The sequence below is a fragment of the Pseudomonas sp. yb_5 genome (assembly GCF_043103865.1).
Lineage (GTDB): Bacteria > Pseudomonadota > Gammaproteobacteria > Pseudomonadales > Pseudomonadaceae > Aquipseudomonas > Aquipseudomonas putida_Y.
On sequence record NZ_JBICKE010000099.1, the window covers coordinates 1 to 56,660 of the forward strand.

47 protein-coding genes (1 of these 47 running past the window's edge) are annotated in these 56,660 nt (G+C 63.0%); 21 read left to right on the forward strand and 26 right to left on the reverse strand.

The features are described 5' to 3' along the window. Positions 1-845 (reverse strand): T6SS effector BTH_I2691 family protein (locus ACF8GF_RS16790; protein ID WP_392519751.1); only part of this gene is annotated, 845 nt, incomplete at its 3' end. Positions 846-1,172: 327 nt separating this feature from the next. Next, positions 1,173-1,460 carry a hypothetical protein gene (locus ACF8GF_RS16795; protein WP_209965356.1) on the reverse strand — a complete coding sequence of 96 codons (288 nt, stop codon included), beginning with the start codon at positions 1,458-1,460 and terminating at the stop codon, positions 1,173-1,175. A gap of 164 nt (positions 1,461-1,624) precedes the next feature. On the opposite strand from ACF8GF_RS16795, the gene ACF8GF_RS16800 reads away from it, so the two are divergent. Beyond that, positions 1,625-2,053, forward strand: coding sequence for a DUF2231 domain-containing protein (locus ACF8GF_RS16800; protein ID WP_339444145.1), 429 nt, complete (start codon positions 1,625-1,627; stop codon positions 2,051-2,053). Continuing rightward, entirely contained in the window at positions 2,050-3,342 is a 1,293-nt protein-coding gene (locus ACF8GF_RS16805) for a sorbosone dehydrogenase family protein (protein ID WP_176683262.1), read from the forward strand. The genes ACF8GF_RS16800 and ACF8GF_RS16805 overlap by 4 nt, the downstream gene beginning before the upstream one ends. Before the next feature lie 84 nt (positions 3,343-3,426). Here ACF8GF_RS16805 and ACF8GF_RS16810 read toward each other — a convergent pair whose 3' ends face one another. Next, positions 3,427-5,559 carry a TonB-dependent receptor gene (locus ACF8GF_RS16810; RefSeq protein ID WP_392488025.1) on the reverse strand — a complete coding sequence of 711 codons (2,133 nt, stop codon included), beginning with the start codon at positions 5,557-5,559 and terminating at the stop codon, positions 3,427-3,429. Positions 5,560-5,774: 215 nt separating this feature from the next. On the opposite strand from ACF8GF_RS16810, the gene ACF8GF_RS16815 reads away from it, so the two are divergent. Further along, positions 5,775-6,356 (forward strand): hypothetical protein, encoded by a 582-nt coding sequence (locus ACF8GF_RS16815; RefSeq protein WP_392488026.1) that lies wholly within the window; start codon positions 5,775-5,777, stop codon positions 6,354-6,356. Between the two features lie 80 nt (positions 6,357-6,436). Here the strand turns inward: ACF8GF_RS16815 and ACF8GF_RS16820 are convergent, their stop codons facing one another. The 3 genes from ACF8GF_RS16820 to ACF8GF_RS16830 form a co-directional block, all read right to left on the reverse strand. Next, on the reverse strand, positions 6,437-7,075 hold the full coding sequence (locus ACF8GF_RS16820; protein ID WP_392488027.1) for a peroxiredoxin-like family protein: 639 nt from the start codon (positions 7,073-7,075) through the stop codon (positions 6,437-6,439). A 20-nt stretch (positions 7,076-7,095) separates the two neighbouring features. Further along, positions 7,096-7,860 carry a hypothetical protein gene (locus ACF8GF_RS16825; RefSeq protein ID WP_392488028.1) on the reverse strand — a complete coding sequence of 255 codons (765 nt, stop codon included), beginning with the start codon at positions 7,858-7,860 and terminating at the stop codon, positions 7,096-7,098. Between the two features lie 334 nt (positions 7,861-8,194). Next, positions 8,195-8,704, reverse strand: a complete 510-nt coding sequence (locus ACF8GF_RS16830; protein WP_176683267.1) for a MarR family winged helix-turn-helix transcriptional regulator — start codon at positions 8,702-8,704, stop codon at positions 8,195-8,197. 195 nt (positions 8,705-8,899) lie between these two features. Here ACF8GF_RS16830 and ACF8GF_RS16835 point away from each other — a divergent pair, with 195 nt between their 5' ends. Then, the gene (locus ACF8GF_RS16835) at positions 8,900-9,418 is read left to right on the forward strand and encodes a DMT family transporter (protein ID WP_392461435.1); all 519 of its coding nucleotides are present in this window, start codon (positions 8,900-8,902) and stop codon (positions 9,416-9,418) included. Here ACF8GF_RS16835 and ACF8GF_RS16840 read toward each other — a convergent pair whose 3' ends face one another. The 3 genes from ACF8GF_RS16840 to ACF8GF_RS16850 form a co-directional block, all read right to left on the reverse strand. Next, positions 9,419-10,327, reverse strand: a complete 909-nt coding sequence (locus ACF8GF_RS16840; RefSeq protein ID WP_176683269.1) for a LysR family transcriptional regulator — start codon at positions 10,325-10,327, stop codon at positions 9,419-9,421. A gap of 162 nt (positions 10,328-10,489) precedes the next feature. Next, positions 10,490-10,819 carry a hypothetical protein gene (locus ACF8GF_RS16845; RefSeq protein WP_176683270.1) on the reverse strand — a complete coding sequence of 110 codons (330 nt, stop codon included), beginning with the start codon at positions 10,817-10,819 and terminating at the stop codon, positions 10,490-10,492. A gap of 74 nt (positions 10,820-10,893) precedes the next feature. Next, positions 10,894-11,544 (reverse strand): DUF998 domain-containing protein, encoded by a 651-nt coding sequence (locus ACF8GF_RS16850; protein ID WP_392461433.1) that lies wholly within the window; start codon positions 11,542-11,544, stop codon positions 10,894-10,896. 199 nt (positions 11,545-11,743) lie between these two features. Between ACF8GF_RS16850 and ACF8GF_RS16855 the strand changes: the two genes are divergently transcribed. Continuing rightward, a complete protein-coding gene (locus tag ACF8GF_RS16855; protein WP_003247694.1) occupies positions 11,744-12,493 on the forward strand; it encodes a FadR/GntR family transcriptional regulator in 750 nt (249 codons plus the stop codon). A gap of 133 nt (positions 12,494-12,626) precedes the next feature. On the opposite strand, the gene ACF8GF_RS16860 is transcribed toward ACF8GF_RS16855, so the two are convergent. The 11 genes from ACF8GF_RS16860 to ACF8GF_RS16910 form a co-directional block, all read right to left on the reverse strand. Continuing rightward, positions 12,627-14,207 (reverse strand): aldehyde dehydrogenase (NADP(+)), encoded by a 1,581-nt coding sequence (locus ACF8GF_RS16860; protein WP_176683272.1) that lies wholly within the window; start codon positions 14,205-14,207, stop codon positions 12,627-12,629. Between the two features lie 58 nt (positions 14,208-14,265). Further along, the gene (gene garD, locus ACF8GF_RS16865) at positions 14,266-15,819 is read right to left on the reverse strand and encodes a galactarate dehydratase (RefSeq protein WP_339533527.1); all 1,554 of its coding nucleotides are present in this window, start codon (positions 15,817-15,819) and stop codon (positions 14,266-14,268) included. A 77-nt stretch (positions 15,820-15,896) separates the two neighbouring features. Beyond that, positions 15,897-17,261, reverse strand: a complete 1,365-nt coding sequence (locus ACF8GF_RS16870) for an MFS transporter (protein ID WP_209965385.1) — start codon at positions 17,259-17,261, stop codon at positions 15,897-15,899. A gap of 104 nt (positions 17,262-17,365) precedes the next feature. Beyond that, a complete protein-coding gene (gene kdgD / locus ACF8GF_RS16875; RefSeq protein ID WP_209965387.1) occupies positions 17,366-18,277 on the reverse strand; it encodes a 5-dehydro-4-deoxyglucarate dehydratase in 912 nt (303 codons plus the stop codon). 560 nt (positions 18,278-18,837) lie between these two features. Continuing rightward, on the reverse strand, positions 18,838-19,647 hold the full coding sequence (locus ACF8GF_RS16880) for a gamma-glutamyl-gamma-aminobutyrate hydrolase family protein (protein ID WP_176683276.1): 810 nt from the start codon (positions 19,645-19,647) through the stop codon (positions 18,838-18,840). A 469-nt stretch (positions 19,648-20,116) separates the two neighbouring features. Further along, the gene (locus ACF8GF_RS16885; protein ID WP_010954443.1) at positions 20,117-20,899 is read right to left on the reverse strand and encodes an amino acid ABC transporter ATP-binding protein; all 783 of its coding nucleotides are present in this window, start codon (positions 20,897-20,899) and stop codon (positions 20,117-20,119) included. Between the two features lie 22 nt (positions 20,900-20,921). After that, positions 20,922-22,166 (reverse strand): FAD-binding oxidoreductase, encoded by a 1,245-nt coding sequence (locus ACF8GF_RS16890; protein WP_176683277.1) that lies wholly within the window; start codon positions 22,164-22,166, stop codon positions 20,922-20,924. 16 nt (positions 22,167-22,182) lie between these two features. Further along, entirely contained in the window at positions 22,183-22,893 is a 711-nt protein-coding gene (locus tag ACF8GF_RS16895) for an ABC transporter permease (RefSeq protein ID WP_176683278.1), read from the reverse strand. Next, on the reverse strand, positions 22,890-23,609 hold the full coding sequence (locus ACF8GF_RS16900) for an ABC transporter permease (protein WP_176683279.1): 720 nt from the start codon (positions 23,607-23,609) through the stop codon (positions 22,890-22,892). Before ACF8GF_RS16900 ends, ACF8GF_RS16895 begins: the two co-directional genes overlap by 4 nt. A gap of 170 nt (positions 23,610-23,779) precedes the next feature. Further along, positions 23,780-24,532 (reverse strand): transporter substrate-binding domain-containing protein, encoded by a 753-nt coding sequence (locus ACF8GF_RS16905; protein WP_176683280.1) that lies wholly within the window; start codon positions 24,530-24,532, stop codon positions 23,780-23,782. Positions 24,533-24,555: 23 nt separating this feature from the next. Beyond that, positions 24,556-25,428: a MurR/RpiR family transcriptional regulator gene (locus tag ACF8GF_RS16910; protein WP_012052078.1), complete on the reverse strand. Its 873-nt coding sequence runs from the start codon at positions 25,426-25,428 to the stop codon at positions 24,556-24,558. A 142-nt stretch (positions 25,429-25,570) separates the two neighbouring features. On the opposite strand from ACF8GF_RS16910, the gene ACF8GF_RS16915 reads away from it, so the two are divergent. The 3 genes from ACF8GF_RS16915 (at position 25,571) to ACF8GF_RS16925 (ending at position 29,626) form a co-directional block, all read left to right on the forward strand. Further along, positions 25,571-26,596: an Ldh family oxidoreductase gene (locus ACF8GF_RS16915; RefSeq protein ID WP_176683281.1), complete on the forward strand. Its 1,026-nt coding sequence runs from the start codon at positions 25,571-25,573 to the stop codon at positions 26,594-26,596. Between the two features lie 163 nt (positions 26,597-26,759). Next, entirely contained in the window at positions 26,760-27,956 is a 1,197-nt protein-coding gene (locus ACF8GF_RS16920) for an aromatic amino acid transaminase (protein ID WP_392488029.1), read from the forward strand. A gap of 389 nt (positions 27,957-28,345) precedes the next feature. Further along, positions 28,346-29,626: a serine/threonine transporter gene (locus ACF8GF_RS16925; RefSeq protein WP_176683282.1), complete on the forward strand. Its 1,281-nt coding sequence runs from the start codon at positions 28,346-28,348 to the stop codon at positions 29,624-29,626. Between the two features lie 71 nt (positions 29,627-29,697). Here the strand turns inward: ACF8GF_RS16925 and ACF8GF_RS16930 are convergent, their stop codons facing one another. Next, positions 29,698-30,885 (reverse strand): Bcr/CflA family efflux MFS transporter, encoded by a 1,188-nt coding sequence (locus tag ACF8GF_RS16930; protein WP_392488030.1) that lies wholly within the window; start codon positions 30,883-30,885, stop codon positions 29,698-29,700. A gap of 329 nt (positions 30,886-31,214) precedes the next feature. Between ACF8GF_RS16930 and tpx the strand changes: the two genes are divergently transcribed. From tpx to ACF8GF_RS16960, 6 genes are all read left to right on the forward strand, one after another. Then, positions 31,215-31,715: a thiol peroxidase gene (gene tpx, locus ACF8GF_RS16935; RefSeq protein ID WP_176683284.1), complete on the forward strand. Its 501-nt coding sequence runs from the start codon at positions 31,215-31,217 to the stop codon at positions 31,713-31,715. A 347-nt stretch (positions 31,716-32,062) separates the two neighbouring features. Continuing rightward, positions 32,063-33,373 carry an MdtA/MuxA family multidrug efflux RND transporter periplasmic adaptor subunit gene (locus tag ACF8GF_RS16940; RefSeq protein ID WP_392461116.1) on the forward strand — a complete coding sequence of 437 codons (1,311 nt, stop codon included), beginning with the start codon at positions 32,063-32,065 and terminating at the stop codon, positions 33,371-33,373. Next, positions 33,370-36,468, forward strand: coding sequence for an MdtB/MuxB family multidrug efflux RND transporter permease subunit (locus ACF8GF_RS16945; protein WP_176683286.1), 3,099 nt, complete (start codon positions 33,370-33,372; stop codon positions 36,466-36,468). Before ACF8GF_RS16940 ends, ACF8GF_RS16945 begins: the two co-directional genes overlap by 4 nt. Further along, complete coding sequence (locus ACF8GF_RS16950) at positions 36,465-39,572, forward strand: efflux RND transporter permease subunit (protein ID WP_176683287.1); 3,108 nt, start codon at positions 36,465-36,467, stop codon at positions 39,570-39,572. Before ACF8GF_RS16945 ends, ACF8GF_RS16950 begins: the two co-directional genes overlap by 4 nt. Then, on the forward strand, positions 39,569-41,059 hold the full coding sequence (locus ACF8GF_RS16955; RefSeq protein WP_176683288.1) for an efflux transporter outer membrane subunit: 1,491 nt from the start codon (positions 39,569-39,571) through the stop codon (positions 41,057-41,059). Before ACF8GF_RS16950 ends, ACF8GF_RS16955 begins: the two co-directional genes overlap by 4 nt. Positions 41,060-41,188: 129 nt before the next feature. Next, entirely contained in the window at positions 41,189-43,276 is a 2,088-nt protein-coding gene (locus ACF8GF_RS16960) for a putative bifunctional diguanylate cyclase/phosphodiesterase (protein ID WP_392488031.1), read from the forward strand. A gap of 51 nt (positions 43,277-43,327) precedes the next feature. On the opposite strand, the gene ACF8GF_RS16965 is transcribed toward ACF8GF_RS16960, so the two are convergent. Then, positions 43,328-43,588, reverse strand: coding sequence for a DUF1652 domain-containing protein (locus ACF8GF_RS16965; RefSeq protein WP_176683290.1), 261 nt, complete (start codon positions 43,586-43,588; stop codon positions 43,328-43,330). Positions 43,589-44,069: 481 nt separating this feature from the next. On the opposite strand from ACF8GF_RS16965, the gene pgm reads away from it, so the two are divergent. The 4 genes from pgm to ACF8GF_RS16985 all read left to right on the forward strand — a co-directional run bounded on the left by pgm (position 44,070) and on the right by ACF8GF_RS16985 (position 49,712). Beyond that, positions 44,070-45,707: a phosphoglucomutase (alpha-D-glucose-1,6-bisphosphate-dependent) gene (pgm, locus tag ACF8GF_RS16970; RefSeq protein ID WP_392488032.1), complete on the forward strand. Its 1,638-nt coding sequence runs from the start codon at positions 44,070-44,072 to the stop codon at positions 45,705-45,707. Between the two features lie 78 nt (positions 45,708-45,785). Further along, positions 45,786-46,298, forward strand: a complete 513-nt coding sequence (locus ACF8GF_RS16975) for a sigma-70 family RNA polymerase sigma factor (RefSeq protein WP_176683292.1) — start codon at positions 45,786-45,788, stop codon at positions 46,296-46,298. Beyond that, positions 46,295-47,239 carry a FecR domain-containing protein gene (locus ACF8GF_RS16980; RefSeq protein ID WP_176683293.1) on the forward strand — a complete coding sequence of 315 codons (945 nt, stop codon included), beginning with the start codon at positions 46,295-46,297 and terminating at the stop codon, positions 47,237-47,239. Before ACF8GF_RS16975 ends, ACF8GF_RS16980 begins: the two co-directional genes overlap by 4 nt. 67 nt (positions 47,240-47,306) lie before the next feature. Beyond that, positions 47,307-49,712 carry a TonB-dependent siderophore receptor gene (locus tag ACF8GF_RS16985; RefSeq protein WP_392488033.1) on the forward strand — a complete coding sequence of 802 codons (2,406 nt, stop codon included), beginning with the start codon at positions 47,307-47,309 and terminating at the stop codon, positions 49,710-49,712. 124 nt (positions 49,713-49,836) lie between these two features. On the opposite strand, the gene ACF8GF_RS16990 is transcribed toward ACF8GF_RS16985, so the two are convergent. Beyond that, positions 49,837-50,775 (reverse strand): LysR family transcriptional regulator, encoded by a 939-nt coding sequence (locus ACF8GF_RS16990; RefSeq protein ID WP_392488034.1) that lies wholly within the window; start codon positions 50,773-50,775, stop codon positions 49,837-49,839. Positions 50,776-50,923: 148 nt separating this feature from the next. Here ACF8GF_RS16990 and ACF8GF_RS16995 point away from each other — a divergent pair, with 148 nt between their 5' ends. Next, entirely contained in the window at positions 50,924-51,751 is an 828-nt protein-coding gene (locus tag ACF8GF_RS16995; protein WP_176683296.1) for an amidohydrolase family protein, read from the forward strand. A gap of 285 nt (positions 51,752-52,036) precedes the next feature. Here the strand turns inward: ACF8GF_RS16995 and ACF8GF_RS17000 are convergent, their stop codons facing one another. Both ACF8GF_RS17000 and ACF8GF_RS17005 read right to left on the reverse strand, forming a co-directional pair. Next, complete coding sequence (locus ACF8GF_RS17000; protein WP_014590706.1) at positions 52,037-52,453, reverse strand: RidA family protein; 417 nt, start codon at positions 52,451-52,453, stop codon at positions 52,037-52,039. After that, positions 52,453-53,772: an NAD(P)/FAD-dependent oxidoreductase gene (locus ACF8GF_RS17005; RefSeq protein ID WP_209965416.1), complete on the reverse strand. Its 1,320-nt coding sequence runs from the start codon at positions 53,770-53,772 to the stop codon at positions 52,453-52,455. The genes ACF8GF_RS17000 and ACF8GF_RS17005 overlap by 1 nt, the downstream gene beginning before the upstream one ends. A 317-nt stretch (positions 53,773-54,089) precedes the next feature. Here ACF8GF_RS17005 and ACF8GF_RS17010 point away from each other — a divergent pair, with 317 nt between their 5' ends. After that, positions 54,090-54,767, forward strand: a complete 678-nt coding sequence (locus ACF8GF_RS17010; RefSeq protein ID WP_176683298.1) for a DUF1028 domain-containing protein — start codon at positions 54,090-54,092, stop codon at positions 54,765-54,767. Further along, positions 54,760-55,920, forward strand: coding sequence for an acetylornithine deacetylase (gene argE, locus ACF8GF_RS17015; RefSeq protein ID WP_392488035.1), 1,161 nt, complete (start codon positions 54,760-54,762; stop codon positions 55,918-55,920). Before ACF8GF_RS17010 ends, argE begins: the two co-directional genes overlap by 8 nt. Positions 55,921-55,961: 41 nt before the next feature. On the opposite strand, the gene ACF8GF_RS17020 is transcribed toward argE, so the two are convergent. Beyond that, positions 55,962-56,660, reverse strand: partial view of a carbohydrate porin gene (locus ACF8GF_RS17020; RefSeq protein ID WP_392488036.1) — the 3' portion only. It continues 570 nt past the right edge of the window; only the last 699 of its 1,269 coding nucleotides appear in the window; the start codon falls outside the window, past its right edge — the gene reads right to left on this strand; its stop codon occupies positions 55,962-55,964.

The window sequence follows — 56,660 nt, forward strand, 5'->3', positions numbered from 1 at the left end:
GGCACGCGCTCCTGCTCGGGAGGCTGGGCGGGTCTTGTGTGTTCCAGTTGCTCGGCCGGCATCAGGTCACGCAGTTGATGCTGGTAGGCCGAGACCGACAGGCTCAGGTCCAGGGCCATGCCTTCGGCGTCGGCGAGCGCCACTACCACCGGCACTTTCGGCTGGGTCCAGGGGTAGTGGCGGGCGATGGCATTGAGGTTGCCGATGGGCAATGTTTCGGTGACCGGGTCGCTGCTCCAGGTCAGCGGCATGCGCCGCTCGGTTGGCTTGAAGTCTTCGACCCAGGTTTGCAGGGCACTCACTGGCAACACATGGGGCTGGGTGGACGGCACCTGGTTGCCGCTCACCAGCTCGGCCATGTCCAGCTGGCGCATGTGCCGTTTGCGCAGGGCTGGCGAACCGGTGATACGGGCGGTGATGGCGTTGGTCCACAGGTGCGGGCTGTAGCCGATCCATACTTCCTTGGCGGAGTCCTGGCAGGTGTCGGCCCACACCCAGCCGGTGCTCTGGCCGGAGAGGTAGCGGCCACGCTGGTGATAGTCCTCCAGCCCTTGGTAGCGCAGCTCCTTGTAGAGGCCCACGCCGACGTGCTCATGAATGACCAGCTTTTCGCCCTGAGGGCCTTTCATGAACACGTAGACATAGCCCGGGCGCAAAGCGCGGAGGGTATAGGCCGAGTGCTGCAGCGTGGGGAAGCCTTGTTCCAGGTTGAAGCCTGCATCGGCATAGCGGCAGGCGGGCGTGTCGCCGGTGCGTGGCACGATGGCGTAGCGCACTGGCAGGATGGGTATACGTGCGCTGCAGGCTGGACCGGAGGTGGCGCTGCTGACGGAGGCATTGGTCATGCGAGCTCCTTGCTCAGAGAGACAGTCTTTTCGAACCAGAGACGCACTGCGGCAAGTTTCAGTACTGACAAGACTGAAATAGCGTTATTCATACTGTGCTGGATTTAAGCCCCAGATCTATGCTGTAAGAAGTTTCCTACTTACTTGCTGAGATGAACGGGTGGCCTAGTACCTGGAACTCAAGTGAAAGACAATGCCTCGAACGCTGCTTTTTGGTCGAGTTTGAAAGTGTAAGATTTTATTTGAATATATATTGTATTTGCGCAGCTTCGTGTGAAAAGTTGCAGTGTGTTTGTAGGAAGTTTCTTGCAGTAAGTTTTTATATGTTCAGTTCTTGCACTTGGCCAGCACTACCTGGCAAGTCCTGGGCGTGCCTCCCGAGCGGCTGGCATAACGCACGCAGTTGTTCAGCGATTTCTGTTGCGCAATGCTCAATGTATTGCCCCAGGCCAGGCCGCCTTCACCGATAGTGGGGACGGCCTTGGCGAAGCAGTTGGAGCCCACTGCAGGCGTGGCGTAGCGTGCCTGGCTGGCTTTGCTGGAGCAACCAGCGGTAAGTGCCAGGCTGAGGCCTAACAGGGTGGCCAGTACCCAGGACGTAGTTGGCCTGCTCATGTATTCCCCTTCTGCACTTGGCAGCAAATGCCTTGCAGGATATTTCATTACAGCGAAGCGGTGAACTATCTCGGCGTCAAGAGGCTCCTTTGCTAAGCGCACCCTGCGCTTACCTGATGGCGCAAGACCATCAGCCCTGGGTCACTGAATGAAAAGGAGGCACCGTGACCGCATCAGATCAAACCCTCTACCGCTGTACGCCCAGCCCGCTGCATGCCTTGCTGCTGGCAGGCAGTGTGCCGTTGTTCCTTGGCGCGCTGTTGAGCGATCTCGCCTACTACAACAGCTACCAGATTCAGTGGAGCAACTTCGCTGCTTGGCTGATCGCCGGTGCCTTGGTGTTCTGTGGGCTGGCACTATTGTTCGCGCTGGCCAACCTGATCCGCGCCGAGCGCAAGGGCGGGCGCGCTACGCTGTACTTCGTGCTGCTGTTGGTGACCTGGGTGCTTGGGCTGATCAATGCCTTCGAGCATGCCAAGGACGCCTGGGCGGTGATGCCTTCTGGGCTAGTGTTGTCGGTAATCGTGACAGTGCTCGCGGTGGTGGCCGCCTGGATCGGTTTGAGCAACCTGCGCTCAGGAGGTGTGGCATGAAGCCTTTGCATGCGTTCAGCCTGTTGAGCGTGGCGCTATTGTTGGGTGCCTGTGGTGGCGACGGCGAGCCGACCCAGGCCCATGGCCCGGACCCGAAGCTGCCGGAGCCTCAGCGCGGCTTGCTGCCAGATATGAAGATTGCGCAGCCGGTTGCCTGGGGTGAGCTGAAACCGACAGTGCCGGAGGGCTTCAGTGTCACGGCCATTGCCACTGGCCTGAAAATCCCGCGTCAGAGCCTGGTGCTGCCCAATGGCGACATTCTGGTGGCTGAGGGTAGGGGGGGGAGCGCGGCCAAGCTCAAGCCCAAGGATGTGATCGCCAGCCAGATCAAGGCCAAGGGCAATACCCAGGTCAAGGGTGGCAACCGCCTGACCTTGCTGCGCGATGCTGACGGCGATGGCAACTACGAGGTACAGGCCGTGTTTGCGGAAAACCTCAACGCACCGTATGGCCTGGCCTATGCCAACGGCAAGCTGTATGTAGCCAACCAGGATGCGCTGGTACGCTTTGACTACAAGGAAGGCCAGACCCAGGCCGACGGCCCGCCAACCAAGGTCACCGACCTGCCGGCCGAGATCAACCACCATTGGACCAAGGCGCTGACCATCAGCCCGGATGGCCGCTACTTGTATGTGGGTATCGGCTCGAACAGCAACATCACCGAGCGCGGCCTGGAGGTAGAGATCGATCGGGCCATGGTCTGGCAGGTCGATGCCGAGACCGGCGCACACCGGCCCTATGCCACCGGCTTGCGTAACCCGACGGCATTGACCATTCAGCCGCAGACCGGGCAGTTGTGGACGGTGGTCAACGAGCGGGATGAGCTGGGCCCCGACCTGGTGCCGGACTACCTCACTTCGGTACGTGAAGGGGGCTTCTATGGTTGGCCTTACAGCTACTGGGGGCAGCATGTGGATGAGCGGGTGCGGCCGCAGAACCCGGACAAGGTGGCGGCGGCGATCAAGCCGGATTACAGCCTGGGTTCGCATGTGGCTGCACTGGGTGTCGACTTCTCGACCTCGGCAATGGGCGAGCGCTTTGCCGACGGTGTGTTCGTGGGCGAGCACGGCAGTTGGAACCGCCCCAACCCGGTGGGGTACAAGGTTATTTTCGTGCCGTTCAGCAATGGCAAGCCTGCTGGGGAACCGATCGACTTCGCCACGGGCTTTCGCGGTGAGGATGGCAAGACCCGGGGGCGACCGGTTGGGGTGACGGTGGACCCGCGTGGGGCGTTGATCATTGCCGATGACCTGGCGAATACGGTGTGGCGGGTGACGCGTAATCGCTGAATGCTATCGGGGCAAATCGGCAAAGCTTGCTGGCGATGGGCCGCAGAGCGGCCCAATTGCTGACTGGCAAGCATTGCACACGGGTCAGAAGCGGTAGTTGAAGCTGGCTTCCAGCGTGCGCGGTGCCCCTGGGGTGATCAGGTCGACCGAGCCATGTGCCGAGGCATAGTAGTCACGGTCAAACACGTTCTTCAGGCGCAGCGCAGCATCCCATTGCGGCACGCTGTACAGCAGCGCGGCGTCGAAGGTGGTATAGCCCGGCATCACCACCACATTGTCGAGCGCTGTGTAGCGTTCGTCGACGTAGTTGGCGCCGGCGGCCACACGCCACTCCGGTGTCAGGGTACGTACCAGCCAGACGTTGGCGCTGTTGCGCGGCGTCAGGGTAGGGGTCTGGCCTTCGTTCGCGACGCCATTGGTCTTGCTGTTGGACTTGGTGATTTCGGCGTCCAGGTAAGCGTAACCGGCATAGATCTGCCACTTGTCGGTGAGATGCCCGCTGACGGTGGCTTCGAAGCCATCGGTACGCTGTTCGCCAGCCAATACGGTCAGGTTGGGGTTGGCCGGGTCGGCAGTCTTCATGTTGGTGCGCTCAAGGCGGAACACTGCGGCGGTCAGTGACAGGCGGCTGTCGAGCAGGTCCCATTTGGCGCCGATTTCATAGTTGGTGGTTTCTTCCGGCTCCAGGTGCTGGTTGCTCGGGCTCACCGCGAACACTTCGCCCGAAGGCTGGTAGCTGCGGCTGACCGACACGTAGTAGGACTGGAATGCGTCTGGCTGGTAGACCAGGCCGGCACGCGGGCTCCAGGTCTTGTCGGTACGATCGAGGTCGATGTTCTGCACGCGGTCGTCGTCGTACTCCTGGCCAAAGATGTCATAACGCACACCGACCAACGCCTTCCAGTGCGCGTTCAGCTCGATCATGTCCTGCACGTACAGACCGGTGGTCTGCTGGAAGTTGGTGCCCTTGGAAGACAGGTTGGCGGCATGGTCCGGTACCGGCACCAAGGCATCGCGGTAAACCGGTACCTGGGCCACGTTGGTCTGGCTCAGCACGCGCTGGTACTTGTCCTGAAAGCCTGCTTCCACGCCATACAGCAGGTTGTGCTGCATGCCGGCCAGTTGCGCCTGTTGCTTGAGCTCCGTCTGGTTGAACACACCGTACTCATCGCGAGCGACGTTGCCGCGGTTGAGCTTGATCAGCAGTTCACCATCAGGCGCGGTGACGAAGCGCGTCGGGCTGCTGTCGGCCAAGGTGTTGTTGCGGTCCAGGTCGTAGCGGTAGTAACGGCTGGTGTTGGTCAGGGTGAAGTTGTCGTTGATGCGGTAGTCCAGGCTGGCTGTAAGCGAGAACACCTCGCTGCGGGCGTAATCCTGGTCAGCATCGCCAGAGCCGAAGCGTTTGTCGCGGTCCACGTCCACCGGGCGGTTGCCCAGGGCCGGGATGCCGAAGTCGATCAGGCGCTTGTCGTACAGGTAGGTGGCGCCCAGGTTCAGTTCCAGGTCGTCCGAGAGACGGAAGTAGGCCGACGGTGCGATGGCCTTGCGGTCGATGTAGCCATCATCGCGGAAGGTGTCGCTGTCTTCGAAGGCACCCGTTACGCGGTAGGCCTGGTTGCTTTGCGGGTCGGCCCAGCCGGTGTCGAACTGGGTTCGGCGTTTGCCTTCGCTGTCGAAGTTCATGCCGACTTCGCGCTTGGGCGTGAAGCTTGGTTTCTTGCTGATGCTGTTGATCAGCCCGCCCGAGGAGCCACGGCCATACAGCACCGCGGCCGGGCCCTTGATCACCTCGACGCGCTCGATGTTGGACAGGTCGCGGAAGTACAAGGCGTCGTCACGCACGCCGTCGATGTACATGTCGCCAATGGCGCTGAAGCCACGGATGGTCACCTGGTCGCGCTGGCCGTCACCGTTTGACAGGCCGATGCCGGGCACGTTCTTGAGCACGTCTTCCATGGACTGTGCGCCCTGGTCCTTGATCACGCTTTCGGGAACGACGTTGACGGTTTGCGGGATATCGCGCAGCGGTGCGTCGATCTTCATGGCGGTGCGGCTTTCACTGGCCTTGTAGCTTTGCTGCTCATAGACGCCGGTGACGGCGGTGGCGGGCAGGGCGAGGCTACTTTGCGCATCGGTTTGGGCGGCAGCGTGTACAGCAGGCACAACGAGCAGGCCCAGCATGGAAATGGATGCTGGGGCAACAGACCTTTTTGCCATTACAGGCGACTCTTTGTTGTTATCGGGAGTCACGAATAGTAATGATTTGCAAATGTAAAGCAAGTGTAAAGAATTCGTATTAGCTGTAACAGTGGTTCGGCGCCGAAATGCGTCGCGCACCGAGAGGGCCGGCAAGGTGGCAGGTAATGGCTATGCTTGATAGCGCGTGAGCCTTTCACGCGCCTATTCGGACTTGATCACAGGGAAGCACGCCTATGAACCCCATTCTTACTCTCGCTCGTGCTGTAGCCCTTGCCACGCTGGCCTCTGCTGCCAGCTTCACGGTACAGGCTGCCGGCATCCCCATCGGGAGCGAGGCGCTGGAAAGCCATGTCACCACACAGGTAACGGCTATCGACCTGGCCACCCGCCAGGTCACGGTGAAAGGCCCTGACGAGAAGAAGGATGTGACGTTCCAGCTGACCGAAAAGGCCAAGGCGCTGCCCAACCTGAAAGTCGGTGACCAAGTCGACATCTACGTGACACGCGCCGTGGCCTATGTGCTCAATCCGGACGTGGGTGGGGCGCCGAAAGCAACTGAAGAGTCCGGTACCATCCGTGCAACCGAGCAAAACCCCAACCCGGGCGGCGAGGCGTTCCGCCAGGTCAAGGTTACCTCTCAGATCAAGAAGATCGACCTCAACACGCATGAGGTGAGCTTGTTGCCGCCGGAGGGCAAGCTGCAGGTGGTCAAGGTCGAGAATCCAGACCTGCAGAAACGGATGAAGAACCTCAAGGTTGGCCAGACGGTCGACGCGATCTACACCGAAGTGCTGCGCGTCGAAACCTCGCGCTGACCTCAGCCGTTGCCGACCTCGGTTACTCGCCTACGATCGGCCATTTACGGTCCGGGCAGCCCGGTGCCGGGGAGCGGGCCTCAGTGGCCCGCGGCTTCGATCAAAGCCTGGGGTTCGGCACGCTCGGAGTAGTCGACATTGACGAAGGCATGGCGAATGCGGCCATCCTGGCCGATGACGAAAGCGCTGGCCATCGGCAGGCTGACGTCGTCGCATTCGTTCAGTGCCTTGAGGTCGGCGCCAAGTGCTCGGTATACCGCCTCCAGTTCTGGCTCCAGCTCGAAGACGATGCCGTACTGGCGCGCCAGCTGGTTGCCCGGATCGCTCAGCAGTTGGTAGCGCACGCCCAGGGATTCGCGGGTTTTCAGGGTGGCAGCGCGGCTCTGGGCGGAGACGGCGACCAGCGTGGCACCGCTGGCGGCCAGATCGCCTGCCATCTGCTGGTATTCGCTGAGCACTACATTGCAGAACGGGCACCACAGGCCGCGGTAAAACACCAGTACCAGCGGGCCGCGTGCCAGCAGGGCCCGCAGGTCCACGGCCTTGCCATCGGCATCCTCCAGCACGGCCAGCGGGGCGTTGTCGCCGGCTTTGAGCACGTGGTCCTCAGGATGCCTTGCGATCAGGGCTTGCAGCGAGGCGCCAAATTTTTCCAGCACCTCGGTGGGCAGTTGGGTCATCTGCTGTTTGACGGCGTCGAGTTTTTCCTTGAGTGACATGCTTGTTTCCTTGTGATGGTTCACTGGGGCAGGCTTCGGGTAGCACGGGTTTGTATGCGCTGCGAGGCCTTGCAGGCCGGGGGATGGCGCTGAAACAGCTGAAGTACCCAGTCGGGACGGGTCTTGCTGGCATCATTGAGCCAATTGGCGACCGAGTCCTGGGCATATTTCTCGGCTTCGGCCAGCAGCGGTACCAGCAACGGCTCGGCCACTTCTGGATGTTGCTTGAGCGTGGCAATGTGCTCGCACCAAACGCCGCGCGGGCGCAGGATCTCGATGCAGAACCGACGCACCAGTGGGTCTGCATCGCCGGTATGGCGACCAAGTAGCGCCAGGGCGGCTTCAGGGTGCTGGGCCAGGCGCGGGCGCAGGGCAATCCAGGCCCATTCACGCACGCCGAAATGCTCATCGCGGGCGAAGCGAAACTGCGCCAGCAGGGCATCTTCCACAGGCTGCGAGCGTGCAAGGTACGCCTGGGCGAACGCCGCCCAGCTGCGCACGGTATCGGACGGGTGCGTGCAGCATTGCTCGAACACCTGCTGGCGCAAAGGCTCGGGGGCCTGCTCCAGCCACTTGCCCAGCGCCAGGCCAATGGCCGCCACTTTTTTTGACAGGCCCAGTGCCTGGGCCTGGTCTGCACTGGCAGCGAGGTGCTCTACCACCGCTGCGGGCAGTTGGCCTGCCAAGGCGTTGACCAGGGCGGCTTGATCCACCGCCAGGCACTCGGCCAGGTTGCGGGTTGGCAGTTGGCCAAGGTCGATCAGGGACTTTCGGTCGTCGCTCATTGCTGAGGTTCCATGGCGGTGGCACGGTGCACTCGATGACCGGCCAGGCACGTGTACAGCCTCGTTGATGTGCACATCCTCCAGTGGACGGCCCAGTGCCGAATCTTCGATGGGCGAAAGCTGAAACCCTCGATGGCCAGTGGCTGTCTGGCAAGGCGGCGGATGAACAGTCGCCGGTAAAGTGCCGCTGGCAGGCAGGCCTCGAGCCAAGGTTGGCGACGACTTGGTTGGTCGTGTTCGCTATGTACCCGGGGCTTCCTGCCAAGCCGGGCCAATACACTCTGATTCTGCAACATTATCCACCTCCATGTGGTCTTGCGGGTGTGCCTTGGGTTCAGTGCTTGTCCGGTGGCAGTGCCAGGGCAGGACTGGCCGAGAGTGCCTGTAGCGTGATGGACAGGGCGTCGCGTTGCGTGTTGTCCAGTGACTGCATGATCGTGCCGATCCAGTCGGTGTGTTCGGCGAATACGGCGTCGAGTACCGCTATGCCTGCCGAGGTTAGGCTGATGCTCAGCTTGCGACGGTCATGGGCGTCCTTGCGGCGCTTGATAAAACCATCACCCTGCAGGCCGTCGAGCAGGCCGGTTACGGTGCCCGAGGTGATTGCCAGGCGCGTTGCCAGCTCCAGCGGTGCCAGGCGGCCGCCTGCGCCTTGCAAGGTCAGGAGGATTGCGAACCGCCCTTCCGACAGGTTATGGCGGGCCAACCGTGCGGCGCATACCCGGTTGATGGCCGCTGCAGCGGACAGGAGTTCGAAACACAGGCGCACGTTCTGTCTGGCGTCAGCGGGGGCCTCGGTCAGTGCATCGAGCATGATGTGATGCTTGTTCTCAAGCGTATTCATAAGGCGCAGTTTATCTTGGTGCCTTACTAAGTCAACAGCACAGATGTCTCAGGGTGAAGACAGCATGCGCACGCTGGACAAAAGGGATGTTTCACTATGCAGGGTACGAATAGTTCAAGTGCAGGATTTTGATTTCTATCAGTACTGCGGAATGCACCATCATGGTGGCCATCGATACCTTGGATGAGGACTGCCATGTTCAGTAAATCAATGCTTCTGCTGGCGCTTCCTGTGGCCATGGCGTTGCTTGCCGGTGCCGTGTTGCCGTTTCAGGCTGCCGGTAATGCTGCGGCAGGCCGGGCACTTGGGCACTGGCTGTGGGGGGCTTTCACATCGTTGACGGTAAGCATGCTGGTGGTAATCGCTGCCCTGCTGATTATCCGGGTGCCGGCGCCAGACATGGGAAAGGCCCTGCAGGGGCCTTGGTGGTTGTGGGTTGGTGGCGTGCTGGGGGCAATGTATGTAGCCGGCGCCGCAGCCCTCACCCCTAAACTTGGCGCAGCAGGGTTCCTGGTACTGGTGGTGGCAGGGCAGATCATCACGGCAGTGCTTGCCGACCACTATGGGGTGATGGGGTTGGGTGGCAAGCCGCTCAGTCTGGCCAGGGTGGCCGGCGTGGTGCTGATCCTGTGCGGAGTAATGCTGGTACAGGGCACTTGGGCGACAGCGTCACCGGCCCCTTCCACGGCAGCTGTGAAAGGGCAGGAAAACTGATCAGCGCCCTGGCTGGCTACAGGCCCATACGGTTTCGCGCAGCCAGCGGTGCCCGGGGTCACTGTCCTTGCGGTTGTGCCAGGCTTGCTGATAGTCGAAGGAGGGAATGGCCAGTGGCGGCGTGAACTGGCGCAGTGTCCTGTGCTGGCGCAACGACCCCACTGCGCGGCTGGCCACCGTCAGGATCAGGTCAGTGCCGGCCAGCACTTCAACCGCCGCACTCCAGTGTGGCAAGGCCAGGGCAATGCGGCGTTGCAGGCCCCGGGCGGCCAGCGCACGCTCGATCTCATCGAAAGCATCCGGACGCATGGCCATCAATACATGTGGGCGTGCCAGCCAGTCTTCCAAGGCCATGCCGCCGCTGGCAGGCAGGACCTGGCGATCGGCAACGCTGATGAAACGATCGGCAAACAGGGACTGGGCGGTGATGTTCTGAGGCAGTTCGGGGAACAGGCCCAGGGCCAGATCCAGTTCGCCATCGAGCAACTGCGCCAACATGGTTTCACGGCTGGCCTGGCTGATGGCCAGGTCCACTCCGGGCGCGACTTGGCGCAGGTGGCGCAGCAGGTGCGGCAGGATGATGCGCGAAGCGTAGTCGGACAGCGACAGCCGGAATCGGCGCTGGGCCCGGGCTGGGTCGAACAGCGGGGTGGCCAGCAGGCTGTCGAGATTGCTCAGTGCATCCTGTAGTGGCTGTGCCAGCGACTGGGCGCGGGCAGTGAGGACCATGCGGCCGCCTTGGCGTACCAGCAAAGGGTCGTCGAAGTGTTTGCGCAACTGCGCCAAGGCGTGGCTGACCGCTGGTTGGCTGCGGTGCAGACGCAAGGCTGCACGGGTCACGTGCTTTTCGCTGAGCAGGGCGTGCAGCGCGAGCAGCAGGTTGAGGTCGATCTTGCGCAGTTCATCCATTGGGTGAATGGCCTTGGTCAAGTCTGGCAATTCAGGTCAGCTTAACAAATGCTTGAGTCTTGCGTGTGCCTGCAAACTGCTGGCGGTAAAGGCCCTTTCGCAGCACTAGGCCTTTACTTAATGACTTTAAGTTTGATCTGTAATTTTCTGATAAATATAGAGTTATCTTTTTGCAGTCGCATGCTGAACACACTGCTCAAAGTAAGTCCGCCTTATCGCTGCTGGCTTGAGCCGCGAGCGGCTGTTGTACGTCTGCTCGGTAATGCCGAAGGCAGTCATACGCATCCACGGTTTGGGAAATTTACGCACCTGAAGCTTCTTGCGTGTGGCGTACAGCGTTACCCCGGAAAGCTTGGCCTGCTGGGCTTCGGCGGCTATCTGCGCGCCCCAGCCGCAGGTGTGGCGATCGTTCTGGCTCAGTGCCCTGGCCTGGGCGCCGAAAGCGAGGGTGGCCAGCAGGCAGCCGGCCATCGTTGCTAGAATTACTCGCATGTTGCTGTCCTAAGCATCTGAAAGAGAACGGAGTTTGCCTTCGCTTTCCGGTGCTGTGGGCCAGCAATTTGCCGTCAGGTCACCGCCATGCGCAGAGGGCTGGCCGCGGGCTTGCGCAAGCTTGTCCAGGCCAGGCTGGCAACCCAGAGCACCGACACGCCATAGTTGAGGCGTTGATACAGGCCGAACAGCTGACCGCTCTGCGCCGCCTGGCCCATCAACCCGACGGTGATGATCGCCAGCACCACGCAGGCCAGGGAAAACAGCGCCAGGGGGCGGGAGCCGGCAATGCGGCTGCCCAGCCATGCCCACAGGGCGCTGGCCAAAGTCAGCGAGAGGAACATCAGCAGACCAAACAGGTTATGCAGTTGCTGCGAGGTAGATGGCTGTACCGGTGCGCAGCCCTGGTCGCAGGGGAACCAGCCGGTGCCCAAACTGCCCATGCCATGCAGCAACACCAGGCCCGCACTCAGCAGCGCCAGCTTCGAGCTATGCCAGCGCCGCACCAGGCCCCAGGCAAACAGGGCAAACAGCAGGGCTAGAGGGTAGTTGTTGACCCGTGGTGACCAGCTGTGGGTTGGCGAGCCTGCCGCGCCAAGCTGGCTCATGGCCTGTTGCAGGTGATCATAGCCAGGGTAGGCCTGGGCCGTGAGCCATACCCCCGCCAGCAGCCAGAGGGGGATCAGCAGGCCACTGCTGAGCAAAAGGCGGTCGAGGGTTTTCATACTGTAGATTCCTTCCATGGATCAGTGAGCGTGAAGGCATACAGTACAGGCTCGCGCAGACCATGGGCCACTGATTCTGCGCGTTTTTTCATGGGCCAGGGTCGGCAAAGATGTGCAATAAATACCGCACCGGGTGTATGTGATCGTACAACCGCTTGCGCTATGATGAACGCTGTCTTTCAAGGTGAAATACAGGGCAATGACAGAGCAGCAGGTACAGGCAAGGACCCGGCGCAAGCCGCGCAGTCTGGCCCAGGAACTGGTCACGGTGCTGACCGAACGCATTCGCAGCGGCCAGCTCAAGCGCGGCGACAAGCTACCGACCGAATCGCAGATCATGGCCGAAGAGGGCGTCAGCCGCACGGTGGTGCGTGAGGCGATTTCGCGGCTGCAGGCTGCCGGGCAGGTAGAGACCCGCCACGGCATCGGCACCTTCGTGCTGGATGCGCCGGCTACGGGCGGTTTCCGTATCGACCCGGCCACCGTGGTCACCCTGCGCGAAGTGCTGGCGGTGTTGGAGTTGCGCATTGCCCTGGAGATCGAGTCGGCCGGGCTGGCGGCCCAACGGCGAAGCGACGAAGCCCTGGCCGGTATGCGGGCGGCGCTGGACGAACTCAACGAGGGGGCGGCCCACGCCACTGATGCGGTGTCGGCGGACTTCCAGTTCCACCTGCGCATTGCCCAGGCCAGCGGCAACCACTACTTCGCCGACATCATCAACCACCTGGGTACCAGCATCATCCCGCGCACCCGGCTGAATTCGGCGCGCCTGGCCCATGATGACCAGGCGCATTACATGAGCCGCCTGATGCATGAGCACGAGGCGATCTATGAGGCGATTGCCCGGCGTGACAGCGAAGGGGCGAAGATGGCCATGCGCATGCACCTGAGCAACAGCCGCGAGCGCTTGCGCCAGGCGCATGAGGCGGCTGAAGCGCAAGGAACCTGAAGCCTTTGCTGCCTGTACTGGCCTCTTCGAGGGCAACATAGCCCTGTAGGAGCGGGCTTGCCCGCGAAGAGGCCAGTACAGTCAAAAAGGAAAGCCCCGCCGTGCGCAGGGCTTTCCTGTTTCTGGCAACCAGTCAGATCGCCCCGTCACTCCACTGACCGTTCACCAACCGCCGCAGCCCCAGCGGGTTGCCGTCGCGCAGTGCCTCAGGCAGCAGCGTCTGCGGATAGTTCTGATAGCACACCGGGCGCAGGAAGCGGTCGATGGCCAAAGTGCCGACCGAGGTGCCACGCGCATCGGAGGTCGCCGGGTACGGGCCGCCGTGCACCATGGCATCACAGACTTCGACACCGGTCGGGTAGCCATTGACCAGGATTCGCCCGACTTTCTCCTCCAGCAGCGGCACCAACCAGGCGAACGCATCGAAGTCGTCCGCCTCGCCGATCAGCGTCGCGGTCAGTTGGCCACGCAGGCCTAGCAGCGCGTCGCGCAACTGGTCGTTGTCTTGCACCTCTACAGCCACGGTGGTGGGACCAAACACTTCCTCCTGCAACAGCGGGTCGGACTCGACCAGCAGGCGTGCATCGGCCTTGAACAGCTGAGCGCGCGCCTGGTTGCCTTCCTGCGCCTGGCCGGCCACATGCTCGATACCGGCATGGGCATGCAGGTGTTCAAGGCCGCCAACGTAGCTGCACAGGCCGCCAGCGTTGAGCATGGTTTGCCCGGCTTGCTGGTCCAGGTACTGGCCAAGGTCGGCGAGCAACTGGCTGTACTGTGGCGACTGCAAGCCAATCACCAGTCCAGGGTTGGTGCAGAACTGCCCGGCACCCATGCACACAGACCCCGCCAACTCGCGGGCAATGGCCTCGCCACGCTTGGCCAGGGCGCCCGGCAGGATGATGACCGGGTTGATGCTGGACATCTCGGCGAACACCGGGATTGGCTGCGGGCGCTCAGCGGCCATGCGGCAAAGGGCATCACCGCCTTTCAGCGAGCCGGTGAAGCCAACCGCCTGGATGGCCGGGTGCTTGACCAGCCACTCGCCCACGCCGCCACCAAACACCATGTTGAACACGCCCTTGGGCATGCCGGTACGCTCAGCGGCGCGCACGATGGCGCAGCCAACCAGGTCGGCCGTGGCCATGTGGCCGCTGTGCGCCTTGAATACCACCGGGCAGCCTGCAGCCAGGGCGGCGGCGGTATCCCCACCGGCGGTGGAGAAGGCCAGCGGGAAGTTGCTGGCACCGAACACCGCGACCGGGCCCACGCCGATGCGCATCTGGCGCAGGTCTACGCGTGGCAGCGGCTGGCGCTCGGGCAGTGCCAGGTCGATGCGCGCGCCGAGGAAGTCGCCGCGACGCAGCACCTGGGCGAACAGGCGCATCTGCCCGCTGGTGCGGCCGCGCTCGCCCTGGATACGGGCGACGGGCAGTGCGGTTTCGCGGCAGACAATGGCGACGAAGGCGTCATCCAGTTCGTCGAGTTCAGCGGCGATGGCGTCGAGGAACTCGGCCCGACGTGACGGGGCCAACTGGCGGAACTCGGCGAAGGCTGCTGCAGCGGCCTTGGCGGCCTGGTCCACTTCGGCTTCGGTGGCCTGGGCAAAGCTGTAGGGCAGGGCTTCGCCAGTGCTGGCGTCCAGGCTCTGCAGGCGCTGAGGGCCAGCGGCACTGCGCTGACCGGCGATGAAATTATGGCCGAGGATCTCAGGCATGGGGTGCTCCTGTGGGCTTGAGGGTGGAGTGTGTGAATGCGTGGTCAGGGCTGCGGCATCAGGTAATGGGCGCCGGGTTGAACAGGGTGATGTCGTTGTGCAGCCGGTGTTGTTCGGCCCAGGTCTGCTTGCGGCCGCTGGCCACGTCCAGGTAGTAATGGAACAGCTCCCAGCCCAGCTCCTCGATGGTCGAGCGACCACTGGCGATGCGACCGGCGTCGATGTCGATCAGGTCGGGCCAGCGTTGGGCCAGTTCGCTGCGGGTACACACCTTGACCACCGGTGCCATGGCCAGGCCATAAGGGGTGCCGCGGCCGGTAGTGAAGACGTGCAGGTTCATGCCAGCCGCCAGTTGCAAGGTGCCACAGACAAAGTCGCTGGCCGGGGTGGCGCAGAAAATCAGGCCTTTTCGGTTGACCCGTTCGCCTGGGCCGAGCACGCCCTGGATAGCGCCGCTGCCCGACTTGACGATCGAACCCAGCGACTTCTCGACGATGTTCGACAGCCCGCCTTTCTTGTTGCCCGGCGTGGTGTTGGCGCTGCGGTCGGCGGCGCCTTGCTGCAGGTAGCGGTCGTACCAGTCCATTTCGCGCACCAACGCGTCGGCAACGTCCTGGTTTTCCGCGCGCGAGGTCAGCATGTAGATCGCGTCGCGCACCTCGGTCACTTCAGAGAACAGCACAGTGGCGCCAGCGCGGACCAGCAAGTCCGCGGCATAGCCCAGTGCCGGGTTGGCGGTGATGCCCGAGAAGGCGTCGCTGCCACCGCATTGCATGCCGAGGATCAGTTCGCTGGCCGGGACCGTTTCGCGGCGGCGCTGGTCGAGCCTCTTCAGACGGGTTTCGGCCAGGTCCATGATCTGCTCGATCATTTCTACAAAGCCAAGGCTGGCATCTTGAAGGCGGTACAGCCATGGGTCGCTGAGGTCCACCGACGGGTCGTTGTCGTGCATCACCTGGCCGGCTTGCAGTTTTTCACAGCCCAGGCTGATCACCAGTGCCTCGCCGCCGAGGTTGGGGTTGCGCGCCAGGTTGCGCACGGTGCGGATCGGGATGTAAGCGTCGCGGGCGTTGATTGCCACGCCGCAGCCGTAGCTGTGGGTAATGGCCACCACGTCGTCGACGTTGGGGTATTTGGGCAGCAGCTCGTTGCGAATGCGCTTGACCGCATGTTCCAGCACGCCGGTCACGCATTGCACGGTGGTGGTGATGCCGAGGATATTGCGGGTGCCGACAGTGCCGTCGGCATTGCGATAGCCCTCGAAGGTGAAGCCCTCCAGCGGCGGCAGCGGCTGTGGCACGGCGTCGCAGCGCGGCAGGCTGTCCAGTTCCGGGGCGGCCGGCATGGCCAACTGGCTTTCCTGCACCCAGCTGCCTTGGCGCAGGTCTTCCAGCGCGTAGCCGATGATTTGCCCGTAGCGGCGCACCGGCTCGCCCTTGGCGATGGCCACGGTGGCCACCTTGTGGCTTTGCGGCACGCCTTCGACCAGGGTCAGGCCGTCGGCGAAGCGGGCGCCTTCGCCCAAGCCGCCGTCGTTGACGACCACAACGACGTTGTCGTCGTCGTGCAGGCGGACGTAGCGGGGCGAGTCGGAATGTTCGATCAACTGCATGTTTGGGCCCTACTTGTCAGGTTCTCAGGCTTTTGTACATCCGCCCACGCCGGGTGACCCGGCGTGGGTGTGTGCTTTCAGTGACGTGAGCTGGCCAGTTCGCCGTCGGTGGCAGGCTCAGCGTGTGGCTTTGGGGCGGCATCACGCAATTCGATACGCTTGATGGGGCCGACGATAACCAGGTAGCTGAATACCGCTACCAGCGCGTTGGCACCCACGTACACAAGCGCCCACTTGAACGAGCCGGTGGCGCTGATGATGTAGCCGATCACGATAGGGGTGGTGATCGAAGCGATGTTGCCGAAGGTGTTGAACAGGCCACCGGACAGCCCGGCGATCTGCTTGGGCGAAGTGTCCGCTACCACCGCCCAGCCCAGCGCACCGATGCCCTTGCCGAAGAACGCCAGCGTCATGAAACCAACCACCATCCACTCGGCATCGACGTAGTTGCAGAACACCATGGTGGTGGACAGCAGCAGGCCACAGACGATCGGCAGTTTGCGCGAGAAGGTCAGCGAGTTGCCGCGGCGCAGCAGCCAGTCGGAGATCACGCCACCCAGGACGCCACCGATAAAACCACACACCGCCGGCAGCGAGGCGATGAAGCCGGCCTTGAGGATTGTCATGCCACGTTCCTGCACCAGGTACACCGGGAACCAGGTGAGGAAGAAGTAGGTAATGGCGTTGATGCAGTACTGGCCCAGGTAGACGCCCAGCAGCATGCGGCTGGTCAGCAACTGCTTGATGTAACCCCATTTCGGGCCGTCGCTGCCGCGCTTCTGGTCCATGTCGACCAGGCCGCCGTTCTGCTCGATGTGCTCGAGTTCGCTTGGGCTGATGCGCGGGTGTTGGCGCGGGTTGTAGATGGTTTTCAGCCACACCATCGAGAAGATGATGCCTATCACACCCATGACCACGAACACGTGCTCCCAGCCGAAGCTGAACACGATCCAGCCCATGATCGGGGCGAACAGTGCAGTGGCGAAATACTGCGCCGAGTTGAAGATGGCCGACGCCGTGCCGCGTTCCTGGGTCGGGAACCATGCGGCGACGATGCGCGCGTTACCCGGGAATGACGGGGCTTCGGCGAAGCCCACCAGGAAGCGCAGGGTGAAGAGGGTGACCACGGCCCAGGCAACCGGCAGGCCACCGACAAAACCCTGCAGCAGGGTGAACAGCGACCAGGTGAAGATGCTGAAGGCGTAGACGTTCTTGGAACCGAAGCGATCGAGCAGCCAGCCACCAGGAATCTGGCCAGCCACGTAAGCCCATCCGAAGGCGGAAAAGATATAACCGAGGGTTACGGCGTCAATGCCGAGGTCTTTCTGCAGGCTGGAGCCTGCGATTGCAATGGTCGCGCGGTCGGCATAGTTGATCGTGGTCACCAGAAACAGCATGAACAGGATCAGGTAGCGCACATGCGTTTTCTTAGTCGCTTGCATGCTGGCAATACTCCCACTAGTTATTTTTGTGCGGGCTCACGAATTGTAACCGGAGTGGGGCAGGCCCACTCCGGGCGCGGCATCTGGCAGGCCGCGGGCAGCGCTTACTGCGGGCCCATCTTGTCCATCAGCGCGGCGAGCATCTCGTACTCTTCGGCGGTGAGGTCGGTCAGCGGAGTACGCACCGGGCCGGCGTCGTAACCGGCAATTCTGGCGCCAGCCTTGACGATGCTGACGGCGTAGCCGGCCTTGCGGTTGCGGATGTCCAGGTACGGCAGGAAGAAATCGTCGATCAGCTTGGCCACGGTGGCGTGGTCGTCCCGGGCGATGGCGTTGTAGAAGTCCATGGCGGTTTTCGGCACGAAGTTGAACACCGCCGAGGAATACACCGGTACACCCAGGGCCTTGTAGGCGGCCGCATACACTTCGGCGGTCGGCAGGCCACCCAGGTAGCTGAAGCGCTCGCCCAGACGACGACGGATCGACACCATCAGCTCGATATCACCCAGGCCGTCCTTGTAGCCGATCAGGTTCGGGCAGCGCTCGGCCAGTTTTTCCAGCAGGTCGGCGTTCAGGCGGCAGACGTTGCGGTTGTACACCACCACACCGATGTTTACCGATTTGCACACCGCTTCGACGTGGGCGGCGACGCCGTCCTGGCTGGCTTCGGTCAGGTAGTGCGGTAGCAACAGCAGGCCCTTGGCACCCAGGCGCTCGGCTTCTTGCGCATATTCGATGGCCTGACGGGTGGAGCCGCCGACACCGGCGAGGATCGGCACCGAAGTGGCGCAGGTGTCAACCGCGGTCTTGATCACCTGGCTGTATTCGCTGGCGGCCAGGGAGAAGAATTCACCGGTACCGCCGGCGGCGAACAGCGCGCTGGCGCCGTAGGGGGCCAGCCACTCAAGGCGCTTGATGTAGCCAGCCGGGCTGAAGTCGCCCTGGGCGTTGAAGTCGGTGACCGGGAAGGACAGCAGGCCGTGGGAGAGGATGGATTTGAGTTCTTGTGGAGTCATTGTTGTTGGCATCCTGGGGCGCTTGGGTGAAGGGTGTTGTCTTGCGTTGGAGGTAAGTTATCGTACAACCTATTCGATGACTAGTCCTTTTTCAGAATTTTGTGTTCTCGCCAGGGTGGCCGTCTGGATAGGTGTGTTGTGGCGCAGATCGAGCGCCGCCCGCGCGGCGCTTCGCGGGTAAACCCGCTCCTACGTTTGTCGGGCCAGTTATGCCTGTGGCATTTGCGCGCGAACGCCTTGGCGCATGCCTCGATATCGTGTCGTACAAACAAGGCAGTCGCGCGCGTCTGGGACAGGCGATACTGGCCCGAAACAAACGTAGGAGCGGGTTTACCCGCGAAGCGCCGCGCGGGCGGCGCTCGATTTCACAGGCGCAGCAGGTACGACGACAAATACATGGCAGTCATCGTATCTCTTGAGGGGAAGAAAAAACGATCGCGGAGACAGGCACAAGCCCGCCGCCCGATTCCACGGGAAGTGTTCTGGGACCAGCAGAGGGTGACCGGGGAAACGGGGGCGGCCTTGCACCGCCCCGCGATCAAAGCAGAGGAAACTGAAGGTCAGGCCGCGTGCTGACGCTTGGTTTGCGCCTTGCGTACCTGGGCCCGGCAAGCGTCGCCGAAAGCCTGGAAGATCTTTATCGAATCAGGGTTCTTCGCCGCTTGCCATTCGGGGTGCCACTGCACGGCGAACAGGAACGGCGAAATGCTTGGCGCGTGAATCGCCTCGACCAAGCCGTCTTCGGCACGGGCGATGGCTTCAATACCGGCGCCGAGCTTGTGCAGGCCTTGGCCATGCAGCGAGTTGACGCGAATCTCGTCGGTACCCAGGGTGTCGTGCAGCCAGCTGCCCGGCTGGATCTTCACCCCATGCACCTGGGCGTACTGCACTTCGACCGGGTCTTCGGGGTTTTCCCGATGGTCATTGAACCCAGGTTCGGCATACACCTTCTGGTAAATGTCACCACCCAGGGCCACGTTGATTTCCTGCATGCCACGGCAGATGCCGAAGATGGGCAGGCCACGCTTGATCGCCGCCTTGACCAGCGGAATGTCGAACAGGTCGCGGTTCTGGTCCTGGCCTTTGCCTGGGGTCTGGTTTTCCTGGCCATACAGGGCTGGGTCGATGTTGCTGCCAGCGCCAGTCAGGTACACGCCGTCGGCCATGTCCAGGTAGGTCTCGAGGTCTTCAGTGCCGAAGCAGGTGGGCACCAACACCGGGACGCAATCGGAGAACTCGACGAGCGGGCTAATGTATTTGTGGGTCATGACCTGGTAGTCATGGCCTTTGCGCTCTTGGGTGCCCATGGTCATCAGGACGACGGGTTTGCGCAGGGAAGGTTGCTTGTTGCCAATGTTGCTGTTGGACATATGTCACCTTGGGACAGGTTCGACCTGTCGTTGTTGTGCAGGCGCACGGCGCGGGGCCCTGATTGCTGCCTGTGGCCCCGAGCACTGCCGGCTCGTCAGAGGCGACGATTCCGGTCGGGGCTTGTAGATAGCTTGCCAGAGCCGTTCGATATGTCAAACAACGGAAGAGGGCTTTAACGCAGGCAATACACCGTTTTTGGGGGGCTGAAACCGATGCGGGCCTGTGGCAGCGTGGGTTTGGCAGGGGCTGCGGTCAATAATATTTAACGATGCAGTTGGGTCATTGCAGCGGTGCAATGAATAGGTAGCTCGAAGTCTCCTCGGTCCTTGTGGGGGCAACTGTCTTGCTCAACGTCTAAAAGCTGGCGCGATCCTTGTGGGAGCGGGCTTGCCCGCGAACACGGGCGAAGCCCGTGCCATCCACGGCGGTTTCTTCTTCGCGGGTAAACCCGCCCCCACAGGCTTTCAATCAATGCAGTATCTGCGCCAGGAACGCCTTGGCCCGCTCGGTGCGCGGCTGGTTGAAGAACACCTGCGGCGGGCTGTCCTCGATGATCTGACCACCCTCAAGGAACAGCACCCGCTCGGCTACCTGCCGGGCAAAGCCCATTTCATGGGTGACGCACAGCATGGTCATGCCCGTCCCAGCCAACTGCACCAATACATCCAGCACTTCGGCGACCATTTCCGGGTCCAGCGCCGAAGTGGGCTCGTCGAACAGCATGATCCGCGGCTTCATGCATAGTGCCCGGGCGATTGCCACGCGCTGCTGCTGGCCGCCGGACAGCTGGCTGGGGTATTTGTGCGCCTGGCTTTCGATGCCGACTTTGCTCAGGTACATGCGTGCCCGCTCCTCGGCGTCCTTGCGTGACAGCCCGCGCACGCTGGTGGGGGCCAGCAGGCAGTTGTCGAGCACGCTCATGTGCGGGAACAGGTTGAAGTGCTGGAACACCATACCGATGTCGCTGCGTACCTGTGCCGCCTCGCGCGTGGTGGCCGCCAGGTCGATGCCGTCCACCTGGATGCTGCCCTGCTGGGCGACTTCCAGGCGGTTGATGCAACGGATCAGGGTCGACTTGCCCGAGCCGGACGGCCCGCACAGCACGATGCGTTCGCCTTCGCGCACCTGCAGGTCGATGTCGCGCAGCACGTGGAACGCGCCATAGTGCTTGTTCAGGCCTTCGATGCGGATCAGCACCGGACGTGGGTCGGGTTCGGGGGCAAGGGTGGCAAGGCTCAGTGGTGCGGTCATCTTGTTGTTCTCCCGCGTGGGTTCAGTCGAAACGGGTCGCGCTGTAAGGCGCGGGGTCGGTGAAGGGGGGCTCGCCAGTGAGCAGCTCGGCCAGCAGCCGGCCGCAGACCGGGCCCAGCGTGAGGCCGTGATGGGCATGGCCGAAGTTGAACCACAGCCCTGGGTGGCGCGGCGCCGGCCCGATCACCGGGCGCATGTCGGGCAGGCAGGGGCGGCGGCCCAGCCAAGGCGTGTCGTCCAGGCGCTCGCCGAGGGCCGGGAATAGCTTGCGCGCCAGCGCCTCGCAGCGGCCCAGCTGGATCTGGTTGCCAGGCGCACTGGCTGCGTCGAACTCGATGCCGGTGGTCAGGCGCACACCGCGCGCCATCGGCGCCAGAACATAGCCACCTTGGGTGTCGCAGATGGAGTGCTCCAGCTGAGCGCCGTCACGGGTGCTGTAGTGCATGTGGTAGCCTCGCTTGATTGCCAGCGGGATCTGGTAGCCCAGGCCGCTGAACAGGTCGGCCGACTGTGGGCCGAGGCAGGCCACCACTTCGTCGGCAGTGATCGGGCCGCGACGGCTCTCTACCCGCCATTGGCCATTGGCCTGGCGCAGGCTGCGCGCATCGCCATGCACGAACTGCCCGCCGCGTTGCAGGAACAGCGCCGCATAGCCACGGGTGAGCGCGCCGGGGTTGTTCACGGTTTTCGGGTCGAGCCAGTGGATGCCACCGACCACGGTGGCGTCCAGCTGGTGTTCACGAGCCTGTAGTTGCCCGCATTCGAGGATTTCGAATTGCAAGCCGTAGCGGCTCAGGCCCTTGGCATCGGTTTTTGCCTGCTCGAACAGCGCTGGGTCGCGGAACACTTCGATCCAGCCTTTGGCTTGCACCAGACTTTCCAGGCCGGCAGCAGCGATCAGCGCGTCATGCTCTTCGACACAGCGCTGCACCAGCGGCAACATATCGGCGGCGGCGCCGGCCAGACGCCCGGGTGCCGACTGGCGCCAGTAGCGCCACAGCCACGGTGCGGCCTTGGGCAGGTGCGTCAGGCTGTAGCGCACATCGGGCTGGCGGTTCAGGCCGTAGCGCAGCAGTGCGCTCAATTGCCGCGGAAAGGCATAGGGGATGACACTGGAGCGCTCGATCAGCCCGGCGTTGCCATGGCTGGTGCCGCTGCCCGGTTCGTCGCGGTCGATCAGAATTACCTGGCGCCCGCGTGCCTGCAGGTGCAGCGCGGTGCTGACGCCGACGATGCCGGCGCCAAGGACAAGGGTCTGGCAATGCATGAAACGTATCCTTCGGTCAGTTCAGGTGGCGGCCCAGGCGGGCTTCCAGGTGTTTCAACAGGCGCCGCACCAGTTCGACGATCACCAGGTAGAGCACGGCGGCCCACAGGTAGATCTGGAAGTCGAAACTGCGCGAGAAGGCCAGTTTGGTCACGCCCATCAGGTCGTAGATCGTCACCAGCGAGGCGATCGCACTGGCCTTGATCATCAGGATCAGTTCGTTGCCCAGCGGGCCGATGGCCACCAGCAGCGACTGCGGCAATATCACCTTGAAGAAGGTGGTCGAGCGTTTCAGGTTCAGCGCCCGCGCCGCTTCATGCTGGCCAGGCGCAACCGCCATCAGGCTGCCGCGGAAAATCTCGGCCTGATAGGCGGCGGTGTTCAGGGTGAACGCCAGCAAGGTGCAGAACCACGCTTCGCGGAAGAACCACCACAGGCCGACGTCCTGCCAGAAGCCCTTGAGCGAACCCAGGCCGTAATACAGCAGGAACAATTGCGCCAGCAGCGGCGAGCCGCGGAAGAAGTACACGTAGCCGGCAGCCATGCGCTGCAGCAACAGGCTGCGAGACATGCGCGCAAGTGCCAGCAGAAGGCCGAGCACAGCGCCCAGGCTGAAGGAAATTGCCACCAGCTTGGCGGTGACCAGCAGGCCGTCGATGAAGCGTGGGCCGTAGCGCTCCAGCAGGTCGGGGTCGAGCACCATTGCCAGCAGTTGATCGAAGCTCATGCGCGTGCTCCTTGCAGGTGGCGGTTGCTGCGCCGTTCGATGTAGGCGAACACGCGCCCGGACAGTGCTGCGAACAGCAGGTAGCCCAGGCAGGCGACGCCGTAGAAGAACATCGGCTCCTTGGTTACGCTGACCGCCAGATTGGTCTGGCGCATCAGGTCGACCAGCGAGATGGTCGACACCAGCGAGGTGTCCTTGAGCAGCGACAGCCAGTTGTTGGACAAGCCGGGCAAGGCGATGCGGGTCAGTTGCGGCAGCAACACCTTGACGAAACCGGTGCGCTTGCTCAGGCCAAGCGCCGAGCAGGCTTCCAGCTGGCCCTTGGGCAGGGTCTTGAAGGCGGCCAGCCAGATCTCGCTGGAAAACGCGGCGAACACCAGGCTGAAGGCGATCATCGCGGCGAGGAAGGTGTTGATGATGAACTCACCTTGATAACCCATGGCGGCGAGGATCTTCTGCGCGGCGATCTGGCAGCCGTAATAGATGATCAGCAGCGTCAGCAGCTCGGGCAGGCCGCGGAACACGGTAGAAAAGGTGGTGGCCCAGGCCCGTGGCAGGCGTTTGCGTGAGCGCGCCGCCAGCGCGACCACCAGGCCCAGTGGCAGGCCGATGGGCAGGCAGGCCAGGGCCAGGGAAACGGTAACCAGCGCGCCGGCCAGCAACGCCTGGCCCCAGCCTCCGCTGGCGAAAGACAGCAAGGACAATTGATCGAGCATGACGAACCTCTTGGGCAGGTTATGCGGCCTTGTGGGAGCGGCCTTGCGTCGCGATAGGGCTGCGTAGCGGCCCCAGGGTTTATGCAACTGCAGAGATTATCGGGGCCGCTACGCGGCCCTATCGCGACGCAAGGCCGCTCCCACAGGGCGTTCGCACAACTTCCTGAAGATCAGTTGTAGATATCGAAAGCAAAATACTTGCTGGCGATCTTCTGATAGGTACCGTTGGCCACGATCTGTTGCAGCGCGGTATTCAGGCGCTGGCGCAGGGCTTCGTCGTCCTTGCGCACAGCGATGGCGGCATCGGCCTTGGTGTCGGCCACGTCGCCAAGGATCTTGCAGCAATCCCCACCGTTCTTGTTCATCCACTCGTGCAGCGGGAATTTGTCGGCAATCACACCGTCCAGGCGGCCGGCCGCCAGGTCTGCGTTGGCTTCGTCCATGGTCGGGTACAGTTTCACGTCGGCACCAGCCTTGCCATACACGTCTTCGGCGTAGATGGCCTGGGTGGACGAAGACTGCGCACCGACGGTGTAGCCGACAAAGTCGGTCTGGGCGCTGTCGATCTTGCTGTCCTTGGCAACCGCCACGGTCAGGGGCGTGCGGTAGTAGCGGTCGGTGAAGGCGATCTTCTTGCGTCGCTCTTCGGTATCGATCATCGACGCTACCACCGCGTCATACTTGCGCGCCATCAGGGCGGGGATGATGCCTTCCCAGTCCTGGGCCACCAGCGTGCATTCGACTTTCATCTGTTCGCACAGGGCATGGGTGATGTCGACATCGAAGCCATGCAGCTTGTTATCGGCGTCTACATAGTTGAAGGGCGGGTAGGCACCCTCGGTGGCGAACCGCAGGGTTTCAGCGCTGGCGGCACCCGCCAGCAGCAGGGCGCACGCACCCACCAAGGCCATGGACTTGTTCATCTCTGCACCTCATTGCACTCTTGCTATTGTTGTTTGCCCGTCGACCACGAGGTGTAGCCGACGAATTCGTTATGTAGAGCGGCAGTTGCTTCCAAGCGTTTTTCAACATCTGGCCCGAGCTTCTTGCAGACCTCGTTGACCATCAGATGCACCCACGACAACATCGTCGAGGTGGATTCCCAGAACAGGTTGAACTCGGTGGGGATGCGGAACACCTCGTCGGCATTGGCATCCGCCCAGTCACAGAAAGTGTCGGTCACCAAGGTGACCGCAATGCCAGCCTCGCGCGCCTTCTGGCACAGCATCAGGGCATGGCGGGAATAACGGCGCGCCTCGAACACCACCAGAGCGCTGTCTTCGGCACGGCCCAGCAGCACTTCGCCGAAGTGCCCGGCGCTGATGTCGACCAGTTGCACACCATCGCGCAGGTATTGCAGCAGGTGGCTCATGCACATGGCGATGCCACGCTCGGTCTGGAAGCCGGCGATGAACACTCGCGGTTTGCTCGCCAGGCGTTGCGCCACGTTGTGCCAGGCCGGGCTCTGGCGGTACTCGTGTACGCGCACCAGGGCGGCGATTTCCAGCTCCAGGCTGCCGGCGTTGTCGCTGGCGTCCTGGTTCTGGCGGTAATCTTGCAAGCGATCACCCACCAGCCACGGGCCATCGCCCAGATCGTTCTGCAGGTCTTGCTTAAGCGCCTTGAGGTGGGCATAACCCAGTGAGCGACAGTAGCGCCCGACGCTGGATTCGCTGACGCCCAGCTTGGCGGCAATGCTGGCCGAGGTCTGGAACGGCAGTTCGTGCAGGTTGGCAAGCATGTAGGTGGCGATCTTGCGACCCGAGGCAGCGGCCCCTTCGAGGCTGTTTTCCAGGCGTTGCTTGATCAGTTGGCTCATGCTGCGGCTCCAGGGGTGAGGCTTGGGAAGAAAATGAATGTTTTCTGTCATCAAGTCAACATTTGACAGATTGCTGTCACATGAAGGAAAGTTTTTGTCGTTGCAACGCTGTAGCCATTCCAAAATCAACAAGGAGCTTCAGATGTCCGCACCTGCCACCAGCACCGTTGTGCGCATGCCGTTTACCGAGCTGCAAAGCCTGTTGCAGGCCATTTTCCAGCGCCATGGGTGCAGCGAGGCCGTGGCCCGGGTGCTGGCCCACAACTGCGCCAGCGCCCAGCGTGATGGCGCCCATAGCCATGGGGTGTTCCGCATGCCCGGTTATGTCTCGACCTTGGCCAGCGGCTGGGTCGATGGCCAGGCCACGCCACAGGTCAGCGACGTGGCCGCCGGTTATGTGCGTGTCGATGCTGCGGGCGGTTTTGCCCAGCCAGCACTGGCGGCGGCCCGTGAGCTGTTGGTGGCGAAGGCACGCAACGCAGGCATTGCCGTGCTGGCGATCCACAACTCGCACCACTTCGCTGCGTTGTGGCCGGATGTAGAGCCGTTCGCCGAAGAGGGCCTGGTAGCCCTCAGCGTGGTCAACAGCATGACGTGCGTGGTGCCGCATGGTGCGCGCAAGCCACTGTTCGGTACCAACCCCATCGCTTTTGCTGCGCCTTGCGCTGAGCATGACCCGATCGTTTTCGACATGGCCACCAGTGCCATGGCCCATGGCGATGTGCAAATTGCCGCGCGTGCCGGCCAGCAATTGCCGGAGGGCATGGGGGTGGACGCCGATGGCCAGCCGACCACCGACCCAAAGGCGATTCTGGAAGGCGGCGCCCTGCTGCCATTTGGCGGGCACAAGGGCTCGGCGTTGTCGATGATGGTCGAGCTGCTGGCGGCGGCGCTGACCGGCGGTCATTTCTCCTGGGAGTTCGATTGGTCCGGGCATCCCGGGGCGAAAACGCCATGGACCGGGCAGTTGATCATCGTCATCGACCCAGGCAAGGCCGAGGGCGAGCGCTTTGCCCAGCGCAGCCGCGAACTGGTGGAGCAGATGCAGGCAGTCGGGCTGACCCGGATGCCGGGTGAGCGGCGCTATCGTGAGCGTGAGGTGGCCGAAGAGGAGGGGGTGGCAGTGACCGAGCAGGAGTTGCAAGGCCTGAAAGAGCTGCTTGGCTGATCTGGCCCTTTCGCGGGTTAACCCGCAAAGAATCCAGCCCTTAACCCCGGCCATGCAATGTTGCATAGACAACCTTGCACAATAGTGGATGTTCCTGAGCCCTCTCTCCGGGTATGCTCAGGGCTGACTTTCCGTACCGTCCTGATCCAAGGAGCTGCACGCTGTGTTCAAACATGTCGATGCCTATGCCGGCGACCCGATCCTCTCGTTGATGGAAACCTTCAAGGCCGACCCGCGCGCCGACAAGGTCAACCTGAGTATTGGCCTGTACTACGATGAGGCCGGCGTGGTGCCGCAACTGGCGGCGGTGGATGCGGTGGAAAAACGCATTGCCGGTCAGGACCACGAAGCCTCCCTGTACCTGCCGATGGAAGGCCTGGCCGGTTACCGCCAAGCCATTCAGGCGCTGCTGTTCGGTGCCGATCACCCGGCCGTGACCGGCGGCCGGGTGGCCACCGTACAGACCGTGGGTGGCTCCGGCGCCCTGAAGGTCGGTGCCGACTTCCTCAAGCGCTACTTCCCGCAGTCTGAAGTCTGGGTCAGCAACCCGACCTGGGACAACCACCGCGCCATCTTTGAAGGTGCAGGCTTCAAGGTCCACACCTACCCGTACTTCGACCAGGCCACCCGTGGCGTGGACTTCGACGGCATGCTGGCCACCTTGCAGAGCCTGCCGGCCAACAGCGTGGTGCTGCTGCACCCGTGCTGCCACAACCCTACCGGTGCCGATCTGGAGCAGCACCAGTGGCAACAAGTGGTCGAAGTGGTCAAGGCGCGCCAGCTGATCCCATTCCTCGACATCGCTTACCAGGGCTTCGCCGAAGGCCTGGTAGAAGACGCCTACGCTATCCGCGAAATGGCCCGTGCGGGCGTTCCGTGCCTGGTCAGCAACTCCTTCTCGAAAATCTTCTCGCTGTATGGTGAGCGGGTGGGCGGCCTGTCGGTGGTGTGCGATGACGAGGCCACTGCCCAGAGCGTGCTTGGCCAGCTGAAGGCCACCGTGCGCCGCAACTACTCCAGCCCGCCCAACTTCGGCGCCCAGCTGGTTGCCGGCGTACTGAGCGATGCTGGCCTTAATGCCCAGTGGGCCGAAGAAGTCGAAGTGATGCGCAAGCGTATCCTTGACATGCGCCAGGCGCTGGTCGATGCCCTGGCCGTGCTGCTGCCGGGCCAGGACTTCCAGTTCTTCCTGCGCCAGCGCGGCATGTTCAGCTACACCGGCTTCAGCGTCGAGCAGGTACGTCGCCTGCGTGACGAGTTCGGCGTTTACCTGATCGACAGCGGCCGTGTGTGCATGTCCGGCCTGCGCCCGGCCAACCTGCAACGGGTTGCCGAAGCGTTCGCTGCCGTTCAGAAGTAACTCGCCAGCCACGGACCCTCCTGCGGGGCGCGGTTGGACTTTGTGGGAGCGGCCTTGCGTCGCGAAAGGGGTGCGGAGCGCCCCCACGATTGCAGCTTTGCCGCTGACATTGCTGGGGCCGCTTTGCGGCCCTATCGCGACGCAAGGCCGCTCCCACAGGCGGCTCCCACAGGCGGCTCACACAGGCCCCCAGGCCGCTACATTCCATCGAACGACACCAGCAATGCCTTCCGCTTGTAAAGACAAGTGCAACCGCTCCTCGGAAAAGGGCTTCGCAAGTGCAACCTTTCCGTGCACAATCGCGCCCCTCTTTTCCGGTTGAGTTGGGCGAAACGTCTATTTCGCCATTCTCAGCCTGTTGCAGTCTTGCGAGTGGAGCTTCACCCGGAATGAATGAGCAGGCCCCAAGCGTTGAACAACGCTTTGCAGAATCGACCCCCGCCACCCTAGGCACCTGGGCGCGTCAAGACACCACCTGGATGCTGGGCCTGTTCGGCACAGCCATCGGCGCCGGGACACTGTTCCTGCCGATCAACGCGGGCCTTGGCGGCTTCTGGCCGCTGCTGATCCTGGCCGTGCTGGCCTTCCCGATGACCTATTTCGCCCACCGCGGGCTGACCCGTTTCGTCCTTTCCGGGCGCGATGGCGGCGACATCACCGAAGTGGTCAAGGAGCATTTCGGCGTCACCGCCGGCGCCTCGATCACCGTGCTGTACTTCTTCGCGATCTTCCCGATCCTGCTTATCTACAGCGTGGCGCTGACCAACACCGTGTCCAGCTTCATGGAACACCAGCTGCACATGCAGCCGCCGCCACGGGCAATCCTGTCATTCGTGCTGATTCTCGGCCTGCTGGCCATCGTGCGCTGCGGGGAGCAGGCCACGGTCAAGGTCATGAGCCTGCTGGTCTACCCGTTCATCGTCGCTCTGGCGTTGTTGGGCCTGTACCTGGTGCCGCACTGGACCGGTGGCATTCTCGACAGTGCCACAGAGGTGCCGCCGGCCTCGGCCTTCCTGCACACCCTGTGGCTGGCCATTCCGGTGATGGTGTTCTCGTTCAACCATTCGCCGATCATTTCGGCCTTTGCCGTCGACCAGAAGCGCCGTTACGGCGAGCACGCCGACGAGCGTAGCGGCCAGATCCTGCGTCGTGCCCACCTGCTGATGGTGGCGATGGTGCTGTTCTTCGTGTTCAGCTGCGTGCTCACCCTGAGCAGCGCCCAGCTGGCCGAAGCCAAGGCGCAGAACCTGTCGATCCTGTCGTATCTGGCCAACCACTTCAGCAACCCGACCATCGCGTTCGCTGCGCCGTTGATCGCCTTCGTGGCCATCGCCAAGTCGTTCCTCGGCCACTATATCGGTGCCAGCGAAGGCCTGAAGGGCATCATCGCCAAGACCGGTGCGCGTCCGGGCGCCAAAGCCCTGGACCGCGTGGTCGCTGCACTGATGCTGGTGGTGTGCTGGATCGTTGCCACGCTCAACCCGAGCATTCTCGGCATGATCGAGTCGCTCGGCGGCCCGATCCTCGCGGTGCTGTTGTTCCTGATGCCGATGTACGCCATTCGCCGTGTGCCATCGATGCGCAAGTACAGCGGTGCGGCCTCCAACGTGTTCGTCGTTGTGGTCGGCCTGGTTGCGCTGACTTCGGTGGTGTACGGCCTTGTAAGCTGATTCACCCGTTTCATTCAAGAATGCCCGGGGCGCTTGTCGTCACTCGGGCATTTTTTTGCCTGATCAAGGTTTCAACAGCGTTGCATTCCATCGTTCTTGGTGCGTGCAAGCAGCCACCACCCGCAAAGGCTGACCACCACGAACAGCATGCCCAAGCCTGCCGGTAGCTCGCTTTCCAAAGCTGCGACCACACTGCTCGTCAAACCGGCACCGGCGAACAGCAATGTCGCATTGAGCGACGCTGCCGCACCTGCCTGACTCGGATAGCGCGCCAAAGCCTGGGTTGTTGCGGCGGGGCGTACCAAGGTTGTCCCGGTGGTACAGACAATCATCGGCAGTAGAACCCCCAGCACAGATAAACCTGCTACCCGCCCCCACATCAAAAGGGTAATGCCCGCAGTACTTATAAGCAGCAAGCCTGCTTTTATTTGAGTTTGCGGGCTTACGCGACTGTTCAAGTAGGTGGCAGCCATGCCGCCGGCGATGTATGCCAACCCATAGCCGATAAAGACCAGAGAGAATTGATAGGCCGTCAGCTCCAGCCTGCCCATCAGCAGCAAGGGCGCTATGACGATAAAGGAAAAATGGCAGGCAAAGGCGAGGCTGGAGAGCATGGAATGCGCGAGATAGTCCGTGTCTCGCAGCATCACCCGATAACTGGACATGCTTGGCGCCCGGTCGCGCGCCGCAGGTGTGTCATGAAGCAGCACATACGATAAAAGTGAAACGATTGCAGCGATGATCACGAATACCGTAAAGCTTGCCTTCCAGCCAAACGACTGTTGAAGCAAAGCACCTGCCAGCGGTGACAGTGAGATGAACAACCCGCTCGCGCTTGTTAACAGGATGCGCATGGCATTGCGTTGTGTACCGCTGTAGAGGTCCTGCACAAGCGCCTGGCCTAGCACGAGGCTGCCGCAACCCAGGGCCTGCACCAAGCGAAAGGCCATGAACGTTTCATAATGGGTTGAAAATACGCAACCGAGCGCCCCCACAATGGATACGCTCAACCCAGCGAGCAACAAACGCTTGCGCCCGATGCCATCCGACAGTGGGCCGATCACGATTTGCGCCATGGCCACACCAACAGCAAAAAAGCTCACCGAGTACGCAATCTGTTTTGTGTCGACTCGAAACTCATTGGCCAGCGCAGGGAATGACGGGAGGATCACGTCCAGGGGAAACACACCCAGCAGACATAACAGAATCAGCAGCGTCGAACACAGATAGCGCCGAAGCGAACCAGCGGGGCGGTGCACGCTGCTAACCACGAGCCAGGCTGGCCGGTTTTTCAGGTCTCGTGTTGGTAGCGTTCATCTATGTATTCCCCTTGTTGTCAGGCGTCTGATGGTAGCGCTGCCTTGAGGATGCACAAGCCGAACTGAGTGGCGAAATTTCTGATAGCGTTGTAGGTTCCTGCCGAGGGCTTATTGGCAGCCGTGAAGCAACTGGCCGTGACAGTCGGGGGTCGTCATTTTGTCCACAAAAATCGTCCGGCAATAGAACAATTTCACCTGCCCCCATAGGCACCCGGCTGCCTTCATGCTTAACTCAGTGTCCTTTTCAAACCCCGCATAAGGATTTCGTCATGGCTCAAGTGACTCTCAAAGGCAACCCGGTCCAGGTCAACGGCAACTTGCCACAGGCCGGCGCCCAGGCTCCGGCTTTCTCCCTGGTAGGTGAAGGCCTGGCTGACAAGTCGCTGAAAGACTACGCCGGCAAGCGCAAGGTGCTGAACATCTTCCCGAGCGTCGATACCCCGACCTGCGCCACCTCGGTGCGCAAGTTCAACGCCCAGGCCAACGACGTCGCCAACACCGTGGTGCTGTGCATCTCGGCTGACCTGCCGTTCGCCCAGGCACGCTTCTGCGGCACTGAGGGGCTGGACAACGTGAATAACCTGTCGACCCTGCGTGGTCGCGAGTTCCTCGAAAACTACGGCGTAGCCATCGCCGATGGCCCGCTGGCCGGCCTGGCCGCCCGCGCCGTGGTGGTGCTGGACGAGAACGACAAGGTGCTGCACAGCGAACTGGTTGGCGAAATTGCTGACGAGCCGAACTACGAGGCGGCGCTGGCTGTACTGAAGTAAGGATTGCGTGGGGCAGGGCGGGCGTCTGTAGCCTGTGATGGCCTCTTCGCGGGTAAACCCGCTCCTACAACGTGCGGCACAGTTTTCAAAGGCTGTGACATCCCCGTAGGAGCGGGTTCACCCGCGAAAGGGCCAGGCCAGGCAACCGAACCTTCAGGCCCGTCACCGCTCCAAGCAACACCCTGTAACGGCCCGGAACACGTTCCGGGCCGTTTTCATTTAAAATTCCGCCTCTTGGCAACGTCAGGCAAAGGTAAACCTCTGGTAAAGGCCCTTTGCTAAAACGATGGCAGTGCTTATCGTTCATCCTCCCCAAGTCGTCATTCCGAACAAGGTTCGTTCAACCCATGCAAGCGTCCAATTCCCGTTCCCTCCGTCGCTGGCTCGTCGGCCTGCTGATCCTGCTGCTGGTGGCTGCACTGGCCTGGTGGCTGTGGCCCGCAGCGACGCCTGCGCATAAAGAAGCCAGTGGCGGGCGCGGTGGCAAGGGCGTGGGCATGATCGGCGGCCGACCAGGTTTTGGCGGTTCCAGCGACCCGGTGCCGGTACGCGTCGTGCCGGCGCGGACAGGCGACTTCCCCCTCTACTACAAAGCCTTGGGCACGGTCACCGCGACCAATACGGTCAATGTGCGCAGCCGCGTGGCTGGCGAACTGGTGAAAATCCACTTCAAGGAAGGCCAGCGCGTCAAGGCTGGCGACCTGCTGGCCGAAATCGACCCGCGCCCTTATCGCATCGCCCTGCAGCAGGCCGAAGGCACCTTGGCGCAGAACCAGGCGCAGTTGAAGAATGCTCAGGTCGACCTGGCCCGCTATAAAGGCCTGTACGCCGAAGACAGCATCGCCAAGCAAACCCTGGACACCGCCCAAGCCCAGGTTGCGCAGTTCCAGGGGTTGGTCAAGACCAATCAGGCGCAGGTCAACGACGCTCGCCTGAACCTCGATTTCACCCAGATCCGTGCGCCGATCAGTGGCCGGGTGGGCCTGCGCCAGCTCGATCTGGGCAACCTGGTAGCCGCCAACGACACCACCGCGCTGGTGGTGATCACCCAGACCGAGCCGATCAACGTCGCCTTCACCCTGCCGGAAACCGAACTGAGCACTGTGCTGGAGCGCTACCGCAGTGGCGCCAGCCTGCCAGTCGAGGCCTGGGACCGCAGTGACAGCAAGCTGCAGTCCACCGGTGTGCTGGGCAGCATCGACAACCAGATCGACACCACCACAGGCACACTCAAGTTCAAAGGCCGCTTCGAGAACAAGGACCTGGCCCTGTTCCCCAACCAGTTCGTCAACGTGCGCTTGCTGGCCGACACCCTCAAGCAGGTGGTCATGGCCCCGGCCGCGGCCATCCAGTTCGGCAACGATGGCACCTTCGCCTATGTGGTCAACGAGCAGAGCACCGTCAATGTCCGCAAGCTGAAGGTGGGCGCCAGCGATGGCGAGAACAGCGTCATTCTCGACGGCCTGAAGGCCGGCGACCGCCTGGTGCTGGAAGGCACCGACCGCCTGCGCGAAGGCACCCAGGTGGAAGTGGTCGAAGACAGCTCGCAAGTGCCGACCAGCCCAGGCCAGCACCTGCAAGGGCAGGAAGCCAAGGGTGCGGCCCAAACAACAGGTGAAGCACAACCTGGCAACGCAGCAGGCAAGGCGGGCGCATGAACCTGTCGCGCCTGTTCATCCTGCGCCCGGTCGCCACCACGCTGAGCATGCTGGCCATCGTGCTGGCCGGCCTGATCGCCTACAAGTTGCTGCCGGTTTCCGCCTTGCCGCAGGTGGATTACCCGACCATTCGCGTCATGACCCTGTACCCCGGCGCCAGCCCGCAGGTGATGACCAGCGCCGTCACCGCGCCACTGGAGCGCCAGTTCGGCCAGATGCCGGGCCTGGAACAGATGGCTTCGACCAGTTCTGGCGGCGCGTCGGTGCTGACCCTGCGTTTCAACCTCGACATGAACATGGACGTTGCCGAGCAACAGGTACAGGCCGCGATCAACGCCGCCAGCAACCTGCTGCCCAGTGACCTGCCGGCACCGCCGGTGTACAACAAGGTCAACCCGGCCGACACCCCGGTGCTGACCCTGGCCATCTCCAGCAAGACCATGCCGCTGCCCAAGCTCAACGACCTGGTCGATACCCGCGTGGCGCAAAAGCTTGCGCAAATCAGCGGCGTGGGCATGGTCAGCATTGCCGGTGGCCAGCGCCAGGCGGTACGCATCAAGGTCAACGTCGACGCCCTGGCGGCCAATGGCTTGAATCTGGATGACGTGCGCACGCTGATCGGTGCCTCCAACGTCAACCAGCCCAAAGGCAACTTCGACGGCCCGACCCGGGTGTCGATGCTCGATGCCAACGACCAGCTGCGCTCTCCCGAGGAATACGCCAACCTGATCCTGGCCTACAACAACGGTGCGCCGCTGCGCCTGAAGGATGTGGCCGAAATCGTCGACGGCGCCGAAAACGAGCGGCTGGCCGCCTGGGCGAACGAGAACCATGCTGTGCTGCTGAACATCCAGCGTCAGCCGGGCGCCAACGTGATCGAAGTGGTCGACCGCATCAAGGGCCTGCTGCCGTCGATCACCGACAACCTGCCGGCCGGCCTCGATGTGTCGGTGCTGACCGACCGCACCCAGACCATTCGCGCCGCGGTCAAGGACGTGCAGCACGAACTACTCATCGCCATCGTTCTGGTGGTGATGGTCACCTTCGTTTTCTTGCGCCGCTTCAGCGCCACCCTCATTCCGTCGATTGCCGTGCCGCTGTCGCTGATCGGGACGTTCGGGGTCATGTACCTGGCCGGGTTCTCGGTCAATAACCTGACGCTCATGGCCCTGACCATCGCCACCGGCTTTGTGGTCGATGATGCCATCGTCATGCTGGAGAACATCTCCCGGCATATCGAAGAGGGCGAGACGCCCATGCAGGCGGCGCTCAAGGGCGCCCGACAGATTGGCTTCACCCTGATTTCGCTGACCTTCTCGCTGATTGCGGTCCTGATCCCGTTGCTGTTCATGGCGGACGTGGTCGGTCGCCTGTTCCGCGAGTTCGCCATCACGCTGGCAGTGGCCATTCTGATTTCCCTGGTGGTGTCCCTGACCCTGACGCCGATGATGTGCGCGCGTCTGCTCAAGCGCGAGCCCAAGGAAGAAGAGCAAGGCCGCTTCTACCGTGCCAGTGGCGCCTGGATCGACTGGCTGATCAAGCACTACGGCAGTGCCCTGCAGTGGGTGCTCAAGCATCAGCCGCTGACCTTGCTGGTGGCGGTGGCCAGCCTGGTGCTCACGGTGTTCCTGTACATGGTCGTGCCCAAGGGCTTCTTCCCGGTGCAGGACACCGGGGTGATCCAGGGTATTTCCGAAGCGCCGCAGTCCACCTCGTTCGCCGCCATGAGCGAACGTCAGCAGGCCCTGAGCAAGGTCATCCTGCAAGACCCGGCCGTGCAAAGCCTGTCGTCCTACATTGGCGTAGATGGCGACAACGCCACGCTCAACAGCGGTCGCCTGCTGATCAACCTCAAGCCCCACGGCGAGCGCGATGTCAGCGCCAGCGAAGTGATCAGCCGCCTGCAGCCGCAGGTCGACCGGCTGGTGGGCATCCGCCTGTTCATGCAGCCGGTGCAGGACCTGAGCATCGAGGACCGGGTCAGCCGTACCCAGTACCAGTTCAGCTTGTCGTCGCCGGACGCCGACCTGCTGGCGCAGTGGAGCGGCAAGCTGGTGCAGGCGCTGCAGCAGCGCCCGGAACTGGCCGATGTGGCCAGCGACCTGCAGGACAAGGGCTTGCAGGTGTACCTGGTGATCGACCGTGATATGGCCAGCCGCCTGGGGATCAGCGTGTCGCAGATCACCAATGCCCTGTACGACGCCTTCGGCCAGCGGCAGATCTCGACCATCTACACCCAGGCCAGCCAGTACCGCGTGGTGTTGCAGTCCCAAGACGCCGCCACGATCGGCCCGCAGGCGCTGGAGTCGATCCACGTCAAGGCCACCGATGGCGGTCAGGTGCGCCTTTCGGCGCTGGCGCGGATCGAGCAGCGTCAAGCGCAGCTGGCTATTTCCCACATTGGCCAGTTCCCGGCGGTGACCTTGTCGTTCAACCTGGCCCACGGCGCATCGCTGGGCGAAGCCGTGCAGGTGATCGAGCAGGTGCAGAAGGACATCGGCATGCCGCTGGGCGTGCAAACCCGCTTCCAGGGTGCGGCCGAGGCCTTCCAGGCGTCGCTGTCGAGTACCTTGCTGCTGATTCTGGCGGCGGTGGTGACCATGTACATCGTGCTGGGGGTGCTGTACGAAAGCTACATCCACCCGGTCACCATCCTCTCGACCCTGCCGTCGGCGGCGGTCGGTGCCTTGCTGGCCTTGCTCATCAGCGGTAACGACCTGGGCATGATCGCCATCATCGGCATCATCCTGCTGATCGGTATCGTCAAGAAGAACGCGATCATGATGATCGACTTCGCCCTGGAGGCTGAGCGCAATCAGGGCATGAGCCCGCGCGATGCCATCTACCAGGCGGCGCTGCTGCGCTTCCGGCCGATCCTGATGACCACCCTGGCCGCGCTGTTTGGTGCGGTGCCGCTGATGCTTGCCACCGGTTCCGGCGCCGAGCTGCGTCAGCCACTGGGCCTGGTGATGGTCGGCGGGTTGCTGGTCAGCCAGGTGCTGACGCTGTTCACCACTCCGGTCATCTACCTGTACTTCGATCGCCTGGCCCGCCGCCTGCGCCCGGCCACTGACGTGAAGCAGGCCCAGGCATGAACCTGTCCGGGCCTTTCATCCGTCGCCCGGTGGCGACCATGCTGTTGAGCCTGGCGATCATGCTGCTGGGCGGGGTCAGCTTTGGCTTGCTGCCGGTGGCGCCACTGCCGCAAATGGACTTCCCGGTGATCGTGGTGTCGGCGAACCTGTCCGGTGCAAGCCCCGAGGTCATGGCGTCCACCGTGGCCACACCGCTGGAGCGCAAGCTGGGCAGCATCGCCGGCGTCACTACGCTCACCAGCAGCTCCAACCAGGGTTCGACACGGGTAGTCATCGGCTTCGAGTTGGGCCGTGACATCGATGGCGCAGCCCGTGAGGTGCAAGCGGCGATCAACGCTACCCGCAACCTGCTGCCCAGTGGCATGCGCAGCATGCCCACCTACAAGAAGATCAACCCGTCGCAGGCGCCGATCATGGTGCTGTCGCTGACCTCGGATGTGTTGCAGAAAGGCCAGCTGTATGACCTGGCCGACACCATCCTTTCACAGAGCCTGGCTCAGGTATCGGGGGTAGGGGAGGTGCAGATCGGTGGCAGTTCGCTGCCGGCCGTGCGCATTGCCGTCGAGCCGCAATTGCTCAACCAGTACAACCTGTCGCTGGACGAGGTGCGCACTGCGGTGTCCAACGCCAACCAGCGCCGGCCCATGGGCTTTGTCGAGGACGCCGAGCGCAACTGGCAGGTGCGGGCCAACGACCAGTTGGAAAGCGCCAAGGACTATGAGCCGGTGGTGATTCGCCAGCAGAACGGCACCATTCTGCGCCTGTCTGACGTGGCGACCGTCACCGACGGTGTTGAAAACCGTTACAACAGCGGTTTCTTCAACGACCAGGCAGCGGTGCTGCTGGTGGTCAACCGCCAGACCGGCGCCAACATCATCGAAACGGTCGACCAGATCAAGGCGCAGCTTCCGGCACTGCAGTCGTTGCTGCCAGCCAGCGTGCAACTGAACGTGGCCATGGACCGCTCGCCCGTGATCAAGGCCACCCTCAAAGAGGCCGAGCACACCCTGCTGATCGCCGTGGTGCTGGTGATTCTGGTGGTCTACCTGTTCCTCGGCAGCCTGCGCGCCTCGCTGATCCCCAGCCTGGCGGTGCCGGTATCGCTGGTGGGTACGTTCGCGGTCATGTACCTGTGCGGTTTCTCGCTCAACAACCTGTCGCTGATGGCGCTGATCCTTGCCACCGGGCTGGTGGTGGACGATGCCATCGTGGTGCTGGAAAACATCTCCAGGCACATCGAGAACGGCCAACCGCCGATGAAGGCGGCCTACCTGGGCGCCAAGGAAGTGGGCTTCACCTTGCTGTCGATGAACGTGTCGCTGGTGGCGGTGTTCGTCTCCATCCTGTTCATGGGTGGCATCGTGCGCAACCTGTTTCAGGAGTTTTCCATCACCCTGGCAGCGGCGATCATCGTCTCGCTGGTGGTGTCGCTGACCCTGACACCGATGCTCTGCGCCCGCTGGCTCAAGCCGCACCAGGCCGAGCAGAGCCGCCTGCAGCGCTGGAGCGACAAGCTGCATCAGCGCATGGTTGCTGCCTATGACCGCAGCCTGGGCTGGGCCCTGCGCCACAAGCGCCTGACCCTGCTCAGCCTGCTGGCCACCATCGGCGTCAACATCGCCCTGTACGTGGTGGTGCCCAAGACGTTGATGCCCCAGCAGGATACCGGCCAATTGATGGGCTTCATTCGGGGCGACGACGGCCTGTCGTTCAGCGTGATGCAGCCGAAGATGGAAATCTACCGCCGGGCCTTGCTGGCCGACCCGGCAGTACAGAGCGTCGCCGGTTTCATCGGTGGCAACAGCGGTACCAACAACGCTTTTGTGCTGGTGCGCCTGAAACCGATCAGCGAGCGCAAGATCGATGCGCAGAAGGTGATCGAGCGCCTGCGCAAGGAACTGCCCAAAGTGCCCGGCGGGCGCCTGTTCCTGATGGCCGACCAGGACCTGCAACTGGGTGGCGGTGGGCGTGACCAGACCTCTTCGCAGTACCTGTATACCCTGCAAAGCGGCGATCTTTCGGCATTGCGCGAATGGTTCCCCAAGGTGGTCGCGGCGCTGCGTGCACTGCCTGAGCTGACCGCCATCGACGCCCGCGATGGTGCTGGTACCCAACAGGTGACGCTGGTGGTCGACCGTGACCAGGCCAAGCGCCTGGGCATCGACATGGACATGGTCACCGCGGTACTGAACAACGCCTACAGCCAGCGGCAGATCTCCACTATCTACGACAGCCTCAACCAGTACCAGGTGGTGCTGGAGATCAACCCGAAATACGCCTGGGACCCGAGCACGCTGGAGCAAGTGCAGGTGATCACCGCCGACGGCGCCCGGGTGCCGTTGTCGACCATCGCCCACTACGAGAACAGCCTGGCCAACGACCGGGTCAGCCACGAAGGCCAGTTCGCTTCGGAAGACATCGCTTTCGACGTCGCCGAGGGCTACAGCCCCGACCAGGCCATGGCGGCGCTGGAGCGCGCGGTGGCCAAGCTGGGCTTGCCCGAGGAGGTGATTGCCAAGCTCGGCGGCACTGCCGATGCCTTTGCCAAGACCCAGCAGGGCCAGCCATTCATGATCCTTGGCGCACTGCTGCTGGTGTACCTGGTGCTGGGCATTCTGTATGAAAGCTACATTCACCCGTTGACCATTCTCTCGACACTGCCTTCGGCGGGCGTCGGAGCCTTGCTGGCGCTGTACGTCACCGGTGGCGAGTTCAGCCTGATCTCGTTGCTGGGGCTGTTCCTGTTGATCGGGGTGGTGAAAAAAAATGCCATCCTGATGATCGACCTGGCCCTGCAACTGGAGCGCCATCAGGGCTTTTCGCCGGAAGAGTCGATACGCCGGGCCTGCCTGCTACGCCTGCGGCCGATCCTGATGACCACCCTGGCGGCGATCCTTGGCGCATTGCCATTGCTGTTGAGCCAGGCTGAAGGCGCAGAAATGCGTCAGCCGCTGGGCCTGACCATCATCGGCGGCCTGGTGTTCAGCCAGATCCTCACCCTTTATACGACGCCGGTGGTTTACCTGTACCTGGACCGCCTGCGCCACCGTTTCAACCGTTGGCGCGGCGTGCGCACCGACGCCGCCCTGGAAACCCCGCTATGACTTTTGCCCAGACCCCACTTCATCGTGCCCTGCAAGCACTGGCCCGTGGCCGTGGCTCGCGCCTGCTCGGCGCCGGGTTGTGCCTGGCCTTGCTCAGTGCCTGCACCCTGAGCCCCGATTACCACCGCCCCGAGCTGAACAGCACGGCGGCGCAGTTCAAGCACGCCGAAGGCTGGACCCAGGCCTCGCCGTCCGACGCCATCGCCCGCGGCGCCTGGTGGGAAATCTACGGCGATGCCGGGCTCAACGCGTTGGTCGAAGAGCTCAACCGCAGCAACCAGACCGTGGCGCAATCAGAAGCCCAGTATCGCCAGGCCCAGGCGCTGGTGCGCAGCAGCCGTGCGGCGCTGTTCCCCAGTCTGGACCTGAGCGCCAGCAAGAACCGCTCGGCGCAGGGAACCGGCAGCTCCAGTTCCAGCCTGTCCAATAACAGCAGTGGCATTCGCAACACCTACAACGCCCAGTTGGGCGTGAGCTGGGAGATCGACCTGTGGGGCAAGCTGCGCGAAACCCTGAATGCCAATGAGGCCAGTGCCGAAGCCAGTTTCGCCGACCTTGCGTCTATCCGCCTGAGCCAGCAGTCGGAACTGGTGCAGAACTACCTGCAATTGCGGGTTATCGATGAGCAGAAGCGCTTGCTGGAAGCCACCGTGGCGGCTTATGAACGCTCACTGCGAATGAACGAAAACCAGTACCGTGCCGGGGTCGCCGGCCCGGATGCCGTGGCCCAGGCCCGCACCCAGCTCAAAAGCACCCAGGCTGACCTGATCGACCTGATCTGGCAGCGTGCGCAGTTCGAAAATGCCATCGCCGTGCTGCTGGGCAAGGTTCCGGCCGACTTCGCCCTGGCCGACAGCAAGGCTATTCCCGAGTTGCCGCAAATACCGGTTTCGCTGCCTTCGCAACTGCTGGAGCGCCGCCCGGACATCGCTGCGGCCGAACGCAACGTGATGGCGGCCAACGCCAACATCGGGGTCTCGCGGGCAGCCTACTTCCCGGACCTCAGCCTGAGCATGAGTGGCGGTTATTCCAGCAGCAGCTTCAGCAACTGGATCGAGCTGCCCAACCGCTACTGGTCGGTAGGCCCGCAGTTGGCGCTGACCCTGTTCGACGCCGGCAAACGCAGCGCCGAGGTCGACCGCACGGTGGCCGTATATGACCAGACGGTGGCGCAGTACCGCCAGACCGTGCTGGACGGCTTCAGGGAAGTGGAAAACCTGTTGGTTCAACTGAAAGTGTATGGCGATGAAGCCGTGGTGCGCCAAGAGGCGCTCGATGCTGCCCGCGAGTCGTTGCGCCTGACCGAGAACCAGTACCGCGCCGGGCTGATCGGCTATCTGGATGTGGTCAACGTGCAAACCACGGCGCTGAGCAACGAGCGCAGCGTGCTGAACCTGCTGCAAGGGCGCCTGGTGGCCAGTGTGCAACTGGTGGCCGCGTTGGGCGGCGGCTGGGATGCAGAGCAGGCGTTTGCCGAGCAGAATTGACCACGCGCAGAGGGGCGCATTTGCGGTTATTGGGCCCATCCCCATTCGCAAAAACCCCGTGCGTTTCGCTTAAGCTTGAGTACAATCGTCAGCTTTTGCCGGCCCCCTGTTCCGGCGCTGGAACTTTCAATGCTGACCGGTAGCTACTCTTCTTCGCTGGTGTTGATTTCGCTGTGCGTGGCGATCCTGGCATCCTATACCGCTCTTGACCTGACTGGCCGCATCGCCACGGCCAAGGGCCGCGCTGCCTACCTGTGGATGGGCGGCGGTGCATTGGCCATGGGCATCGGCGTGTGGTCGATGCACTTCATTGGCATGCTTGCCTTCAGCTTGCCCATCGACTTGGGTTACGACCTGGCCCTGACCGCGTTCTCGCTGCTGATCGCTGTGCTGTCCTCGGGCTTTGCCTTGTGGCTGGTCAGTCAGCCGAGCCTGCCAGCGCTGCAGTTGGGGTTCGGCGCGCTGATCATGGGCTCGGGTATTGCCTGCATGCACTACACCGGCATGGCCGCACTGCGCATGCTGCCGGGCATCGACTACGACCCGACGTTGTTCGGTGCTTCGCTGCTGATTGCCGTAGGCGCCTCGGCGGCGGCATTGTGGATCGCCTTCCGCCTGCGCAAACACACCCCCTATGTACGGCAGATCCGTGGCCTGGCGGCAGTGGTGATGGGCTTTGCCATCGTTGGCATGCATTACACCGGCATGGCAGCGGCGAACTTCCCCGAGGGCAGCTTCTGCGGCGCGTTGGGGGGCGGGCTGCAGGGTGACAGCCTGGTTTACCTGGTGCTGATCACCACGCTGGCAGTACTGGCAGTGGCTCTGCTGACTTCGGTGCTGGATGCTCGCCTGGAGGCGCGTACTGCCGAGTTGGCCCGTTCGCTGACCTTGGCCAACCAGGAGCTGACCCAACTGGCCCTGCACGACACCCTCACGGGTCTACCCAACCGTACCTTGCTCGCCGATCGCATCGAACAGGCCATCGCCAAAGTGGCGGAGCAGGGCGGCTGTTTTGCCCTGATGTTCATTGATCTGGACGGCTTCAAGCCGGTCAACGATGCCTTTGGCCACCATATCGGAGACCTTCTGCTCAAGGCAGTGGCGGCCCGCCTGCGCGGCCACCTGCACAGCCAGGATACGCTGGCACGGATTGGCGGCGACGAGTTCGTTCTGCTGGTGGAACTGCAGGAGCCGAACGATGCCATGGACGTGGCGGTCAAGCAGGTCAACCTGGTGTCCCGGCCTTTCCGCGTGGCCGAGCACGACCTGCAACTGTCGGCGAGCCTGGGCATCGTCCTGTACCCGGGCAACGGCCAGGACCAGCACGAGCTGCTGCGTAACGCCGACGCTGCCATGTACCATGCCAAGAGCGCAGGCAAGAACGGTTACAGCTTCTTCGATGTGTCGATGAACAGCAATGCCCGCCAGCAGTTGCAACTGCTGCAGGACTTGCGCCTGGCGCTGGAGCAGCGCCAGTTCCGCTTGCATTACCAGCCCAAGTTCGACGCCCAGGCCTGCCAGCCGATTGGTGCCGAAGCGTTGCTGCGCTGGGAGCACCCGCAGCAGGGCCTGCTGCTGCCTGACCGCTTCATCGGCCTGGCGGAAAAGACCGGCCTGATCATACCCATTGGCGAGTGGGTACTCATCGAGGCCTGCCGTCAGATGCGTCAGTGGCTGGACCAGGGCCACCTTGGCTGGCGCATGGCGGTGAACCTGTCGGCTATCCAGTTCTGCCACGCCGGCCTGGTCGACAGCGTGGCCCGTGCCCTGCAGCAGAACGGCTTGCCGGCCAACTGCCTGACACTGGAAATTACCGAAACCACCGCCATGCACGATGCCGACGCCAGCCTGACCGTGCTGCAGCGCCTGTCCGACATGGGCGTGGACTTGTCCATTGATGACTTTGGCACGGGCTATTCCAGCCTGATGTACCTAAAGCGCCTGCCAGCCAACGAGCTGAAAATCGACCGCGGTTTCGTGCGCGACCTGGAGCAGGACAGTGACGATGCAGCGATTGTTTCGGCAATTGTCGCACTGGGCCAGGCCTTGGGCCTGCGTATCGTTGCCGAGGGGGTTGAGACCGACAAGCAGCAGGACTTCCTGACCCGTCTGGGCTGTGATTCGTTGCAGGGCTACCTATTGGGCCAGCCCGTGCCGGCCGAGCAGTTCATGAGCAAGTTGCAGGCCATGGGCCCGGAATTCACCGCTGCGGGCTAAGCTCTGTATGAAAAGCCTTGATACTCGGTGAAGCTGCGATGAAAACAGCGCCTAGACTGCATCGCGCAGGGTAAAGGCGGGTATGAAGGCATCCATTTCCGCCTCGACGGCCTCGATGATGCGCTCTACATCGGCAGCGGGCATGATCGCCGCACAGGGGATGCCCGCAATCGCCAGCAAGGTTTCACCGCTGGCGCGGTCGAACAGCCGCGCGACCATGCTGCGTGGCGCATCCATGCTGGCCTCGAAACCCAATGGATGGAAATGCCAGCGCATCACCTGGCAGGCGTTGGGGAACGTCATCTTGTTCATGCCAGCCTCCTTGTCCGTCCCCGGACGTGATGAGCGGGTGGCCACATCGATGCGGCCGCCGGGAACATAAAGATAGCACCAGCCATGCGCGATTTTCGGTTGTCGGCACGACAAATGTGTTAATGCATGACAGTGGTCACATCCTGGTCATGGGCGCTATGTGTCGACTGGTCGCATGGCAAACGTTTTCCCGGCCGGATGGTGCCAGGTAACCATTGGGTCTCGTGGATTTCGCTGACATACGACGCGCAGGTTTTTCAGACGAGCGGCTTGGGGGAGGGGCCGGCGACGGAAAGCCATGGGTTCCATTATCCAGGGGTATTGTTTCTACGCGAGACCGTTTACGCGCCATCACGCTTTGATGCGGTTCTGCAAGGGCGACGTGCACTGGCTGATTCTTTGATGCCCCCATCGCACGGCATTGCAACTCTCAGTACACTGCACGCTCCAACACCAACATCCGTTGAACTCGAGGTTTTGCATGACGCTCAGTCCTTTGGCAGGCAAGCCGGCTCCGACCAGCGTGCTGGTCGATATTCCCCGGCTGCTCACCGCCTATTACACCGGCCGCCCAGACGCTGCCGTGGCGGCCCAGCGGGTGGCCTTCGGCACCTCGGGGCACCGGGGCACTTCGCTGGAACTGAGTTTCAACGAGTATCACGTCTTGGCCATTACCCAGGCTATCTGCCTGTATCGCCAGGAAAAAGGTATCGATGGCCCGCTGTTCATCGGCGCCGATACCCACGCTCTGTCGGCCCCGGCTACCGCTAGCGCCCTGGAGGTTCTGGCCGCCAACGGCGTGCAGGTGATGCTGTCCAAGGATGACGAATACACGCCCACACCGGCTGTGTCCCACGCCATCCTCTGCCACAACCGTGGCCGCACACAGGGTCTGGCTGACGGTATCGTCATTACCCCGTCGCACAACCCGCCGCAAAGCGGTGGCTTCAAGTACAACCCGCCCAACGGCGGGCCGGCCGACAGCGACGTGACCAAGTGGATCGAGGGCAAGGCCAACGAGCTGCTGGCGGCTAACCTGGCCGGCGTCAAGCGCATGGACCATGCCCAGGCGCTGCAGGCGCCGACCACCCACCGCCACGACTACGTCAGCACCTATGTGGCCGACCTGGAAAACGTCATCGATTTCGATGTGATCCGTGGCGCCGGGTTGCGCCTGGGCGTCGACCCGCTGGGCGGGGCAGGGGTACGCTACTGGTCGGCGATTGCCAAGCACTACCAGCTGGACCTGGAAGTGGTGAACACCGAGGTCGACCCGACCTTCCGCTTCATGACCGTCGATTGGGACGGCCAGATCCGCATGGACCCTTCCTCGCCGTATGCCATGCAGGGTCTGATAGGCCTGCGTGAGCGCTTTGACGTGGCCTTCGCTTGCGATCCGGACCACGACCGCCACGGCATCGTCACCCCTGACGGCTTGCTGCAACCCAACAACTACCTGGCCGTGGCTATCGACTACCTGTTCCGCCACCGCCCGCAGTGGCGCAGTGATGCCGCTGTGGGCAAGACAGTGGTCTCCAGCGGCCTGATCGACCGTGTTACCCAACGCCTGGGCCGTGATCTGTATGAGGTGCCGGTGGGCTTCAAGTTCTTCGCCCAGGGCCTGTTCGACGGTTCGCTCGGTTTTGGTGGCGAAGAAAGTGCAGGTGCTTCGTTCCTGCGCCGCGATGGCTCGGTGTGGGCCACCGACAAGGACGGGTTGATCCCGGCCTTGCTGGCCGCCGAAATGACCGCCCGTACCGGGCGTAACCCGAGCCAGGCTTATGCCGACCTGACCGAGGCGCTGGGCAAGCCGTTCGCCACGCGTGTCGAGGCCAAGGCAGATGCGCGGCAGAAGGCGTTGCTGAGCAAACTGGCGCCGGAGCAGGTGACGTCGACCGAGCTGGCCGGTGAGCCGATCGTGCAGATCCTCAGCCACGCCCCAGGCAATGGCCAGGCGATTGGCGGGCTCAAGGTGATGACGGCCAATGGCTGGTTCGCCGCGCGCCCGTCGGGTACTGAAGACATCTACAAGATCTACGCCGAAAGCTTCATCGACGAGGCGCATTTGCAGCGTCTGGTGCAGGAAGCACAAGTGCTGGTCGATGAAGCAATCGCCTGACCGGTAACAAACCGCTTGGTTCTGTGGCGCGATGTAAATTAGAATTAATCTTATTTACTCCGCCGCAGGACCCTCCTCATGATCGACGCCGCGCCGCCACCGGAGCCTGGCCTGCCTGCCCTGTACCGGGAGCATCGCGGCTGGCTGGAAACCTGGCTGCGCCGGCGTATGGGCAATGCCTGGGATGCCGCCGACCTCAGTCAGGATACTTTTCTGCGCATTCTGGCCAGCGCCCAGCCGCTGGCAGACATACGCGAACCGCGCGCCTATCTGCTGACCGTCGGCAAGCGCCTGCTGAGCAACTTCCACCAGCGACGTAGCCTGGAGCAGGCCTACCTTGATGCTTTGGCGCAGTTGCCCGAGCAACACGTGCCGTCGCCAGAACAGCGCTGGGTACTGCTGGAAACCCTGCAAGCACTGGATGAATTGCTCGACGGCCTCAAGCCGGCGATACGCAAGGCCTTTCTCTGGAGCCAGCTGGAAGGCTTGGGCTACGCCGAGATTGGCCAGCGCCTGGGCGTTTGCCAGCGCTCGGTGAAACGCTACATGGCGCAGGCTTACGAACATTGCCTGTTGGCCGATTTGCAATGAGCCCCCACTCCCCAGAAACCCGCAAAGCGCTGCGTGCTGCGGCCCGTTGGCTGGCATTGCTGGATTCTGGCGACGCAAGCGAAGCTGACCTGCTGCGCCTGGCGCAATGGCGCGCCAGCAGTCACCTGCACGAAGACGCCTGGCAAAAGGCATCGCTGCTGCGAGCGCGGTTTGCCGGGTTGCCCGGCGCATTGGCGATGGCCGCCCTGGATCGTCCGGATGCCGGTCGTCGGGCATTGCTCAAACAAGCCCTGGGAGTGTCGGCGTTGTTGCCGGTGGCCTGGCTGGTGAGCCGTGAGCTGCCGCTGGATGCCTGGACCGCCGACATGCGCACCGCAGTAGGAGAGCGCAGGCAGGCTCTGCTGAGCGACGGCACCTGGTTGCAGTTGAACACCGACAGTGCGGTCGATATCGAGCTGGGTGCAGGCCGCGTGGCACTGCTGCGCGGTGAAGTGGCCGTCAGTGTGCCCGCTAACCTGAGCCTTACCTTGCAGGTGCCTTACGGCCGGGTGGTGCTTAGTGAGGGCGAGGTGTGCCTGCGCCTGCTTGATGAGGCCTGCCGGGTGTCGGCGATCAAAGGGGCGGCCAGCCTGCAACCGTTGCGTGGTCCAGCCGTGATGCTGCAGGCCGGCCAGCAGGCCAGTTTGCAGGCGACCGGCGTTGGCCCTGTCAAAGCCTTCGAAGAATGGCAACTGGGCTGGCGCGAAGGCGCACTGCGGCTGGACGACCGCCCGTTGGGCGAGTTGCTGCACGAACTGCGCAGGTATCGCCCCGGCGTACTGCGCTGGGCACCGGAACTGGAGCGCTTGCGTGTGACCGGCACGTTCCGCCTTGACGACACCGACCGGGTGCTGGCCCTGCTCGCCGCCAGCCTGCCGTTGCAGGTGCAGAGCCGCACGCGTTATTGGGTGAGCCTGACCGCACGAGAAAAACGAGCATGAGGCTGTCCCCTTTTTTTCACTCGCCGGTCATTACCGGTAGGAGAAAATAAAAGGGGAGCCTTGTTCAATGCCTGCAGTAAAATCTTGCCGCCTGCGCCCACTGGTGCGCGCCGCACATCCATTGTTCGCGATGAGCCTGCTGTTGTGTGCGCCCACCTGGGCCGATGAGCCGGCCCGGCGTACGTTCCAGGTGGCGCCAGCCAGCCTGGGTGCTGCTTTGACCCATTTCGCCGACCAGGCCGGTGTCAGCCTTTCGCTGGACCCGGCATTGGTAGAGGGCCGGCAAAGTAACGGCTTGTCCGGTCGTTACAGTGTCGATGAAGGCTTCAGCCAGTTGCTGCGCAGTAGCGGCCTGCAGGCGCTGCCGGTGGGTGAGGGGGCCTTCACCTTGATGCCGGCCCCCCAGGCCAGTGGCGCTCTGGAAATCGCCCCCACCCGCATCGTCGGCGGCCTGGCCGCAGGCAGCGAAGCGCAGCCGTATGCCGGTGGCCAAGTGGCACGCCAGGGCGCGCAAGGCATGCTCGGTTCGCGCGACTTCATGGAAACCCCGTTCAGCATCACCAGCTACACCAGCGAACTGGTCAAGAACCAGCAGGCGCGCACCTTGGGCGAGCTGATTGCCAGTGACCCTTCGGTGCGTGCTACCAACCCGGCGGGCGGGCGTTTCGAGCAGTTCACCATTCGCGGCTTCAGCCTGTTCAACAGTGATGTGGCCTACAACGGCCTGTATGGCATCTTGCCGACGTATTCGATCGACATGGAAATGGCCGATCGGGTCGACATCATCAAAGGCCCCAGCCAGTTGATCAACGGCATTTCGCCGCGTGGCAGCGTGGGCGGCGGTATCAATGTGCAGCCCAAGCGAGCCGCTGACAAACCGATCACCGAATTCACCGGCAGCTACGCCTCGGCAGGCCAGACAGGCGGCGCAGTGGACATCGGCCGTCGCTTTGGTGAAGGCCAGCAGTTCGGCGTGCGCTTCAATGGTGTGAAGCAGGCCGGTGATACCGAATGGGACCACCAGCGCGTTGACCGCGAAATGGCGGTGCTGGGCCTGGATTTTCGAGGCGAGCGCCTGCGGCTCTCGGCAGACCTTGGCCACACCGAACGCGACACCGACGCCCCGCAGGAGCGTGTGCTGGTCGGTGCCAATGCCAAGGTGCCCAATGCCAATGACGTACGCCACAACTACGCCCAGGCCTGGAGCAAGGCGCGTACCAACGACACTTTCGGTGCGCTGAACGCCGAGTACGATATCAGCGAATCGCTGCTGGCCTATGGTGCGGTCGGTGCGCGCAAGAGCAACCACGACTTCCTGCGCCATAACGTGTCGATCACCAACGATGCCGGCGACTTCACTGTGCAGCCGCGTGACTTTACCCGGGACGAGTCGGTGCGCACCGCCATGGCCGGTTTGCGTCACTGGTTCCATACCGGGCCGGTGAGCCACGAGCTGAACCTGGCCGCCAGCTATTACTACATGGACTTCACCAACGGCGGGGCGCGCTATGCCTCGGCGCCGAGCAACCTCTACAACCCGGTGGCCGCAGCGACACCCGCTACGCCAACCCGCCTCGACCCCGAGGTTTACACGGAAAACCGCTTCTCCGGCGTGGCCCTGGCCGACACCCTTGGTTTTTTTGACGACCGCCTGCTGCTGACCCTGGGGGCGCGCTGGCAACGGGTGCAGGTGGACGACTGGAGCGACGGCGTCAAAGGCGATACGGGCTATGACGAAGAAAAGGTCTCGCCTTCTGGGGGCGTATTGCTCAAGGTCACCGACCAGCTCTCGTTGTACGCCAACTACATGGAGGGCTTGAGCCAAGGCAAGATCGCCCCATCGACCTCGATCAACGAAGACCAGATCTTCCCGCCGTTCACCAGCCGCCAGATCGAAGTGGGGGCCAAGTACGACCTCGGCCAGGTGGCCTTTACCGCCAGCGCCTTCCGCATTCGCCAGCCAGCCTACGAGACCAACCCCGCCTCGCGGGTATTCGGCCCCAATGGCAAGCGTGACAACCGCGGCATCGAGCTGAGTGTGTTCGGTGAGCCGGTGCAGGGCGTGCGGGTGCTGGGCGGGCTGATGTATATCGACAGCGAGCTGACCGACACCGTCGGCGGCGCCTACGATGGCAACCGTGCGCCGGCCACGCCCGAATACAACGTCAATCTGGGGGCTGAATGGGACGTGCCAGGGGTGAACGGCCTGACCTTAACAGCGCGCGGCATTCACTCAAGTTCGCAGTACCTGGACCAGAACAACAGCAAGCGGATCGACGGCTGGGAGCGTTATGACCTGGGCGCGCGTTATGCCTTCAAGGTGGACGCCACCGAGGTTACCTTGCGGGCCAGTGTCGAGAATGTGCTGGATGATCGCTACTGGAGCTCGGCGGGGGCGTCGGATGACAGTGAGCCGGGATTGACCCTGTCTACGCCGCGGACCTACCTGCTCTCGGCCACGGTCGGCTTTTAAACTGAAGCCTTGTATACCCATCGGGAGCGTACATGCCCGCGAATCTGCCGACTCGATGCATTGCACCGGCTTCGGCAGTGTTTGCGGCTGAAACCTTTCCCACAGGGGGCGGTTGCGTAGATGATCAGCCCGGCGTCAGCGCCCGCCCCAGCTTCTGCGCCTGCCCCTGCAACACCCGCATCAACTGCAGTGCTGCATGCGATGGCGGCTCGAAGCGCGAATAGACGAAGCTGATATCGAAGTGAATATCATCGGCCAACGGCACCACCGCGAGCCCGCTGTCCTGTGCAACGAACTCGTCGATCACGCTGATGCCCATGCCTTGCTTGACCAACGCCACAGCCTCGTTGGCATTGGTGAACGACAACAGTGATTTCAGCTGTAGCCCGCGGCGCCCGATGTGTTCGGCCAGCAATTTGCCAAACGGCATGTCGGGCCGGAACAGCAGCAAGGCATGGCCCTCCAGCTGCTGCAAGGTCAGCGCGGGCTGACCGGCCAAAGGGTGGCCCGGCTGCATCACCACCACCATGCGTCCACGCATGAACGCTTGTGAATGCAGGTGGTCGTGCACCACCGGCAGGGCGGCTATCGACAGGTCGACCTTCTTCGACAAGATCTGGTTGGGCATTTCGCCCATCAGCGAGGTTTGCCACTCGATATTCAGCGCCGGTGATTCACGCTTGAGCTGGGCCAGGGCCATCGGGATCACCACCGTGGACAACGATGCGCTGCACGAGATACGCAGCTTGCGCTGGCCGCCAGCGCCCAGCGCGAGTGCGCATTCGTTGACCTGCAACGCTGCCTGGTACACCCGCTCGACCTTGCGAAACAGCACCTGCGCTTCGGCCGTCGGCACCAGGCGGTTGTTGACGCGCTCGAACAGCGGGTAGGCCAGGCGCGCTTCGATGTACTGGATCAGCTTGCTCACCGCCGGCTGCGACACATACAGCAATTTGGCCGCCGCGCTGATCGAGCCCGTCAGCATCACCGCCCTGAACACTTCCATGTGCCGCAGCTTGAACACCATGGGGCTTGCGTCTGCGCCTTCGTTGCCAAGCAGCATGTGTATTACCTTCGGTTATGGTTTTCGCCATCTGGGTATGAGCGTCAAAGCCGGCCACACAGTATCGTGAACCCCAGCCTAACCGCCCTTTCGGCGCACAATGACAAGATCTGCAGACAAGCGCAGTGGCGCTTGACGGGAGTGCTGCGTGAACATATTTGACGAAGCGAAGATCGATTGCCATAACCATTTGTTTGACCCCGCCCGGTTCCCCTATCACCCCGATGCACCCTATGCGCCCTCCGGCCAGGAGGTCGCCACCCAGGCGCAGTTCACCCGAGTGATGGACGCTTACGGCGTGCAACATGCCTTGCTGGTGGGACCCAACAGCGGCTACCACACCGACAACCGCTGCCTGCTGCATGCCTTGGCCAGCGGGCAGGGGCGGTTCAAGGGGGTGGCGGTGGTCAGGGCGGACATCAACCTCGATGCGCTGGCGGCGTTGCAGGCGCAAGGCGTGGTGGGTATCGCCTTCAACCCCGCGCTGTACGGGGTAGCCAGCCTAAAGGGCGTTGACGGGCTGTTCGGCAAGCTCGCCGAGCTTGGCATGTTCGCCCAATTGCAGGTGTGTGCCGACCAGTTGCTGGACCTGCACGGCCTGCTGCAAGGCTCGCAGGCTCGTCTGTTGATTGACCATTGCGGCCGCCCGGATGTCGCTGCCGGTGTGCAGCAAGCCGGCTTCCAGGCGTTGCTGCGATTGGCCGACAGTGGCCGCGCCTGCGTGAAGCTGTCAGGTATGCAGAAGTTTGCCGCAGCGGATGCCTTGTTCGAACAAAGCAGTGCATACGTGCAGGCCCTGCTCGAAGCCTTTGGCGCCCAAGCCTGTGTGTGGGGTTCGGACTGGCCGTTCATTCGCCAGCCCGCGCGGGTGGACTACGGCCCGCTGCTGAAGCTGGCCGAGCGCCTGATGCCGGATGCCCGGCTGCGCCGCACGGTGATGTGGGAGACCCCTCGGCGATTGTTCGGGTTTGCCTAGCCGGTGGCCTGTGTGGCATTGGCCTGGCGACAGCCTTTACCACGGTCTTTGTGTTCGGCCTCGGCGGAGGGAGGGCGGCCTATTGAATGGGCAGGACCTGGCACACCTGACGGCGTTGGAGCTGGCGCCGGGTAGCCAGCTGCGCGCGAACTGCGGGCGACGTGTCAGCGTGGAAGTGTCGTCCGTTGGCGTGCCCGCACCTCAGCGCTTGCACGCTGCGGCACAAGCGACCCAGGCGTGGCTGGACGGCAGGTGGCAGTCGCCACCCACCATTCAGGCCTGCGGTCATTGCTGATCGGGTACCACGGCAATCACGTCGATCTCCATCAGCCACTCGGCCTGGGCCAACCCGGCCACCACCAGCCCGGTGGAAATCGGGAATACGCCCTTGAGCCACTTGCCCACCTCTTTGTACACCGGCTCGCGGAAGCGCGGGTCGGTGATGTAGGTGGTGGTCTTGACGATGTGCGACAGGTCCGAGCCGGCTTCTTCAAGCAGTTGCTTGACGTTCTTCATCGCCTGTTCGGTTTGTGCGCGCGGGTCACCCAGGCCTACCAGCTTGCCTTCGAAGTCGGTACCGACCTGGCCACGCACGTAGATGGTATTACCCGCCCGCACGGCCTGGCACAAGTCGTTGTCCAGGGTCTGGTTGGGGTAGGTTTCCTTGGTGTTGAACATGCGGATGCGAGTATGGGTAGGCATCAGTGGGCTCCGAGGGTGCTGACATTGCTGATCTTGGCGGTTTGCTGCTCATCCGCTGCGCGTTGCTCGCGGTCGCGGTAGGCGGTGTAGGTACGCTGCGTGGCGATGTGGCCGGCGACGTGCTTGGCGTCGTGCCACACCCCCCAGATGAACGATGAACCACGGCGCGACAACCACGGCAGGCCGAGGAAGTACACGCCCGGTTCGCGGGCTACACCGCGCTGGTGCTGGGGCTTGCCGTTGGCATCGAAGGTGTCTACCTGCAGCCAGCTGAAGTCCACGCCGTAACCGGTGGCCCAGATGATGCTGCTGACGCCGGCTTTGGCCAGGTCCAGTTGCTGCAGCGGGTTGCGCATGCACTCCGGGTCGGCCAGGCGCTGGCGGGCTTCGGGCTCTTCCGGCAGGTCCAGGCCGTTGCGTTCGATGTAGGCATCGGCCGCATCCAGCAGGGCCAGGTAGTTTTCGTCGCCGCGGTTGATGTTCTCGACCAGGTTGTCCTGGAAGCGCGCTACGCCGTTTTCGAACGACTGGGTCAGGCCGACCAGGGTCATGCCTTGGTGGGCGAGGGCGCGGAAGTCCACGGTGTGGCCACCACGGGCGCCGCTGACCGCGATGGTCACATGCTCGCGACCGGGCTTGGCAATTTCCGCGTCCCACTCGCCCAGCACGCCCAGCCACCAGCAGAAGTCGCGGTTGCGGTAGGCACGCGGCGGGCGGTCGTGGGCGCCAACCGACAGGTACACCTGGCGCCCGGCGCGCATCAGTTCTTCGGCGATCTGCACGCCGGAGGAACCGGCACCGACCACCAGTACCGCGCCTTCAGGCAACTGCTCTGGGTTGAAATAAGCCGCGGAATGAATCTGGTGCAGGTTGCTGTCTTTCGGCGCGATGGCCGGGATCACGGGCTTCTGGAACGGGCCGGTGGCGGCGACTACGCGGTTGGCGCGAATCACGCCTTCATTGGTTTCGATGGTGAAGCCGGGGCGGTCGCTGTTACGCACCACGCGCTTCACTTCAATGCCGGTGCGCACGGGCAGGTTGTACTTGCGTACGTACTGCTCGAAGTAGTCGGCCACTTGGTCCTTGCCGGCGAACGCATCGGCGTCAAGGTTGAATTCCAGCCCTGGGAAGCGGTCGTGCCAGACCGGGCCGTTGGCGACCAGCGAGTCCCAACGGCCGGTACGCCAGGCCTGTGCGATGCGGTTGCGCTCCAGTACCAGGTGCGGCACGCCAAGCTTGCTCAGGTGTTCGCTCATGGCCACGCCGGCCTGGCCGGCGCCGACGACGAGGGTGTCGATTTCGAGGTTGTTCAGTGTCATGTCCGAGCCCTTGTTCAGGCGGTTTTTGTCAGGTCGGTTTGGAGGACCGCCGTTGCCTGGAGCCAGACTAGGGATGCCGTGGAAATGGCGAAAATAGTATTTAGCTGGTGCTTGCCGATAAAACGGCGAAGGCCTTGAGTTCTCTGGCCTGTGGCGTGGGTTGGTCGGGTGGGTGCCGTGGTTTTCCGGGGTGGTGCAGAGGTTCAGCGCCTGAGCATAGTTTTTTCCTGCCTACCCCCTCGGAAAAAGGTCGTTTCGCCCACCCGAAGGTTCCACTCAGAATGCCGTGTATCGCACAGCACAACAGGAACCATGACATGACGTTCTCCATCATCGGTCGTTGCCAGGAAACCGGCCAGGTCGGTATTGCCATCAGCTCGTCGAGCATCGCCGTGGGTGCCCGTTGCCCCTGGGTGCGTGCCGGTGTGGGCGCGGTCTCTACCCAGAACATCACCCTGCCGGCGCTGGGCCCGCAGATTCTCGATGCCCTGGAGCATGGCCAGTTACCGCCTGCCGCTGCGCTGGACAGGGTGCTCAGTGCCAATGGCTGGAGTGAATACCGCCAGGTCACGGTGATCGACAGTCACGGCCAGGTGGCATTGTTCACCGGGCGGGAAGCACTGGGCACACACCATGCAGTGGCCGGCGAACAATGCGCGGCGGCTGGAAACCTGCTGTCCTCGACCCAGGTGATCGAAGCCATGGTACTGGCCTTCGAGCAGGCCGGCGGCCACCTGGCCGACCGCCTGTTGGCAGCCATGCACGCGGCGATGGCCGCGGGTGGTGAAGCCGGGCCTGTGCACTCGGCGGCGCTGAAGATTGCGGGCGAGCTGACCTGGCCGCTGGTGGACCTGCGCGTCGACTGGGCCGATAGCGACCCGATCGGCGCGCTCGATGGCTTGTGGCAAGCCTATCGCCCGCAGATGCAGGATTACGTTACCCGCGCCCTCAACCCGACTGCCGCGCCAAGCTATGGGGTGCCGGGCGATGAGTGAATTTGCCAGCCGCACGCTGCTGGCCCGGCTGATCGGCTTTGCCACGGTGAGCCGCGACTCCAACCTGGCGCTGATCGGTTTTATCCGTGATTACCTGGCCGAGTTGGGAGTGGAATGCGAGCTGTTCCATAACCCGGAGGGCACCAAGGCCAACCTGTTCGCCACCATCGGCCCCAGAGATGTTGGCGGTGTGGTGCTGTCTGGCCATACCGATGTGGTGTCGGTGGATGGCCAGGCCTGGACGGTCGAGCCGTTTGCCTTGAGTGAGCGTGACGGCCGCCTGTATGGCCGCGGCACGGCCGACATGAAAGGCTTTATCGCCTCGGTGTTGGCTGCTGTGCCCGCTTTTCTCGCCCAGCCGTTGCGCATGCCGATACACCTGGCATTTTCCTATGACGAAGAAGTTGGTTGCCTGGGCGTGCGCTCGATGCTGGCTGCCCTCGAACAGCGCCCGTGTAAACCACGGCTGTGCCTGATCGGTGAACCCACCGAACTCAAACCGGTGCTGGGGCACAAGGGCAAGCTGGCTATGCGTTGCCAGGTACAGGGCGCAGCGTGCCATTCGGCGTACGCGCCGTATGGGGTGAACGCCATCGAATATGCGGCGAAACTGATTGGCAAGTTGGGTGACATCGGCGATGCCCTGGCACTACCGGCTCATCACGATGAGCGCTTCGATCCGCCGTTCTCCACGGTGCAGACCGGGGTGATCAAAGGGGGCAGGGCGCTGAACATCGTGCCGGCCGAGTGCGAGTTCGATTTCGAAATACGCGCGCTCCCTGGGTTCGAGGCGCAGGCGGTGGCCGACCAGTTACAAACGTATGCTGAAGCCGAGTTGCTGCCGCGTATGCGCAAGGTCAATACCGCCAGCGCCATTCGCCTGGAGCCGCTGAGCGCCTATCCGGGGCTGGCGACACCGGAGGACAGCGAGGCTGCGCGGTTGGTGGCGTTGCTCAGTGGTTCGGATGCGTTCGGTACCGTAGCGTTTGGTACCGAAGGTGGCTTGTTCGACCAGGCGGGCATCCCCACCGTGGTGTGCGGGCCTGGCAGCATGGACCAGGGCCACAAGCCGGATGAGTTTGTCAGTGTCGAGCAGTTGCGGGGTTGTGATGCCATGTTGCTGAGGCTGGTGGACTACCTCAAGCAGGCTTGATGGTTGCGACGGTGGATGGGCCGCAGCGCGGCCCCGGTGACTCAGAAGGTCGCCTTGACCTGCAGGCCAACCACCAGTGCGTTGTCGATGTCTTTGCCCGAAAACGCCCCTGGCTCGATGATGTATTGCACATCCGGGCGCAGGTTCAGCCATGGCGTGGCCTGGTAGCCGTAGCTCAGTTCGATCAACTGCTCGGCGCTGTCGATATCCGGGAACTGCTGGCCCGCGTCGAAAGCGGCATCTTCCAGCACATCGCGGCTACGCGGGTTGGGCACGGCCCGGCCGTAACCCAGTGCCACGGTATCCTTCGGGCGGCCTTCGAACGGTTTGTACAGCACCACGCCGGCGCCATACCACTTGGTGAACGGCGAAGCGGCCTTGCTTGACGCCGAGTACTGGCCGAAGGCGTGCAGGCTTCGGCCTGGGGAGGCCTGGTCGTTCCACACCGCCTGGTCGACCAGCAGGTAATGGCCACCTCGGCCAGACACTTCATCGTCGCTGCCAATGCGTTTCACATCGGAGCTGTCGTAGTAGTAGCCCAGCTTGTACTCGCCTGGCAGTTCACCTTGCAGCTTGTAGATAAGCTCTACCGGTACCACGGTGCCGGTGGTGTGTTTGGGCCCCAGGTGCCAGGCACGGCTTGAGTTGCCGTTGCTTTCGGGGTCAACGTTGAACGCCGCCACGCGCAGTTGCCAGGCGGGCGACAGGTCGTACTTCACCCGCACACCGAGGTGAGCGTT

Excerpts from the sequence above, each read along its gene's own strand:
- ACF8GF_RS16860 (WP_176683272.1), bottom strand. The coding sequence starts at position 14,207 with ATGCCTGAGATCCTCGGCCATAATTTCATCGCCGGTCAGCGCAGTGCC.
- ACF8GF_RS16850 (WP_392461433.1), bottom strand. The coding sequence starts at position 11,544 with ATGAAAACCCTCGACCGCCTTTTGCTCAGCAGTGGCCTGCTGATCCCC.
- ACF8GF_RS16815 (WP_392488026.1), top strand. The coding sequence starts at position 5,775 with ATGAACCCCATTCTTACTCTCGCTCGTGCTGTAGCCCTTGCCACGCTG.
- ACF8GF_RS16905 (WP_176683280.1), bottom strand. The coding sequence starts at position 24,532 with ATGAACAAGTCCATGGCCTTGGTGGGTGCGTGCGCCCTGCTGCTGGCG.
- ACF8GF_RS16845 (WP_176683270.1), bottom strand. The coding sequence starts at position 10,819 with ATGCGAGTAATTCTAGCAACGATGGCCGGCTGCCTGCTGGCCACCCTC.
- ACF8GF_RS16885 (WP_010954443.1), bottom strand. The coding sequence starts at position 20,899 with ATGACCGCACCACTGAGCCTTGCCACCCTTGCCCCCGAACCCGACCCA.
- ACF8GF_RS16980 (WP_176683293.1), top strand. The coding sequence starts at position 46,295 with ATGAGCCCCCACTCCCCAGAAACCCGCAAAGCGCTGCGTGCTGCGGCC.
- ACF8GF_RS16805 (WP_176683262.1), top strand. The coding sequence starts at position 2,050 with ATGAAGCCTTTGCATGCGTTCAGCCTGTTGAGCGTGGCGCTATTGTTG.
- ACF8GF_RS16925 (WP_176683282.1), top strand. The coding sequence starts at position 28,346 with ATGAATGAGCAGGCCCCAAGCGTTGAACAACGCTTTGCAGAATCGACC.
- ACF8GF_RS16825 (WP_392488028.1), bottom strand. The coding sequence starts at position 7,860 with ATGAGCGACGACCGAAAGTCCCTGATCGACCTTGGCCAACTGCCAACC.
- ACF8GF_RS16945 (WP_176683286.1), top strand. The coding sequence starts at position 33,370 with ATGAACCTGTCGCGCCTGTTCATCCTGCGCCCGGTCGCCACCACGCTG.
- ACF8GF_RS16795 (WP_209965356.1), bottom strand. The coding sequence starts at position 1,460 with ATGAGCAGGCCAACTACGTCCTGGGTACTGGCCACCCTGTTAGGCCTC.
- ACF8GF_RS16955 (WP_176683288.1), top strand. The coding sequence starts at position 39,569 with ATGACTTTTGCCCAGACCCCACTTCATCGTGCCCTGCAAGCACTGGCC.
- ACF8GF_RS16985 (WP_392488033.1), top strand. The coding sequence starts at position 47,307 with ATGCCTGCAGTAAAATCTTGCCGCCTGCGCCCACTGGTGCGCGCCGCA.
- ACF8GF_RS16895 (WP_176683278.1), bottom strand. The coding sequence starts at position 22,893 with ATGAGCTTCGATCAACTGCTGGCAATGGTGCTCGACCCCGACCTGCTG.
- kdgD (WP_209965387.1), bottom strand. The coding sequence starts at position 18,277 with ATGACTCCACAAGAACTCAAATCCATCCTCTCCCACGGCCTGCTGTCC.
- ACF8GF_RS16965 (WP_176683290.1), bottom strand. The coding sequence starts at position 43,588 with ATGAACAAGATGACGTTCCCCAACGCCTGCCAGGTGATGCGCTGGCAT.
- ACF8GF_RS16975 (WP_176683292.1), top strand. The coding sequence starts at position 45,786 with ATGATCGACGCCGCGCCGCCACCGGAGCCTGGCCTGCCTGCCCTGTAC.
- ACF8GF_RS16990 (WP_392488034.1), bottom strand. The coding sequence starts at position 50,775 with ATGCTGCTTGGCAACGAAGGCGCAGACGCAAGCCCCATGGTGTTCAAG.
- ACF8GF_RS16840 (WP_176683269.1), bottom strand. The coding sequence starts at position 10,327 with ATGGATGAACTGCGCAAGATCGACCTCAACCTGCTGCTCGCGCTGCAC.
- garD (WP_339533527.1), bottom strand. The coding sequence starts at position 15,819 with ATGCAGTTGATCGAACATTCCGACTCGCCCCGCTACGTCCGCCTGCAC.
- ACF8GF_RS16855 (WP_003247694.1), top strand. The coding sequence starts at position 11,744 with ATGACAGAGCAGCAGGTACAGGCAAGGACCCGGCGCAAGCCGCGCAGT.
- ACF8GF_RS16810 (WP_392488025.1), bottom strand. The coding sequence starts at position 5,559 with ATGGCAAAAAGGTCTGTTGCCCCAGCATCCATTTCCATGCTGGGCCTG.
- ACF8GF_RS16870 (WP_209965385.1), bottom strand. The coding sequence starts at position 17,261 with ATGCAAGCGACTAAGAAAACGCATGTGCGCTACCTGATCCTGTTCATG.
- ACF8GF_RS16820 (WP_392488027.1), bottom strand. The coding sequence starts at position 7,075 with ATGTCACTCAAGGAAAAACTCGACGCCGTCAAACAGCAGATGACCCAA.
- ACF8GF_RS17010 (WP_176683298.1), top strand. The coding sequence starts at position 54,090 with ATGACGTTCTCCATCATCGGTCGTTGCCAGGAAACCGGCCAGGTCGGT.
- ACF8GF_RS16830 (WP_176683267.1), bottom strand. The coding sequence starts at position 8,704 with ATGAATACGCTTGAGAACAAGCATCACATCATGCTCGATGCACTGACC.
- ACF8GF_RS17000 (WP_014590706.1), bottom strand. The coding sequence starts at position 52,453 with ATGCCTACCCATACTCGCATCCGCATGTTCAACACCAAGGAAACCTAC.
- argE (WP_392488035.1), top strand. The coding sequence starts at position 54,760 with ATGAGTGAATTTGCCAGCCGCACGCTGCTGGCCCGGCTGATCGGCTTT.
- ACF8GF_RS16900 (WP_176683279.1), bottom strand. The coding sequence starts at position 23,609 with ATGCTCGATCAATTGTCCTTGCTGTCTTTCGCCAGCGGAGGCTGGGGC.
- ACF8GF_RS16835 (WP_392461435.1), top strand. The coding sequence starts at position 8,900 with ATGTTCAGTAAATCAATGCTTCTGCTGGCGCTTCCTGTGGCCATGGCG.
- ACF8GF_RS16910 (WP_012052078.1), bottom strand. The coding sequence starts at position 25,428 with ATGAGCCAACTGATCAAGCAACGCCTGGAAAACAGCCTCGAAGGGGCC.
- ACF8GF_RS16890 (WP_176683277.1), bottom strand. The coding sequence starts at position 22,166 with ATGCATTGCCAGACCCTTGTCCTTGGCGCCGGCATCGTCGGCGTCAGC.
- ACF8GF_RS17005 (WP_209965416.1), bottom strand. The coding sequence starts at position 53,772 with ATGACACTGAACAACCTCGAAATCGACACCCTCGTCGTCGGCGCCGGC.
- ACF8GF_RS16950 (WP_176683287.1), top strand. The coding sequence starts at position 36,465 with ATGAACCTGTCCGGGCCTTTCATCCGTCGCCCGGTGGCGACCATGCTG.
- ACF8GF_RS16915 (WP_176683281.1), top strand. The coding sequence starts at position 25,571 with ATGTCCGCACCTGCCACCAGCACCGTTGTGCGCATGCCGTTTACCGAG.
- ACF8GF_RS16940 (WP_392461116.1), top strand. The coding sequence starts at position 32,063 with ATGCAAGCGTCCAATTCCCGTTCCCTCCGTCGCTGGCTCGTCGGCCTG.
- ACF8GF_RS16960 (WP_392488031.1), top strand. The coding sequence starts at position 41,189 with ATGCTGACCGGTAGCTACTCTTCTTCGCTGGTGTTGATTTCGCTGTGC.
- pgm (WP_392488032.1), top strand. The coding sequence starts at position 44,070 with ATGACGCTCAGTCCTTTGGCAGGCAAGCCGGCTCCGACCAGCGTGCTG.
- ACF8GF_RS16880 (WP_176683276.1), bottom strand. The coding sequence starts at position 19,647 with ATGTCCAACAGCAACATTGGCAACAAGCAACCTTCCCTGCGCAAACCC.
- tpx (WP_176683284.1), top strand. The coding sequence starts at position 31,215 with ATGGCTCAAGTGACTCTCAAAGGCAACCCGGTCCAGGTCAACGGCAAC.